Source organism: Xenorhabdus griffiniae, assembly GCF_001028135.1.
Taxonomy (GTDB): Bacteria; Pseudomonadota; Gammaproteobacteria; order Enterobacterales; family Enterobacteriaceae; genus Xenorhabdus; species Xenorhabdus bakwenae.
Genome location: NZ_LDNM01000020.1, coordinates 1 through 54,225, shown reverse-complemented (window position 1 = coordinate 54,225; position 54,225 = coordinate 1). Strand labels below are relative to the sequence as shown.

Genomic DNA, 54,225 nt, shown 5'->3' with positions numbered 1-54,225 from the left:
CAGGTATTACAAGCAGGATTTTCTAACCTGAATGTTATTTGATCATTCATGCGGTTGCCCTGGAAGTAATGGTGAAGGTTCTTTTAACCATTCATCTAATTCGTCTACATATTCAGGATCAGGTATTATACTGAAAACAACACTTGGACAAGCTGTAGTTGGTACATCACTGTTAATTGCACCACATAGAGCTTGTAAGTCAGGTTGGTTATCGAAGAATAATTCAATACTAATTTCTGGAAAAGAAACTCTTTCACCCTTTTTATGCTCAAGTAAAAAATCATTCACAAAATCAGTATTAAACCAATGCGAATTAAACTCTTCCGATGCACTTCGTCCGTTAATTCGTCCTGTTAAAGCTAATACAATAGCCTCTAATAAAGTTGATTTACCTGCTTCATTATCACCCACAATAATGTTTAATTTTGTATTTGGAGTAAGCACTAACTCTTTATAAATTCTATACCCGTGTATTTTTATTTTTTTAATCAAAACAATCTTTCCTTTATGTAATTGATAAATTTTAATAAATGATATTTTTCAGAAAACACTAAATTATATAAAACACATCAAATTATACCTATTATTTGTAAAATCACATTAATAATAATTGTAAATATAGATGGCATAAATTGGCAACCTTAATCAACCAGTCTTTTCTTCAAACACTGCCACTCCTTTTCAAAATGCTTCCGTAAAAAACGTTGTCTGATCTTTTCTTTTATTTTTCCTATATTACCTACCGATAACTGTTTTCTCCGTAATTCCTGAATATCCTCCCAAAGCTGTTCACGATCAAAAAAAGTCCATACGGGAGGTACAGGAATAAAACCATTGGTATAACACACCGGAGCCACCCACTCGAAAAAGACCATTTCTACATGCTCAAGTGGAAAATGTTTTGCTACAGAAGCTATATACTCATAATCAACTTCATTATCTACAAAGATGTCAGATAACGCTTCACATAAATCTATATCAGTTAATTGATTGCCCAACGGGTAAATTCCTCTATTTCTTCATCTAAAGTATCAGCAACCACTGAACCAACAATTGCTCCTGCCGCGCTCCCTACTAATACCAAAACAACAGCACAAACGGGAGCACCAGGCCCACATACCGGAGATACAGTTAAACCAGCAAGTGCTCCACCAGCAGCACCGCCACCAATTTGTATACCTTGTTTAATAGCTTCCTTAGGTTTGTTTTCAGCATTCAATACTTCATGTGTTGCTAATACTGCCGTAAAGATAATTCCTACTTTTCCGATAACTTTTAATCGTTTATTTGCTGTCGTGAATTTAGGGTTGTCTCTTGCTGAGGCTTCTATGATCTCATAGTAAATTTTACTTTTTTGATCTGGAGTGAGGTTACTAAATACTTTCCCAAATTTTTTCTGAGAATATTTATCAATAAGCTTTTCAAAAGATGGAGGTGTTTTCTTATGTCTCTCAGCAAAGGCCAACCCCTGTGCTGACGTGAATTTTCTATGTTCTGCCATAATTTGATTACGCATTTCGTAACAAAATTCAGCGGCTTCTTTCACTGAGATTTTTTTTGTACTCACCATCTGCTTAATTTCAGAAACTGATCTTTTAATATTTGAAGTATAGCTTTGTCTGACATTAGCATCGTTAATTACATCGGTAGAAAATTTAATTGAAGCACCTTCTAATGCTGCCACCGCCTTATTTAAAATAGGGTCATTAATAGAATGTTCTTGTTTTCCTGCATATGTTCCATCTACCACTTCATATGTCATGATTTCATCCAATAATTTTATTTAATAAGATTTCTGTCAAGCTTTGTGGAGAACTTTCTTTTTCAAAATGCTCTATTTCAAGTTTTACACACTTATGGCCTGTTATTGATGTGAACATGACTTTATTTTCTTGGTTAAACTCACCATTAAGGACTGAACCATCATCAAGCGTGGCAATACATTTTATGCCGCAATAATCAATATCAGGAGCAACACTAAAACCAATCCATTTTTTTGTTTCTGAGAGTAATTCCTGCGGTTCTGTTTTTCCTGAGGAGGGTGCTGTATTTTGATAACTATCAGGAATGGAGGGAATAAAATTTGCTCCGCAAGGACAAGTACTCTGGCTATCTAAAGTTCCTGCCAATTTAATCCCCATATCAAAAAAGCAACTCACACCACCTACGATAGAAAAGTTGCCTGAGTAGTTTCCACAAGTAACAAGGGAACCTTCTACCGCAGCCTGCCGTCCATAAAATGTAATATTACTGGTTCCTGTAAGAATTGTTCCTTTACAGCTTGTCTTATCCCCTACAGTCAAAAAGTGTCCTATAGCCATACTTCTTTCTCCCTATCTCGATACAATTTTATACTGATAGAACAATTTATGAACGCCATGATATACCAGAAAATTTTAAGAATTCCACTATGAACAAGGATTATTCAATAAAAATGTGATAATTATCAGTTTTAATATAAAATCAAATAATTACATGATTTAAATTTAACGTAATACAACAAATTAAATTCACACTGACGCGCTACGCTTGCCTTCTCCGAGTTACCGGGCTAATAAATTAACCCAGTAACTCAGAGATCTGAAAGATCATCTGCCAGAGAAAACATTTTTACCTACCCCCTCCCTATTAAAGAATTAGTAATAAAACTGTTCACCCTGTTCACATTTGAATAATTTTATTGAAATTCATACTGTTAAAGGGTGGTGAGTTGAAATTAAACTCTTCACTACTCTTCACCCAACCGTTCACCCCCAATCAGAAAAAAGGTGAACAGTGATGAATAGTTGTGAACAGTTTAAAAATAACTATTCACCATATAATGCATTGATATATTTGGTTTAAATTATAAGGTGAACAGTGGTGAACACTTTTTTATTTTCTTTGAAAAATAGCTGTAATCAGAAAAAATTATTCTTCTGGCGGGCTATTCCTTGTCAGTTTTGGCATCCATTCGATTGCAGTATCAAGATTCAGGCTCAGATTGCTACGAATGCCTTGTTTGCTTTTCTTGCGTAAGTATTGCTGGCTGTACTCTGCCAGTGCGCCCGGCATATCCATACCGAAGCGAGTCACAGAAACAGGTTTATTCAAATTATTACCTTTCATATAAGCAAGGTAGGTGTGATAAAGGTACTTACGGGGATTGAACGGCATAATTTCCGCATTGCCGATTAACAGACCATCAGCTTCATGGGAAGCAATAAGATAACCGCAAAAATCGACTAGTGGATCTGTACCACGTTTGATATCCAGTGCCTCCGCAGATTTCTGCTGCTCTGCCAGTAAACGCCTCGCTGATTGTGGATCAGCGAAACGATGCAATAAATGCCGGATAATTACAGGCAACTCTACAGCAATTTTATCCCGCAGGAACGGATCACGCTCATTTTCCGGCACGACTTCGGAAAAATTAAAAATCACCCGACGCCGCGATACTCCACCACTGCGATCACTGAAACTCATGGCATTATTGTTTACTGCCAGCACCACCGCAGGAATGCGGGTTGAATAAGGTTGTTTGTGTTTCGGATCGATAGCAACTTCATCGCCGCCAGTAATTGCCTTGATGCCGGAGCCATCGCCCACATAGCGGGTTTGGTCTGGCAGGATAATCAGCGAATAGCCGACAATCAACGCCCGTTCCCGTGGGTTTTCCAGTGCTGCCATACTTGCGGAAACGGTATTGCCTTTACCTGCCAGCATTGAACATATTTCTGCAAAGATGCTTTTGCCACTGCCTCCGGCTCCTGTGACTTCCAGAAAAAGTTGCCAGTCATAACGGTTCGCCAGCACCATAAACAGTGCCGCTAGTACTCTATATGTTTTGTCTTCACAGTTGGCTGTTGCCTGATTGAGCCAGCGCCAGAACTGTGGAGCGTGATCTTGCAGGTTTTCCCCTGAAACAGGGGAATTGAATTCAACATCATTGGCAAGCAATAACCAATCATTTTTACGGTGAGGCCGGAACTGGCAGGCTTTCAGGTCAAATACGCCGTTACTGAATCCGATTAAGTGACGTTCTGGCGGCTGCATCATGGGAAGCTGTAATTTCAGGGCATCCACGGCAGAGCTGATACCATGTGGCGAGTACGGTAGTTTCTCTTCCATAAAAGCAGCGACCATTTCCCGCCTTAAATCACGGTCACTGACCAGACGCCAGATAATACCGTCATAGTGATAAACAGTTTCCGAAGCGCCATCCAGTGCCAAATCACCGTTATAACGTGCCAGCAATACTTCCCCGCGCTGACTGGCTCCCATCTGACATAGTGTCAATTTTGCAGGCTCGGCATCATTATTAAGCTGAGTAGCTACTTTTTTCTTTGTTGATATCGGTTGATAAAGCCCCTGAGCAAAGGCTCGTTGGGCTATTTCTATACCGTGTTGTTGGCGATAATCGTCCCAATCGGCTTTTAATTCCATAGGCGGTAGCGTTACCCATCCGTTAATCGCTATGGCGGTTTTCTCTGCTGCAACCTTGCCGATATTCTTTTTCAGCCTGCCATTTTTGTCTCGTTCTTCCGGTTCGTACCAGTCGTTATCGGCGGCAATGATGATTTTCGCGTTTGGAAACTGTGCTCTAACCTGCTCGCCAACAATCAATAGGTTACTTTCATCAATCGCTGCCAGTACCACGCCTTTATGTAGTTGACTGACAGTTAAAGCTGTGGCGTAACCCTCGGTAATGATGATTGTGTCCGGCGTTCCGGTAATTTCAGATACCGGGATAAAACTGCCTTTTTTCTGCGAACCGGAAACAATGCGTTTTTCGCCGTTCGGCTTGATGGTCTGTGCGCCCGTGATTGTGCCATCCAGTGTCTGAGTTACCAGCAATAAAGAGCCGTCTTTTAACAACCGCTGATTAGGGCATTGCAATCCCTTTTTCACCAGATATTGAGATTCACCCGTAACAGCAGTGGCAACCAGTGCCGTGATGCGTTCTGCGATCGGTTTAGAGTTATGAATCGGCATTTTGGTTGGTATGGATTCTCGCAAAGGCAATGCCAGAGCATCTGCAATAATTTTTGCAGCCTCAAAAATCGAGATCCCTTTAGTCTTTGCCACTAAATCCAGTCCATCACCATAGTTCGGAACGTCACACTGGCGGCAATGCCAATTTCCGTGATGATGATCATCGATAAAGTGGAAGCGATCAGTACCGCCACAGACAGGGCAAGTGCCATGTTTACCCTTTGCCGGAATATCAATGCCACAAGCAGACAGCAGCTTTTCCCAGTGATACATGGCGGATTTTTTTACGGTTTTGATAAGTTCGAACGGTTTTTGTTCGTCTGTTTTATCTGAATATGTAAATTTGGGGTGAGTTTGGTTAGACTGTGTATCAGCCATCGTCGTTACCTCGTATAACGGTTTGGTTAGACGCCTCAGATGTGTTCGAGCACTCTGGGGCGTTGCTTTTTATGTTATTTTTCTTAAAAAATTTCTATCGTTATGCCCTTTTGCCAAATTTCCCGATCAGCACATTTTCGCCTCGTTCCAGCATTTCCATATAATCCGCATACCATTGCAGCATTTCCCTGCGACCATCCAGATATTGAGCGTGGTTGTAAGTGCCTCGAATGCTGTTTTTATCGACGTGCGCAAGCTGTTTTTCAACCCATGCAGTGTTGAAGTCTTGATCATGCAGGATGGTACTCATGGTGTGTCGGAAGCCGTGGCCTGTGGCTCGTCCTGAATATCCCATACGGCGGATCATGGTATTTGATTGCCATATCAGATATATGCTTTCTGTAGTCTGTTCGACTTGGAAAAACATACTGATAACTGCCGCTGATAGGCTGAATCTGCTTCAATAAATCGATAACTTGCTCTGATAACGGCACGACATGAGTACAGCGCATTTTCATTTTTTCGGCGGGAATTGTCCAAACAGCCTTATCTAAATTAATTTCTGCCCATTCAGCTTTGCGAAGTTCTCCCGGACGAACGCCCGTTAATATCAGCATTCGTAAAGCCGTTCTGACTATCTGACTTCCCATATATTTATCAATAGAGCGAAGAAATTCAGGTAAGTCATCTACTGAAAGGTGAGCGTAGTGTTCGCGTTGATGTGGGATAAAAGCACTCGCTAAATCGGGAGCTGGGTTATATTCGGCTCTGCCCGTAATAATTGCATATGTCCAAACTTCACCACAGCGTTGGCGGACTTTCTTTAGTTTATCGGTGGCGCCTCTCTTTTCCATAATAGAAAGGAGGTCTAATAATTCGAGGGGTTTTATTTCAGCAATCGGGCGATGACCAATATAAGGGAAAACATCTTTTTCGAATGCGTCCATCATATCTTCACGTAACCAACAGACCACCTGTCTTTTCTTCCCTCGTACCATTCACGCGCAATGCTTTCAAAGGTGTTACTGATTTCTCCCTGAGCTGCAAGTTTTTTCTGTTTTTTATCTTGGTTGGGATCAATACCTTCGGCTATCAGTTTCTTGGCTTCATCACGTTTTCTTCTGGCCTCTGCCAGAGTGATAAGCGGAAAAGTACCAATAGCGAGTAACTTTTCTTTTCCGGCAATGCGGTATTTCAGTCGCCAGTATTTAGAACCGGTTGTCTTTACCAGCAGATATAAACCGCCGCCATCTGATAGCTTAAAATCTTTATCTTGGGGTTTTACTGTTTCAACTTGTCGGACTGTTAGTTTCATATTTCTAGCATCCTTGCCCCTCACAGTAACGGGGGTATTTTTTTAGGGGGTACAGAAAGTTACCGCTATATATACCCCCTGACTGGGGTACATTGCAATAGATGCCAGTAGACGTTAATAGCGCTTTATTTGGGAGTTTTCGTTGATTTTACTGGGGAAAGTAGACTTTAAGAGATGCTGCTGGAAGTGTAGATGGCGGAGGAGGAGAGATTCGAACTCTCGGATGGTTTCCCATCGGCGGTTTTCAAGACCGCTGCCTTCAGCCGCTCGGCCACCCCTCCGCAATGCCGAGCACTATAAACATCACCGTTCCCAATGTAAAGCATTTGTCTGTTCAACTGCCGTTAATTTATTCACAACACTGTCTTTTGGTCTATTTATTCAGCATTTTTGGTAATCCTTCTTGGGGATAGTGGTGATTTTTGCTAAATTGCAGCCATCGTTATTGGATGGTAAAAAGTTATGTTGGTATTTGAAAGTCGTGAGATCGAAACTGATGCACAAGGTTATCTAAAAAACTACCGTGATTGGCAAGAAGCCATGGCTCCTATCATTGCCGAGCAGGAAGCAATCGCTCTAACCGAACAGCATTGGGAAGTTATCCGTTTTGTACGTGAGTTCTATGAAGAATTTAATACTTCACCCGCTATTCGTATGCTCGTCAAAGCGATCGCCCAAAAATATGGGGAGGAGAAAGGGAATAGCCGTTACCTCTATCGCCTGTTTCCCAAAGGGCCTGCAAAACAAGCAACAAAAATTGCAGGCCTTCCCAAGCCCGTCAAATGTATTTGATTTATTCATCCGCCGCTAATGGCGGATGCTAAAATCATTCATCTCTTCTACGTCACAAAACTGAGATTGAAAATGTTCTATTTTGGCACCAGGAGGCCCACCCTGCTCTAGCCAATGTGTTAACATTTTGATTTGTCCATCATTGCCACAAGCGACAATCTTTACACTCCCATCATTCATATTACGAACATATCCCACCAGCTTATTTTTCTTTGCCCAATGGTAAGTGTGATAACGGAATCCAACTCCCTGTACCTTTCCATAAACATAAATAGTCATGCTGCATTTAGTCATCGTTATATTCCTCCCAGATAAGATGGTAAAAACGTTGAAACCCACTTTTGTTATTGTATTTTATATACGCAACAGCTAACCTGAAATTATGAGATGGTGATCACATGCCATCTTGATTTCAAAAATCATGCAAAATTCCGGCTACCGTTACCGGGTGTGCGCTTGAAATTTACCTGACTGCCCTTATATAAGTGTCATTGCAAGGTTTCTTTGGAGGTGGCTATGATGATCGCCAGCAAATTTGGTATCGGCCAGCAAGTACGACATAGATTGCTGGGTTACTTGGGTGTTATTGTAGATATTGATGCTGAATATTCTTTAGAACAGCCGCAGGAAAATGATATTGCATCTAATGCTACCTTACGTTCAGCGCCGTGGTATCACGTTGTGATGGAAGATGATGATGGTCAACCTATCCATACTTATTTGGCAGAAGTCCAATTGACTTACGAAACATCAGATGAACATCCAGAACAATCTTCTCTGGATGAGTTAGCCGAATCTATCCGCAGTCAATTACAAGCTCCACGACTACGCAATTAAATACTTTTATTACCGTTATCCAATGCATAACAGTAAGGTGGTGAATAATGAACCCATCGCCGCCTTATTCACTTTTCCATCCCCAACCGCAGGATTTCAATTTTTGGGCAACGATCCATCACAACATCTAACCCTTCATTTTCTGCCAATAATTTTGCTTCTTCATTGATAAATAATTTATTCATATAAAGGTATCGCTATGGAATCAACTGTTCGCACTTTAGCTGAATCGAAAAATATTGCGCTTGTCGCACACGATCATTGTAAAAATTCCCTGCTGGCCTGGGTTAATACCCATAACACTTTGTTAGCAAAGCATACTTTATATGCTACAGGAACGACGGGGCATTTAATTCAGCAGAAAACAGGGTTGCCTGTAACAAGCATGTTAAGTGGGCCAATGGGAGGTGACCAACAACTCGGTGCGCTGATTTCGGAAGGCGAAATCGATGTCTTAATTTTCTTTTGGGACCCTCTGAACGCGGTTCCTCATGATCCTGATGTTAAAGCGCTGCTACGCGTGGCAACGGTTTGGAATATTCCTGTTGCAACAAACTGTTCAACAGCCTATTTTCTCATCAACTCAGCACTTTTCTCTCAAGATATTGATATTTGCGTACCAGATTATCAGCACTATCTCAATGAGAGATTGAAGTGATTTCAACAACCATCAGGGTGAAATTTAGGGCTTACGCTGAATCGGCACGCCCAATTGCGCCAGTTGATGAATGAAAATAGAAGGGTTTTTCAGCTTCTGCATGAGCCAAACCTGCTTTTTTGCTCGCGTCAATGCGACGTATAACAGACGGCGCTCTTCCGCATCAGGGAAATTTTCAGGTTGTGGTAATAAAACTTGTTCTATCACAGATTCCCTTTCCGGCGCCGGAAAACCGTCTTTTCCCTGTTGCAATCCCAGTATAATGACATAATCCGCTTGCTGCCCTTTAGCCGCATGAATTGTCATAAATTCAATCTTCAAATTTGGCCAACGCGTCGGTGCTTTTTTCAATAATTCAGGTTTGAGATAGTGATAGCGAGCCAATAATAGGATGGTTTCTTGTCTGGTAACATAACCACTCATTTTATTAAGTAGTACCTCTAATTGCTCTTCCGGTAAAATAACAACCGTTTTTTTATTGCCTTTTGTCAGGCTACTGAGAGGCTTTTTTAATTGATAAGGATTTTGCTGCACAAATTGGTTGGCAATCTCCCTAATACGGTCATTAAGACGATAAGTCGTATCCAGTGCACATTCAGCTACTTTATCAAAGTAGGTTGAAAATGCTGTCGGTAACGATAATTCAGGGCCACTGAAGCGATAGATTGCCTGCCAATCATCTCCCACAACAAATAAATGACTTTGCCTATTTTGTGCCTGCAATGCCGTTAATAATTTGACCCCCAAAGGAGAAATATCCTGAAACTCGTCCACCAGAATATGTTTCCACGGGCTGATAAATCGACCTTTCTGTAAAATATTCACCGCCTGATGGATCAAACCAGAAAAATCGACCGCGTCCTCAGATTCCAATGCCGATTTCCAGGCTTTCAGCAAAGGTGCCATCAGCCGCAGACGCTTCTGAAATGCATCAATATAAGCAGCAGGTGCCTGCTCAAGCATCTCTTTTTGACTGCCACCCTGCATACGCATTAATTCCAGCCAACCTTCTAAACGAACCGATAAACGAGTCGTCAATGAGCTATCATGCCAATATTCACCTTCCGGCAATTGCCAACCCAATTCTGCATTCAACCATTCTCGCCAACCTTTAGCCTGTGCTTTTTTTTCTCCGCACTGTTTTTGCCATTCCTGAATGAGAAAATCACGGCGCTTTTGCAGATTAATTTCCAGCTCGCTAATTTTGGAGGACTTATTACTGCCTTGCTGAATAATATGCAATGCCAGAGCATGAAATGTTTTGGCTTTTATTTCCTGGGTTCCCAAACGAGCCTGAATACGTTCATTCATTTTATCAGCAGCCCAGCTATCGAAAGCCAACAACAAAATTTGCTCTGGAAGTGCGTATTGACGTAACAATAACCATCCTGCGCGCGCAATTAAAACAGCGGTTTTTCCACTGCCCGCCCCCGCTAATACCAGAATATTTTGTTCACCATTCATCACTGCCTGACACTGAGAACGATCAAGTGGTGACGCTTCTATTGTCTGGAAAAATTGTCCATATTGCACCCGCATATGATCAACCCATTGCCGGTTCAGCGTTTGGATTATTTTTTCACCTTCCTCTGACCAATCCAGACAAATCTTATAATTGTCACGACAATTTTCAAATTGTGCGACTCGTTGTAATGGCAAAGGTAAAGCCTGAAATGTTTCCTGAATTTGTTGCTGCACGGAAGCTAAATCAGTCGTTTTCAGCCAACGATTCTGTTGTTTGATTTTAGCTATATCATTTACTTGAGCTGCCAAAACATCAGCACTGACTTCGCTCATGGCGAGGCTCCATTTTTGCCATTCTTTTAAGAGATAATGGTAAAAACGTTGTGTTTGCTGCCATTCAGTGCCATGCAGGCGAACCACTTTTCCTTCTGGCAGTTCAAATTCCAGTTCCCCCCAAACAATCCCTCGCTTACACTGGATCCCAATTAATTGATTAAATGGGATAAGGTACTGGTGCTTATCACCGCTAATTTCAATGCCAGCATTAAGTAGACGTACCCGATTATAAGGATGCTGCGCAAGGCGTTGGCCGATTTGCGTTGATTTTAGTTCTATTGTCATGGCACCGTACCTGAAAATTGTTGAACTTCTTCATCACGTCAATGTTGCCAGGGGTATTTTGTGCTAACGGTTTTATCCAGTTCCCGTCATCTTCTGTATAACAGTCACACCCTCTATTATATCCGTATATTCATTGCACTAACAGGAACCACCCTTATTCCCTGGTTATTAGGGGAAGAACTCAAAATAACCATTCCACTGCTACTGGGTGTTGTTGCGGCAGCATTAACCGATTTGGATGACCGTTTAGTTGGCCGATTACGTAACCTCACCATTACCTTAATTTCTTTCTTTGTTGCTTCCGCTTCTATTACATTGCTGTTTCCTTATCCATGGCTTTTTATGCCTGGTTTAGCCGTATCCACTTGTGGTTTTATTCTGCTTGGAGCATTAGGGCAACGTTACGCCACTATCGCTTTTGGTGCTTTGCTCATCGCCATTTATACCATGCTCGGTTCGTCAATTTTCCCTGTCTGGTATCAACAGCCTTTATTACTGCTTACCGGCGCAATCTGGTATAACTTATTAACGTTAACCGGCCATTTATTCTTTCCGATTCGCCCCTTGCAAGAAAATTTAGCACGCTGTTATCAGCAACTTTCAGCGTATCTCTATGCCAAAAACAGCCTGTTTGATCCCGATTCTGAGGCTGAGGAATATAAACAATCAATGTTTGATGTTGCCATGGCGAACAGTGCATTAGTCGCAACGTTCAATCATGCCAAAAGTTCTTTGTTAAGTCGTTTAAAGGGAGACAGAGGACAACGGGGGACTCGCCATACATTGCATTATTATTTTGTAGCCCAGGATATCCATGAACGCGCCAGTTCATCTCATGTTCAATATCAAAAACTACGGGGCGTGTTTCGCCATAGCGATATTATGTTCCGCGTCCAGAGATTGCTTTCCATGCAAGCGCGGGCATGTGAACAGGTTGCACAATCTATTATCCTGCGTAAGCAATATCAGCATAACCCACGGTTTGAAAGTGCATTCAGCTACCTTGAAAGTTCGATTGAGCGTTTAAGAAATCAGCAAGGCACTGACACTAAGATGATGGCATTTGATAATTTGCTGAAAAATTTACGGGCCATTGACGCCCAATTAGCCGGGCTGGGTTCAGATCAATATCTTCTTTCTCAGAACACCGTTCTAAAAGATAAACAAGAAGAAACACAGTTATCCGAGGAGGCTTTAACTGGCTGGCGTGATATCTGGCTTAGGATCAGAAGTCACCTGACACCACAATCTGCCCTATTTCGCCATGCTATCCGTATGTCCGTTTTGCTGTGTACTGGTTATGCCATTATTCAGCTATTTGATTTACCGCGTGGATATTGGATCTTGCTCACCAGTTTATTTGTCTGCCAACCGAACTATAGCGCCACTCGCCGCCGTCTGGCCTTACGTGTGATGGGTACACTAACGGGAATTTTAATTGGCCTGCCCATTCTCTATTTTGTCCCCTCCATTGAAGGCCAATTAGTGTTGATTGTTATTTCTGGCATGTTGTTCTTTGCCTTTCGTAATAGCCAATATGCACATGCAACGCTCTTTATCACGCTGCTGGTATTACTGAGTTTTAATTTATTAGGCGAAGGGTTTGAAGTAGCACTGCCAAGAATCATTGATACATTAGTAGGTTGTGGTATTGCTTTACTTGCTGTTAGTTTTATCTGGCCAGACTGGAAGTTCCGTCAATTGCCTCAAGTGATTACCCGCACAATGGGAGCGAATTGCCGCTATCTTAGTGCAATTTTAATCCAATACCACCAGGGTAAAAGTAATAGCCTGAATTATCGGGTCGCCCGTCGTGAAGCTCACAATTGTGATGCTGAACTGGCATCAGTGATCTCAAATATGGCATCGGAACCCAAAAATTATCGAATCTCCCAAGAAGCCGCTTTTCGTCTGCTATGCCTCAATCACACCATGTTAAGTTATATTTCTGCATTAGGTGCCCATCGAGATAAACTTAACGATCCGGCAATCTTAAAAATTCTTAATAATGCAATCTGTTATGTTGAATCCACATTAGAACAAGGCCTGGTGAATGATGCTACATTGCAAGCCGCAGTGAATAAGATGTTACAAAAAATTAATCTGATACCTTCTGAAAGTAACAGTAAAGTCCAGCTTATACTACAACAAATAGGGTTGCTCATTGAACTATTACCGGAAATTGTCTGTTTAAAAAAACAATTTAGTGAGCAGGAGCCACACTAATCAGTTATATCCGGGGCGTATCGCCCCCGGATATATACCCGATAAACTTCAAGTTGCAATCCGCAAGACGACGCGAGGCCTTATATTTTCCCGCTGCGCGGTGAAATATAACACGTATCCTGAAATTGGATTGGTATATAAATAAACACCCCATCAATTTTCAATAAAGTTGACATTTACAAAAATTAATATCATCAGCGTTCGTTTTTGATATTGATTACACATGAAACTTCTGTAGAGTTGAAAATCTATAAAAAACAACAAATCATATTTATTTGATTTTTATCAATAGCGATAATTATCACTTTTTAATTTATGAACAAATGGAAAATGATATGGAAGAAACAATTGCCATTGCTAAATACCCTATTGGCCTGAACCCGGAAAAGCTTTTTGCCACCCCCAAGCTTAACTATGCATTTATACGCATAAATAATATTTGTAATGCACGTTGCGAATTTTGCGATGTATGGCAAACCGCTCAGGTTGATGCAGATAAACAAATAGACATGATTAGACTTTGGCAAGAGTTAGAGGCTCTCTCACCTCAGGAAGTCAATATTCATGGAGGAGAAGCTTTTTTATCAAAAGATTTTCTGACTATTCTGGATTGTAATAAAAACACACCGATCTCCATTACAACCAATGGAACTGCTTTATCAAAAAAGATCTTCAATCGTGTACAAAACAAGAGCCATCTTGTCAGAAAATTTTATATCTCAATTGATCATGTAGAACCCGAAAAAAATGGCAAGTCACGAGGCATTCGTTGGTTAACAAACAATCTTTATGATGCCATGGAATATATTAAACAAGAAATACCAGGCTCTGTTATTGTCGTCAATCATGTTGTTACTTCATTAAATTACGACACTATCGATAAATTCCTGCTTAAAATGGCCGAACTGAGCGTTGATGGTGTTAATCTTATTCCGATTAAGGATTATCCTTTGCTGTTTTTAAATACTGCCCAAATTAAGTTATTTATGCAGAAAATAAATACCTTACTGGAAAGCAAACAGATTTCACGCCATTTATTTATGGATGCCAATTATGAAATTTTCGGCCGCAATGAAGAGGATTATTGCCGCGCTGAAATGGGGCATTATAACGCATCCAGTAAAAAAGCGTGTGCCATTCCCCTGACAACGCTATTTATTGATGCCGTAACAGGAAAGGTCTACCCTTGCGACACTACGATGTATCGGCCAAACCCCGAGCAGTATGTTATGGGGAATATCCTGGAGAATTCACTATCCGATATTTGGCATGGTGATAAGTTCTCACTGTTCCGTAAAAAAATGTATCCCGTAATTACTTGCGATTGCATTAAAGGCTGTGATCCTGCTAATAGATTAAGGTAAAAAGATGTCTCCAGAAATACATATCAATAATCAGGCTCGTTTTTATCGCGGGAAGCCAACTATTTTCTGTATGCCGGATATCAAAGATAGTGAACGTTTTGTTCAACTCGGCTATCAACATCATTTAAATCTTATTCTGTTGGTCAAGAAAAAATGGCTGGATTCAACGGATTGCTCTTTAGCACTAGCATATATCGTGATTGATGATCCGTTAGCTAACCACGCCGGTAAAAAAATAATAGAAGCACTGAAACAGGTCAAAGGGACACTATCAATTCTTACCGCGCCAATTCATATCGATTATTTTATGGCATTTTCTGAGCTTCATGTTGAATTGATGGCCGCTATCGCTGCTCATATTAACCAGGATACCCACATCATTGATGTAGCCCGATCATTCAGAGATAAATGGATAATGCGGAAAACTGCCAGTGCGCGTGGGCTATTTTGTCCCAGATTCACACTGGCATCGGAAATACTCAACTCACCTGAACAGTTCGAGGTCTTTACTGAATCCGTTGAGAATTCTGCCAAACATAAAGGCAACCAGGTCGGTTTTATTGTAAAGCCCCGCTCATTTTGGGGATCGATGGGAGTGACCGAGCATCCCGATCGCACCTCCTTGCTTTGTGCATTACAGAAACTGGATGCGCCAGAAGAGTATCTCGTTGAAGAAAAAATCCAGGGCAGATTATTACATGTTGATGCCGCAGTATTTCAACATAAGGTTATCTATCAAGGCATCGGCGTTTACGCCTGTTCATTACTCTCTTCCGATCAAACCAAACCTGACCATTTTATGTGGCATACTATGTTGCCAGACTCTCCAGATAGCCATAGGTTGTTTGAATTTAACCACCGGGTATTGCAGACATTCAATCTCGAATACGGTTTTACTCATACTGAAATTTTCATTGAAGAAAATACCGGTAACCTCCTACTTTGCGAAACCGCATCACGCCCACCAGGGCTAAGACTATTCGACCTTCATGCGCAAGCCTATAGCAAGCATGCCTTTGATGTCTTTATCAATGCATTAATTTCTCCTGCTTCGATTGGCAAAGAGCCTGCTTTCTCCATAGATAACCCTGATCTCAGTTGCATTGGGATGATCATTTTTAACCCGCCGATTGGAGAAGTAAAATCCATAACGCCTATAAAAAAAATTATTGATGAGCATGTGATTGAATGGGAGCAATATGCTGAAACGGGCTGTTATTTTTCCAACACCCATTACACTGAAAAAATGGGGTATATTATTTGCTCTGCCAACAATGAACATGACTGTCTGAAGTATTTAAACAATTACAATAATAAATTTCATTACACAACCATAAAACAAGATTAATACGATGATAAGATATCTGTTTCTTATTTCTTTATTTATTAATGGCGTTGGCTCCAGCATTCTTGCCGTCGGATACCCCTATATATTATTATCTGAGGGCACGCCAATGACATACTATTATGCCAATATGGGGATCATATTTTTATTTACCTCCATTGGCGCTTTGTTATGGGGCTATAAAATTGACTATTCAACAGACATTTGGAAATTTCGTATTTTTATATTATTAATTGAAATACTTAGCACACTGTTATTATTAATCTTATTATTGAGTAAAATAGCATTTTCTCCCATTATGTTGCTTCTATTTATCTCATTGTTGGAATTTCTTTTTGCCTATGAAATTCCATGGTCACGTGTTGCCTGGCACGAACTTAATGACTGGACAGAACAACAAGGTGGCAAGCATTTGAATGTTTCTCTCTATATTGTTATTGCTACATCGCTTATTTCAGCTATTGGCCCTGGATTTGGTGCTTTACTGGGAATTACTCAAGGGATAGATACGCTTGTGACTATCAAATTATTTTCTCTGTTGCCTTATTTTTATGTCTGTTATCTTATGATAAAAATGCAGATAAAACGGACAGCAGGGAAAAAATCTCAGTTATCCGTTGGGTTACGTGCTGTATTTCGGCAAAGCTATTATAAGACATTTGCCATTGCCATTGTCTTTACAATTTTTGCCAATGCATTTTTGATGGTGGCACTCCCTGTTGTTGTTATGGAAAGTTTGGCGAATGAAAGTTATGGATTGGTCACTCTATTCTATTTACTCAGTGCCCTGATACCCATTTTCTGTACAACATTACTCAATAAAACAAGCATTGATAATCGTATCCAACGTTATCCCATTTCAATATTTATTGGTCTGTTTATATTTGGTATTCTTTTTTTTCAGCTACCCATTTTTTATGCGAAGGCGTTTTTCTATTTGCTCTATAACATCGCAATAATTTATTTCAATATCTTAATTACCAAAACCATTTATCAACAGGGTTTGGAAATGCATCAAGGTCGTCTATTTTCTTTATTTCAGATCACAATGAACTTTTCATTCCCAATAGCTGCAATCACCGTATCCATTGCGCCTGGTTCCACACAATCTTTTTTACCTGTGGCCGGTTTCTCTATACTTTTTCTGATTGCAATAGCTGTTTATTTAATCATTCAAATGAATAAAGTATCTGCTCCAACCCATCATTGGCACAGGTGATATTAACAAAAATATTGATTATTAGGATTATAATATGTCATATCTTAGACCTTACCTCGGTAATGCCAAAATTGCTGATAATATACAATACCGCTTGCAAACCGTTCTTGATAATAAAGCGGTGTTTAGATATGCCACAGAGAGCCAATATTGTCGTCAGGCGGAAAGGCTGTTACAACATATTCTGCATACCCAACATGCCATCCTACTGACAAATGGTACTGTCGCGCTCAAAGCGGCTTTGCTTGGGCTTAGGCCCCAAATAGGGCAATGGGTACTCATTCCCTCCATCTCATTTATCGCTACTGCCAATGCCGTACTCAGTTGCGGATTAATCCCTGTTCTTGTTGATGTCGATGACACTGGCATGATGTGTCCAGAGGCATTAAACAAGACAATAAATCAAATGGATACCAAACCTCTGGCTGTCATTGCCGTTCATTTGGAAGGTACTGCTGCTTCCATTGCTCAGATCGCCCAAATTTGCCAACAACATAATGTGTACCTGATTGAAGACTGTGCACAAGCGATGGGAGTGAATTATCAAAATCAACCTGTAGGCACATTTGGCGAATATGGCTGTTTCAGTTTTCAGGCCAATAAATTAATCAGTAGCGGTGAGGGAGGTTTACTGATTGCCAAAAATAATTCTCTATTCATTAATGCCTGCATGATGACTGACCACGGTGCTGAACGTACCGCAGAGGGCTATCCAGATTGGAGCAATAGTATTGGTTTTGGTGACAATAATAAATTCAATGAAATCCAAGCTGCGTTACTGATTAATCAATTGGAAAATATTGAACAGTTCCGCGCCTTATTAACAGAGCGTTATCAAGCAATCCTGCAATATTTACCCACAGATTGGATCACTGCACGCCCGGAAGGAACGATACCCGTTTCTGTCTGGTTAAAACGCAGCAAATTGCCCAAAGATCGCTTCAATTCAACACTACTATATGATTGGCAAGCCTGGGATCTGGCTAACCATCCGATTATAAAAAATCAGCTTTCCCCCTACTCTGACCGTTTTCCCTGGACTCTACAAAAAAGTCCACTCCCTGTATCAGCATTAGAGAAACATAAAGTCATCTTGAGTGACCGTATTTGCCTGCCTGTACCTATTGATAATGCGACTTACGAAAATGTCTTACAGTGGGCGATGGAAGGAAACCTGTCATGATATTAGACAATAATTTTTTCACCCAACTCAACGGGAATAACCAGCCTGTCCAATATGTGTTGGGGGGTTCTTGTATCTGTTACGCAAAAGGTGTACCAGCCCGACTTTCACTACAAGATTTGATCGATTCTGTGCTGCCAACAATCATCGCTTCGCAGCACAATGCTCCTGTTTATCTCTATTTTCAATCCCATGAAGCAATCATGATGGCCGACTTATTGCATTTTGACCCTCAGCAAGCTAACCACAAAACAATGAGAGAATGGTTAGAAGCCGGCATCGTTTATACTTTGGCGCAGCTGAATATCCCTTTACCCCCAATCTATTGGGTGGATACCTCCGAAGATAAGATCCGCCAGCATATTGATCAATGGGTTCCTCACATCAAAACCGTGTTGCCAACCTCAATGCTATATGGTCTCTACGCCAAAAAACCGGACGCCACTTATCCACAGGGAACAGACGAAGAACAGATGATGTTGGATGTGTATTACCGCAACATTACCCTTTATACCCCCGAATTCCTCAGCACAGCGCTTGAAATTCCTCCAGAGCAAACGCTGTTTGTGGAAAATACCACGCAACAAAAAGCCATCCAGATTTACTATCATGCCATTGGGCAGAATTGCAATATATTGCTCTACACCCCGCCACCAAATACACAAGGAAAGGAAATGTGTTTGGGTAACAGCAATCATAAAATCGAGTTACGTCTCACCGCAAAACAGATTATGCATCGGGCCGCTAAAATTGGTCATGATGATTATTATCAAACCGTCTTTAATCAGCATTCTATTGCCGATATCATGCGAGGCTGGCAATTAAAGGTATTAGGTAATGAAGCATAAAACTGTTGTTGTCATTAGAGGAACACCGGCAAGTGGTAAATCCACAACGTGCAACCACTTGAAAGATGTCATGCTGGCGCAGGGGCTAACTGTCTCCTATTTACCGTGGGATACTTTTCATCATTTTGTTGAACCAAGAACATACCTGACACTAAAAATCATCATGGAAGATACCTTGCGGTTGTTAAAGGTTGCTGATGATTGCCTTGATGCGGGCAGTGACTTGATCATTCTGGATGGCGTATTCATTTATCCTGAAGAAATTGACGCTATCCACTCCCTATTTACGCAAAAAGGTGTCCGAATTCTGCATTATCGGCTCGTTGCGCAGGAGCCAACGCTGATTACCCGTAATCAGGAACGAGCTGTAGAAGATCGTTTACCAGTTTCCCGTATTAAAGAAGTCGTTCAGGATAGTTTGTGGAAGCACAATGTCCCTCATGAAATTGTGCTTGATAGTACGGAATATTCTCCAGACAGTATTGTGGCGCTGATAAGCCAGGCAATTATGCAACCTGAATCAATTGTCCCTCTTGCCAATCCAACGACTTCTCATTTATGGCGTTTAGGAACCGCATTACGTTACCCTGAATTCAGGCGTTTTGAGCATGTTGATCTGGTCTGGCAAGAAGGCCAGCAACAGTGGCAAAGCAATACGTTCTTCGATTTTACTTTTACGGCTCAAGAAGAAAAAGAATTACGCTCTTTTTTACAGCGGCAACCTGTTTTATTTAAGTATCTGAACGCAAAATCCCGCGCCTATTTCTGCCTGCATGATTTAGCGCAACAGCACGGTTTGCAGTGTCATGAAGAAAGCCAATGGTCAGCCCCCATTGTCAACATACCGCCTGAAACAACAGTCGCTGACTTTTTGATCCAGCACTCAACACGATTAAAACGCAGTCTTAAGAAAGCACGCACCCACCCTACTGTCACACGTTACAGTACCTCGGGTCAAACTGAGCAATTGTGGCAAGATGCGCTGTATGTGGACGCCAAAGGCTGGAAAACCACTCAACAAAGTGATATGCGCAGCCTGAACCGTGAAGACCTCCAATATCTCCCTGGCCTGTTATCCAACAGTCACCACTATCATCTGGCAGTCACTTATGACGATAAAGGTACTCCTGGTGCCTGGTCATTGATGATAAATAACGGTGCCGGTCAATGGTATGCCGCTAAATGGGGTTGTAGCTATCTGGGTAGAGAAAAATTAATGGGGATCCATTGCCTGATTAGTCATCTGGAAACGCTCTATTGCCCTTATACTGGCCTTCAGCTTGATCTGTGGGGCAGAGAAAATGAATTCTATGACCAGTTAGCCAATCAATATATTGAGCGTCTTCATCTCAGGATCACACCATGATATCTCACCGCAACCTACTCGCTTTGCAAGGTATACCGTCTCAGCAAGATATCATGTCGCTGGACAATATCATGAACTCTGGCTGTTCAGTCCGGCGTTTTTTCCGCGAAGATCTGCAGGCCGTGGCAGGTCAGGGCTATTGCCTGATGCCAGAGTGGATATGTCAAAGCATGGTTGAATCTGTTTACGCAGCCAATTGGCAGCCACTTTTCTATCCTGTTTTATCGCCAGAACAAGCCAGCATGATTTTGCAAGCGGATATCCAGGCTATGATGGCAATGCTAAACTCTCTTCCACAACCATGTGCCATACTTCTCGCCCATCCTTTAGGTTATATCGACCCAGGATGCAGAGAATTTTTGCGAGAAATTCAAAGCAACCACAATATTTATGTATTTCTGGATCTTTCTCAGGGTTATGGCAGGAAAGAGTGTTTACAGGAACTCCCGCATGTTCATGCCGCTTATTATTCTTTCAACGGCAATAAACTTCTCAGTACCGGTGGAGCATTGCGTCTTCGTCTCACAAACAGAGAGCATATTCCCGCTGCTGTCAGAAATATTTTGACTGCCTTTTATACCGCAGCCGAAGAAAAATTCGCGGTATTGAGAAAGCATCTGCAATCTCACTTTATTGAAGATGATATCCACAACGTCTCACTGTACGCGTCTTACCAATCAAGCCCCTACCGTACCGTATTAAATTGGGAGAAATGTTCTCCCTCCCTGCAAACATTACTTAAACATCAGGGCCTGGTTCAGCCGTTACTCGCCAACCCCCGACAAGAAAAAGCGTATTCCAGCTTAAATTATCATCAATGGTGTGAGAAAGTGATGTTGATGTTTAGTTCACCAAGAGTTGAATGGAGTCAGTAATATGTTAGAACTCAAACAAGTTACCCCTCAATCTCCCTTGTGGAATTCATTTCTTCATCTTTATGGAGAATATTTTCAACGCCATTGGCCAGAAGTCTTTGGGGATCAACCAGAAGAGGTGATTGCAAAGGAAAATCATACTATCCTTGAACAACGCATCCTGCAAGGTGACAGGGGGCTGTTTTTGTTGCTAAATGCCGGGCAATTAGCGGGATTAGCCAATGTGTATCTTGAACGGGAAGGGAAAGTGACCCTGAATATTGCTGAATTTTATATCAGGGATGAATATCAGCGCCAGAAACTGGGTTATGGATTATGGCATGCCATGTTGCAATGGGGACGTCGCCACGGTGCCACACATGTTCATCTGGAGACAGATACAGGAAAAAATGCCACCTTTTTTTGGCAATCTCATGGACTTTCAAGCCATCAAATAGAGGGACGCATACACTACAATGGTCCCATTCCCCCCTTAAAGATACTGTGGATCAGACATGGACAAATTATCCCGCTTGACCATCTCGATTACTGCCCTGAAGATAATGTGATCGCTCTTGATGCCACATCAATCAAACAGGCTGAAAAAATTGGTAGACGAATATTGGGGAAACTGCCGTGGCAAAATATTTATACCTCACCTCAACGTCGGGCGCTTGAAACGGCCAGAGCACTCAGTTCAGCATATCAATCTTGTTCAATACAAGAAACTGATGCACTTTGTGAATTCTTTCCAAAAGAGCTTATTGGCCTGAAACTGGCAGATATTCCGCATCGCTACGGTGAAGATTATGCTTATCGGTTACTGTATACCCCCCTTGATTCCCCTTTCAAAGATTCAGAACAAGTGACCGACGCAGCTGATAGAATTCATCGTTTTATTATGCAAATTGGCGATGAACTCTCGATGTCTTCTATGCGGATTATTATCTCCCACCAAAATTTACACAATATTTTCTTAGCTCATTTAATGACAAATAATCTCAATCTTTCTGGCCGATTACATCTTAATAACCTCCATGGTAGTACCTTTTTATATTGTCCCTATACTAAACAATTTGATATAGAAAATGTAAATATTCCTTTATGAGAGAGCAATATGTTAAAAAATATGCCATATATTATTTTTGACGCCGATCCCTTCTGTTTTGGCCCAATATCCACCACGTTAAATGTGGTGGAGAGATTAAAGCGTCGGAATAAATTAACGCCGGACACTAAATTTATTTTATTAGGCACACTGACTTCTTCTCAATTAGGTGAGAAATCCGGCCTGTTTGATGAAATTTATGAATGTGATACCACTTCAGTTACAGAACTTTCACGCTATTCTGAGCTTATTTCTGGTGCAAGTTTGTATATCATTAATACTAACCTTAACTCGATTGATTTCGTTTCAACGCTTAATCCATCCATTATCTATATCGACACACTATTTTGGATGTGGGATGATCTTCATGTTGACCTGCACAAAACTGAAAAAACATTTATTCAAGACTTTCATGGAATAGAACGTAATATTGAGCGATTCCATGATAAGCTTGGTGATTATCAAGTTATTCCACCAATTCTTCACAATTCTCTGCAACAATGCATAATGGATGATCATCCTCCAGAAGGGATATTAATTACTCTTGGTGGTATTGATACAGTCTACGCCGATACCACAGATTTTTATTATCATTTCCTCGAAGAGTTATTGTCTATTCCCTATCTGCAAAATGAAACCAACATTACTATTGCAGGAGGAGGTAAAACTATCGTAAATTTGGCAGAAATTTTTGCCAAAACGCATCCTCATATTCATATTGGCTGTTTTTCAAGACATGATTTTCTGCAAAAATTACACCGTGCCCGTAAGGTATTAGCCAATCCTGGTCTGACAACATTTTATGAATGCGTCGCTCTCAATAAAGATGTTTTTTTCTTACCACCACAAAACTATAGTCAGCAATTACAATTAGCTGTGTATCTACAAAATTATTATCGTCAGGAATACGGTTTCTTATGGCAACCGGAATATGGTTATCCTGATATCCCCCCATATCTACCAGAGAAAGACGGATTAGCATTAATTAAAAAATGCAATAACTTATTCATTAATAACCCTAAAGAACGAAAACGGGCTATAAATAAGATAAGTCAATTTCTTGAAAAAGAAAAAAACAACACTAATTCTTGTCATGACATTTTTCAAAATAATTCAGATGATATTATTGCTGATTACATTGAAAATAGGGCATCCAATCAAAAAATATAATACACAATCATAACTTATGATATAATACAACAATGAGAATATCATTTATTCCGATAATCATTTTTAATATCTGTATAAAGAAATAAATTATTATCATCTATTCATATACTCGATAAACTTCAAGTTGCAATCCGCAAGACGATGCGAGGCATTATATTTCCCCACGCATCGGGGAAATATAACATGCATCCTGAAGTTGGATTGGTATAAATATTAAAACTTATTTCCATAAGAGGCGGCTCTATGTCCATAATATTTTCTGATGTTAAAGTATTTGTTGGTGGCCCTATCCAACATGCATTGAAATTAAGGGTATTAGACACTAATTTACAAGTTCACATTAAATCTGCTATTCACCATCTGGAATCACTTGGTGCAGAAGTTTTTTCGGCCCATCGTACAGAACAATTCGGCGGAACAACGCACTTATTTACTCCAGAAGAAGTCTCCCAACGGGATCGCCAATGGATGGAGCAATGTGACATTTTCGTTGCCATTTTGCCTGTCTGTCCACAACAGAAACAACTAATGAGAACAGATGGTACTCATATTGAATTGGGTTGGGCTTCCGCCTTAAGACGCCCAATCATATTAGTCACCGAAAAACCCTTTGATAACTCTGCCAGCCATTTACTAAAAGGCCTGTCTGCTATTGCTTATGTTCATCATATCCCTCTGAATGATTTTGTCTATGACCCGGCTATATTAAGCCATACAATTCAATCTATTATAGAAAAGAAAGTTACTCCAAAATCTTCAGCCGTTGCATGAAACGGAAATAGTAGGGGCTAACGCCCCTATTCACTATATTTTACTTATTATGGATGATTATCTGAATTATCGTGGACCAGCTCGCTGTGCCAGTTAATTAATTCGTCACGTAATTTTTCTGGTAATACTGCAACATGACACCCTTCTATTGCACCTGCTAATGCAAGCAACAAACTGACATTTGTTTTTTTCCTATGCTGCTGGAGTTTAAGGTAAGTTGCTTTTGCCCCCAATATTCTTAATTCTTCTACTTTAGAAATACCCACTTTCCATAATTGCCTTTCTAAAGCGATCCCTAAATTAGGAAGATCTTTAAGCCTAAGAGGTATTTTTTGCCTATTTATCATTTCTTTCATTGTGTATTGGTAGGCTAAATTGACATACTCAAATAATTGTTTTTGATCCTGCCAAAGTGATTCATTAACACGGTAATACCGCAAAGTCACAGGTATTCCTCTTTTTAAATAAATAAATTTTTCCATTCCCCTGGCTTTAAATAGTACCTCAGCGTGACTATTCCCTCGTAAATAAAGCTCTCCATCAGAACTGATGGCAAATAAAACATCATCAATTAACAATCCAATGCCGCCAAATTGAGATTTTTTCTTAAGCTTTCCCAGTGAAGATACACCATGCTGCAATTGAACAAAACTAGCTCCAGATAAAAACATTTTTTATCACTCCATGAATCACATTCCAAAGTAATGTTTGATCATGCCTTCTGTTAATAAAATAGATAACCAGAACAATTAATTAAAACCATACGCAATCTATTTCCAACTGCCAATCGTTAAGGCATAAAAATCCTAATTTCTGTAAATTTTTGCGAAGCGCTTTGAAAAAAAGAGACTTGCTTTTAATCAAATATCGTTATACTGTATATATATACAGCTTGTTATGACGGGGAACATTATGAGCATTCGATCAGCGTGGGCATATCTCACTGAGAAAACAACAGCAGCTGCTAACACAACCGTGAACGAACATAAAACAGACAAAAAAGTGGTTGGGATGACCATGAAAAGAGTGTCTTTTGTGGAACCACTTCAATGCACTTCACACACGATAAAAGGCATGGTCAGTGAGCTGGTTTACAATGAACACCAGCCTGTCATTAATCACATTCTTCTTCCTTTATTGCACCAGTCTGGAAAAGAAAATCGATGGTTACTTTGGGTAAATCCTAATAAGCGGTTAAATCGCCAATGGTTAATCGATGCCGGGCTTCCTTTAAATAAAATTGTTCAACTAAACCAAATCCATCCTATTGCTTCAATTAGTGCTATGGAAAAAGCGTTGGCAAGCGGCAATTATAGTGTTGTATTGGGTTGGTTGCCGGAGTTATCAGAATATCAATTAAATACGCTACAAATCGCTGCTCAAAAGGGTATTACCCTCGGTTTTATTATGCGACCACAAAATTTATCACATCCATTTATTACACAAGCGAATAAGCTACAAATTCATTCTGATTATTATCATTGAGTTAAATTAGGATTAATCCCAATATTTTTTATGAAAAATTAAGCTATTCGTTGATAGTTATTATTGTTTGTAATGAAAATCAATATATTAATACTGTAAACATTGTAAATGTTGGTCAAAAATACTTATTTTTTGTCAGTCAATAATTAATTTTTTGCGCCATGAGTCACAGTGCACTTGTAACTTTTTAACTTCGTTGTAGACTTTACACAGTTTAGGGAGTTGTGCTTACCGCTCTTATATTTCAGAACACATCTTCTGATAAAAGCACAGTTACCTAACAGAACATTTTAACCAGTGGCTAACAATAAGGCTTTTAAAGCCAATTGCCTATTTGGATGATAACGAGGCGTAAAATGAAAAAGACAGCTATCGCAGTAGCAGTGGCAGTAGCAACTTTCGCAACTGCTGCTCAAGCAGCTCCAAAGGACAACACCTGGTATACCGGTGCTAAACTGGGTTGGTCTCAATACCATGACGTAAATTTCTACGGTAATGGTTATGATAACCGGATTGGTAACGGCTCTACCCATAAAAGTCAGCTAGGTGCGGGTGCTTATGTCGGTTACCAAGCAACCCCATACTTAGGTTTTGAACTGGGTTACGATTGGTTAGGTCGCATAGCTTATAAAGGCAGCACCGATAATGGCGCTTTCCGTGCCCAAGGTATTCAGCTGACCACGAAACTGAGTTACCCAGTGCTGGACAATCTGGACGTTTATACTCGCCTTGGCGGTATGATATGGCGTGCAGACTCTTCTGCAACCTATAATGCCAATGCAATCGCTGGAACGGGTGAAAAAGACCAGCGTAGACTGAAAAACGACGACACAGGTGTTTCTCCTCTGGCCGCGATTGGCGTCGAATACGCATTGACCAAAAATCTGGCAACCCGTTTGGACTACCAGTGGGTTAACAATATCGGTCATGCCACTACCGTTGGTGCCCGTCCAGATAACGGCCTGTTGAGCGTTGGCGTTTCTTACCGTTTCGGTCAGGATGAAGCTGCGCCAGTCGTTGCACCAGTAGCACCTCCTGTTGTGCCAGTGCCTGTCGTTGAAAATAAGAGCTTTACTCTGCGCTCTGATGTTCTGTTCAATTTCAACAAATCAACACTGAAAGCAGAAGGTAGACAAGAACTGGACAACCTTTATAACGAACTGGCTAAAATCGACCCAACGCAGGGCAAGGTTCTGGTACTCGGTTACACTGACCGCATCGGCAGCCAAAATTACAACCTGCCATTATCTCAGAAACGTGCTCAGTCCGTCGTAGATTATCTGGTTGCTAAAGGCATCCCAGCAGATAGCATTCAGGCTGAAGGTCGCGGTAAGAACAATCCTGTTACTGGTTCTATCTGTGACAAAATTAAAGTTCGCACTAAACTTATCGACTGCCTGGCTCCAGATCGTCGTGTAGATATTAATATTCAGGGCACGACTGAAGTGACCACTCAACCCAATGCGGTTCAGTAATATCGTTATCATCAAGTCAATAAAAACCCCATTTTAGTGGGGTTTTTATCTGTCTATCGTGGGCTTATTTCCCTAATATTGCTTCCAAATCCTGCTTCAAACTCGACATTTGGTGAGTATACTTTTCCCGATATTCCGCATCTTCCAATAACTGTATGATGGTTTCTGACAGGGTATTGCCACGACGTCGGGATAGCGCTGAAAGCCGCTGCCAAACACGAAAATCCAAATCAATGGATTTCTTACGCGAATGTTGATGTTCAGCATTAAAATGACGTTTACGTCGCGCCCTAATCGTTTGCTTCATTCGGTTAGACAAATCTGGATTCATATGTAAAGAAATCCATTTCAATACCTTGACTGGCTCGCTTTCTAAATACATTAATTCATTGACCGCATCTTGCGCTGCACTTTTTTCAATGTATTTAGTAATCGGCTCACCTTCACGGTGTTTTTTTGCCAAATAAGCCCATTTCCAGCCACATTCCAGATTTTCCAATTGTTGATATTTCATTTCATCTCTCAGTGACAGCGTAACTTAAATCAAGCATAGCAACTATTTCTTTAAATTGCCTATAACAACACAGAATATTGGCATATCTTACAAGCAATGAAAGCGCTGGCCCAAATGTCGTTTCTTTCAAAATTCTGGCATGTTGGTTCATTGCCTAATCTTGTATAATAAATGATTCCCTTTTCACTATATGATGTAGCTATCACCTTGACGAATATAAAACTAGACTGGCAGGCATTACAGCCAAACAATGCGCCTTATCAGGCACTCTTTAATTCTGTCGCTGAATTGTCCCCCATTACAATGGATGTGGCTCAACCCAGGCTGCATAGTGGGTTATCCCTGTTTTGTCAGGCCTCCCTGCGTCAACCTTTTATGCTGCTGAAAGCAGAAGAAAGTGATGTTTATCTGTCTCTTCTATCCAATACTGTTTCCTCCCTGCTGCCGGAGAGCTGCCCTAATATCGGTGGTTATTACCAGATAGAGCACCAAACCATCACCTTGCACTCTTCAGGGGAAGGTACTTTTGCGCCAACTGAACGAGTTGCTTACCGTGAGTGGATTGAGCCAGAGCAATTATTTGGCAATGTCTATACGCACCAAGGAATACTTCAACTACAACCAGGCCTTATCCATCAAGTCAATGGTGGAATTTTAATTTTGCCTCTGCGCACCCTGCTTTCTCAGCCATTGATGTGGGTGCGTCTCAAGCAGATGATTATTCAGCGCCGTTTTGACTGGTTGTCACACGATGAAAATCGTTCCCTGCCATTGCCGATACCGCCAATGGAATTGGATCTGCGTCTGATTTTAGTCGGTGACAGGCTCAGTCTCGAAGAATTACAGGCCATTGAACCTGAGCTGACAAGCAATGCATTGTATGGCGAATTTGAGCTGGATATGCCTTTTCATGCAGAAGATGATCTCACAATATGGTGCCAGTACGTTAATGGAATCATTCAGCAACAAAACTTGCCGCCATTAAGTGCTGATGCCTGGCCTGAATTGATCAAACTTGCTACCCGTTACACAGAAGATCAATTCCGGTTACCTCTGGATCTTCCTTGGATACAGCAAAAATTGGCAGCCGCAGCTAATTATCAGCAGGAAAAGCAGATCACCAGACATTCCCTGCAACAAGCGGAAGATAATCGTACCTGGCGTCATGGTTATTTGGCTGAACGCAGCGTAGATGAAATTCTGAAAGGCCAGATATTGATTCACACGCAAGGCTCAGTTATCGGTCAAATCAATGGGCTATCCGTACTCGAATATCCTGGCCATCCTGAACCAATGGGTGAACCTTCCCGTATCAGTTGTGTTGCACACTTAGGGGATGGGGAATTTATCGATGTAGAACGCAAGGTTGAATTAGGCGGCAATATTCATGCAAAAGGCATGATGATCATGCAGGCTTATTTAATTTCTGAATTGAAATTAGATCAACCACTACCGTTCTCTGCTTCGATTGTATTTGAACAATCCTATAGTGAAGTGGATGGAGACAGTGCTTCACTCGCCGAATTGTGTGCCCTTATCAGCGCCTTGTCACAACAACCTATTGACCAGCAAATTGCCGTTACTGGTGCCGTAGATCAATTTGGTTATGTCCAACCTATCGGTGGCGTTAATGAAAAAATTGAGGGTTTCTTCCGTATATGTCACTACCGGGGGTTAACCGGTCGTCAGGGTGTCATTATTCCAACCACAAATGTTCAACATTTGTGCCTAAATCAAGATGTTATTGATGCGGTAAAAAATGAGCAATTTCATATTTGGCCAGTTGAGCATGTTTCTGAGGCTGTATCATTGTTAACGGGGATCCCTTATTATGATCCACAAAAAGAACACTTGTTAGCTATGATATGTGAACGCATTGCCCAAGCTAATATTCAAGAACGACCCCGGCTTCCCTGGTTTCTCCGCTGGCTAGATTAACTCCATCACTATCTGATCGGAGTTGTTGAGCGTACAAGTGTACGCTACTCTCTAGCCCTACACGATTATAAGGCTATCTGTGAATATGTTTAAAAAACAAGAGTCCTACACGAAAGAAGAACTTCAAGCCTCTGGGCAGGGTAAATTGTTTGGTGAAAATGGGCCACCACTGCCTTCTGGCAATATGCTGATGATGGATCGCGTCACGAAAATGACAGAAACCGGCGGGATTTACAATAAGGGGTATATCGAGGCTGAACTCGATATCAACCCTGAGCTGTGGTTTTTCGATTGTCATTTTGTTAATGATCCTGTCATGCCCGGCTGCCTTGGCCTTGATGCCATGTGGCAGCTTGTCGGTTTCTTCCTGGGCTGGATCGGTGGAGAAGGTAAAGGCCGTGCACTCGGCGTTGGGGAAGTCAAATTTACGGGGCAGGTATTACCAACAGCCAAAAAAGTGACCTATCGCATTAATCTCAAGCGTGTCATTAATCGCAAATTAATTATGGGCCTGGCTGATGGTGAAGTTCTGGTCGATGGCAAACTGATTTATACTGCAACTGATTTGAAAGTAGGCTTGTTTAAGGATACTAGTGCCTTTTAATGAATGATAGCCTCTCTGAGCACCTCCGCGACTACGGAGGTGCTTCGTCTTTTTGATTAACCCACATACGATCTTCTTGCGCCTGGCACCATCCCCCTATGCATACTCGGTTAACGTTGCAAAGAGAGTTGCCGGGCAATGGATTTGCCTAACTGGCTGTAACCCTTAGCTAATGTAAGCACTAATTCAGCGTAGCCATCTTTTTCCTGCTTCAACTTAAGACTGAATGACCGCCTTATCACGCTGTCTGGGTTAGACAATATCCAATAGCCTTCAATCAATACCTGACCATCATAGCGCCCGTGAAAAGCAGTTATCGTGATATCCAGCGCATCTGCGTCTTTTTCTAATTCCTGCTGAGAAACCAAACGATATGGAAATGCTGCGCTCAGTTCTGAAATCAATACTTGTTGTAACTGTTGCTGCAATGGGCTAGCCCATAAATGGTTCGATGCATTGATATAGCTCACCTCCCCTGTCTGATACACAATTCCTGGAGCGGCAAGGTAGTCAACAAGGTTAACCCTTTTTATCCACAACTGCCGTTCATGTTTAGCCCCTAATTTACCTTCCTGCGATACCAAGTTATCCAGGACCGGTAACTGATAATATGTTTTTTGTGGCTGGCTATCGCTGCATCCTGCAATCAACCCACTTCCAACAATAAACATACTGGCGGAAATAAAAAATGCCAATTTTGAAATCAATTTTTTCATCAGTCAGGTGCCTTTTTGGGTTCAGGATCTTTTATCGCTTCAGCTTCAAATACCAATGCATTACTCTTGTTATTGAGCGTCTTTAAAACAGGTTGTAATTCACGTAATACCTGCTCCAACTGTTGCATATTATCCATCAGCTGACTATAAGCGGGTGAGCCTGGCTGGATCCCCTGCATACTGCGGTTCAACTCATTTAATGTATTTTGTATATCTTTAGGCAATTCCTGTGCTTCCTTACTTGCAAGAACGCGATTTAATTCATCCATTGTTTTCTGCGCTGTTTTGATTGCTGTTTGACTTTCTTTAAGCGTCTGTGTTGCCTGAACAAGCACCGGTTCAATCGGCATATTGTTGATCTTATCCAGCACCGTAATGACTTTTTGTTGAATTTGCGCCAAGCCACTACTTACTGTAGGCAAAATCTTATAACCTGAGATTTCATATGGGCCTTTCCAGGGTTTCTCATTAGTGAAAAAGTCCAGATCAATAAACAACGCACCTGTGAGTAAATTGCCCGGTTTCAAAGTAGCTCTCAACCCTCTGGCAATAGTTTCCTTCAATTCGTTATCTGTGTTGAATCCATTACCTAACTCTTTCACAAATCGTCCAGGCTCTACATGAATCAATACAGGAATACGGAAGTCATTGTCGATGCGCTGCTTAATATCTTCACTATAAAAAGGCACTCTTGCTACCGTTCCTACTCGAATACCACGGAACTCGACAGGCGCTCCCGGCTGTAAGCCACGCACAGAATCAGAGAAAAACAGTAAAAAGTCTGTATGTTCTGCATACAGGGCGTTTTGGATACTTTTCTCGCTATCGTAGAGTCTAAAGACCTCTTTTTCCTTCACTGAATTACCCAGTTCCCAACCTTTTGGTACATCAAAACTCACACCACCGCCAAACAAAGTCGATAATGAAGTAACTTCAACCCGTATACCTTGTGATGACATATCAAATGTGACACCACTGTCTTTCCAGAATCTGACATTTGTAGTCAGTAAAGCGTCATAAGGTGATTTAACGAAAATTTGGTAACGAACCAATCGGGATGTTGGATCAAAAGTGCCGGCCTCAACTGAACCCACACGATATCCCCGAAATAGCACTGGATCTCCGAGCGTTAATCTTCCTGCTTTTTCACTGGTCAGGATCAGACGAATACCTTTTGCATCAGGGGAAGCTAGCGGGGGGGCATCAAGCAATGAAAAGCGGCTTTCTTCTTCGCCTTGTGTGCCGGGCTGTAATTCGATAAAAACACCGGACAGTAATGTACTCAGACCAGAAACACCTTCACGGCCAATCTGAGGTTTCACAACCCAGAAAGCAGTATCTGTACGTAACAAGCGACTCATTCCATCATTGAGACGGGCTTTAATAATAACTTGCCCCAAGTTTTCGCTCAAAGACACGTTTTCGACAACACCAACGTCAACACTGCGGCTTTTAATTTTAGTTTTACCTGCCTCAATACCTTCAGCATTAGACGTAATCAATGTGACTTCCGGTCCCTGATGACTGAAATGGTAAAACAGTATCCAAGCCCCAATCAGCACAGTAATAATTGGTACGATCCATACAGGTGACCAACTCTTAAGTTTACGAATTCTGGCCTGAGTCAGATCTTCTTCTTTATCCGTCACCTTATAACTCCTCATTCTTATGTCGCTCAAATTTACGATTGGCTTTGTCCCAGGTTAAACGCGGATCGAACATGATTGATGCAAACATCGTCAAAATAACAACCAGGGCAAACAGGACCGCGCCCAGGGCAGGATAAATACTCATCAGTTGTCCCATGCGAACCAACGCGGATAGGACGGCAATAACAAATACATCAATCATTGACCAACGCCCAACAAACTCCACCATTTCATAAACAAAATTCATCTTTTCGGAGTCATGGCTTGTCTGACTTTTTGCATCCCAGCATAACCAACCAATAGCCAGCATTTTCAATAAAGGTATCATGATACTGGCAATAAAAATAACCATTGCAACAGGATATGAGCCAGAACCCCAAAGCAAAATAATGCCTTCCAGAATGGTGGAATTAATTTGCTGTCCCAGTGCCTGAGTCACCATGATAGGTAAAATATTCGCTGGAATATAAAGTATGGCTGATGTTATCAGGAGTGCCATTGTGCACTGAAGGCTATTGCGGCGGCGAGCCCCCCCTTTGGTATGGCATCGTGGGCACCGGGATTGTTGGGCGGGCAAGATGGCGGTACAACTTTGGCAAAGCCTGACACCTTGCACCAGGCCGGGCTTTCCTGCCTGCAAGGTATGGCAAACTTTAGGTGCCGGAGCAATTTCATTCCAAAACCAATGCCTGTCAAGGCACTGAAATGCCCTGACCTGAAACAGACAAAACAAGCAGTAAGGGAAAAAACTCAGACCGATACTGATTTCACCATGTGCGATAAGTTTAACAAAGCTGACTAACACGCCCGCCAGGAAGATTTCTGCCATACACCATGTCTTCATCTTAAACAGAATGCGCGCCAACTCTATTTTCAAGCGGCGCGCCATTTTAGCGTTCTGACATAAGAGGATGATGGCAACCATACAAAATGTCGGCACAAGCTGAACGAAGACCAAAAAAAGCGCAGCCATGCTGGAGTAGTCTTCGTTGAACATCACTTGGGGGATCTGAGTCAACTTTATTTCACTCACAATCCCCGCCACACTCATGCTAACAAAAGGAAACAGGCAAGCGAGAAAAAGCATGATTAATGCGCTTAATGCATAGCCTGTTGGTTGATTGCGTGGCTCTCGCCATTTTGCTGTCAGTAACGCATGACACCGTGGACAAACCGCCTTTTTCCCTTGTTCCAAATCAGGCACAGCCACCAGCATGTCACACTGGGGACAAAGAACCAGCTTATCGTGCTGGTGGTTATTGGAACACAAAGTGTTTCTCCTTTAGCAAAAACCCCAAGTTTCTTTTATGCGGCAGCTATTATCCATTTTTCATCATTTCCAATTCCTGCCAGCGATCAAACGCTTTTTCCAATTCTTGTTCTTTATTTGCCAGTTCATTCAGAACATTTTGCGTAATTTCATGGGGTTGATTGAAGAACTCCGGGTCACTGACCTGAGATTGCAATTTATTTATCTCTTCTTCTAATTTCTCTAATAATAATGGTAGTTGTTCTAATTCACGCAGTAAATGGTAACTTGGCTTATTGTTTGTTCGTTTAGGTGATTGTTTCGGCTTAACTACCTTGTTTTCAGCACTAACTATTTTCTCCGAAGCCTGGCGCAGGGAAACTGTTTGTGCCTGTTGCTGCTGGGCATCGTAATATCCCCCCGTATAATTGTTGATTTCACCGTTGCCTTCAAAAATCCAGCATTCAGTGACTGAATTATCAACAAATTGGCGGTCATGGCTGACCAAAATCACGGTTCCGGTATAGCTATCAACTAATTCTTCAAGTAACTCCAATGTTTCAACATCAAGGTCATTGGTCGGCTCATCAAGAATAAGCAAGTTACTTGGTTTCAAGAATAGACGAGCCAGCAATAAGCGATTGCGCTCACCACCAGACAACGCGCGTACAGGGGTCATCGCGCGTTTGGGATGGAACAGGAAATCCTGCAAATAACCCAATACATGACGGGAACGTCCATTAACCATGACTTCCTGTTTACCTTCAGCGAGGTTATCCATAACGGTCTTATCCGGGTCCAGTGCGGCACGATGCTGATCAAAATAAGCCACTTCAAGTTTGGTCCCACAATGAATACGCCCGCTATCTGCTGACAAATCGCCTAACATTAATTTCAATAATGTCGTTTTACCGCAGCCGTTTGGTCCCACTAACGCAATTTTGTCACCACGTTGGACTTTAGCCGAAAAATTTTTGACTAATGTTTTACTACCAGTCTGGTAATTCACATTTTCCATTTCAAACACAATCTTACCGGAACGTGTCGCTTCTTCGACCTGCATTCTCGCCGTTCCCATAACATTGCGGCGTTCAGCATGTTCCACACGTAATGCTTTCAATGCCCTTACCCGGCCTTCATTACGGGTACGCCGTGCTTTAATACCCTGACGGATCCAAACTTCTTCCTGCGCCAGTTTTTTGTCAAATTCGGCATTCTGCAACTCTTCAACCCGCAGCGCCTCTTCTTTTCCATCAAGATATTTATCGTAATTTCCCGGCCATGAGGTCAGCTTTCCGCGATCCAGATCAACAATACGTGTCGCCATGTTGCGAATGAATGAGCGGTCATGGGAAATGAAGACAAGGCTGCCATTGAAGTCTTTCAGGAAATTCTCCAGCCATTCAATAGTATCAATATCAAGATGGTTGGTTGGTTCATCAAGAAACAGCACTTTTGGGGAGCAAACCAGCGCCCTGCCCAATGCCGCCTTACGCAACCAACCACCAGACAATGAAGCGAGTTTCGCTTCTGCTGGCAAGGAGAGTTGTTTTAATACGTCACTAATCCGGCTATCCAATGTCCATAGGCCATGGATATCTAGCACTTCCTGCAACTCAGCCAGATGGTTGAGATTTTTCTCGCTAGGATCGGTTTCTACCAAACGCAAAACATGATGGTACGCTTTGATGTATTCAGCCTGCTCTTTTACCCCTTCCGCAACAAAATCAAATACCGTACCTTCTATGTCACGAGGAGGATCTTGCTGTAAGCGCGCAACAATCAGATCTTGTTCATAAATCACCAGGCCATCATCCAATGGTTGTTCTTTTGCCAACACACGCAACAATGTGGATTTTCCCGCACCATTGCGCCCAACCAGACAGACTCTTTCGTTTTCTTCAATATGCAGTTCAGCATTATCCAACAGCGGCGCATCACTGAATGATAACCAAGCACCGGATAAATTAATCAATGACATAATGTTATTTGCCCTCGCCAACGTGATGCAGCAACCAGCAGTTATGGATCTGATTATTACGGGTAAAATCCTGAGATAAAGTCTTTTCTGTTATTTCGTTTGCAACCAGACCTAGCTTATTTAATTCAGCAAAATCCATTTTAAAACCCCGTTTATTATTGGAGAACATTAAGGTTCCACCCGGACGTAACAGACGTTTTAATTGTTTCATTAATTCGATGTGATCACGCTGAACGTCAAACGTGTTTTCCATTCGCTTGGAGTTAGAGAATGTTGGCGGATCAATAAAGATGACATCAAATTGTTCACGCGTCTGAGCTAACCATCCTAAGCAATCAGCCTGAATCAAGCGGTGCTGATGCCCGGTTAAGCCATTAGCCTGTAAGTTTTTCTCGGCCCATTCAAGATAAGTGCGAGACATATCGACCGTAGTTGTCGAACGCGCACCTCCCAATCCTGCATGAACTGTTGCCGAACCGGTATAGGCAAATAAGTTAAGGAAATCCTTGCCTCGGCTCATCTCACCCAATTTTTTGCGCGCGATACGGTGATCAAGGAATAATCCCGTATCTAAATAATCAGTCAGGTTAACCCAGAATTTCGCACCATATTCGTTGACCAAAAAGAATTCTTGCTTCTCAGCCATTTTTTCATACTGGCTTTTGCCTTTCTGACGTTGGCGCGTTTTCAGGATCAGTTGGTTGGATGATAAGCCGAGCACATTCATTGTTGCACTGATCACATCAAACAGGCGTTGACGGGCTTTATTGACATCCACAGATTTCGGGGGCGCGTATTCTTGCACAACGATTTTATCGGCATAGCGATCAACAGCAACATTGTATTCAGGTAAATCCGCATCATATAAACGATAACAATCAATACCCTGCTGCTTGGCCCATTTACTGATTTTTTTCTCATTTTTACGCAGACGGTTAGCATAATCTTCCGCGATACCGATATCCAGTGACTGAGGTTTATCCGTTAGCTGTTCACTTTTCTGGATGAAATAATTCTTCTGGATACAATCCAGAGGGCCATTTTTAGCCTTAAATTCACGCTCTGCGCGTAATTGCAAACAACCCAACAATTCAGGCGAAGCACTAAACAGTGATAAACGCCAGCCAGGGAAACGGGCTTTCATCACGCGACCCAATACACTGTGCAATGCAATCAATGCAGGTTCACTTTCAAGACGTTCTCCATAAGGCGGGTTGCTTAATACCGTGCCCTCTGCTCCTTCCGGCAGAGGGTTTTCCAGTTTACTGGCATCTCCCTGCTGGAACTGGATCAATTGGGACACCCCGGCCCTACGTGCATTTGAACGTGCCATATCCATGACACGGCGATCAATATCTATGCCAAAAAAGCGGGAAGTCGTTTCCTGTAGCCCCTTACGGAAACGGACCTGTGCTTCTGTAGTCACTTCACGCCAGATTGTTTCATTGAATTGCAACCATGATGTGAATCCCCAATGCTTACGATACAAGCCGGGGGCGCAATCTGCCGCCATCATGGCCGCTTCTATCAGCAACGTTCCTGAACCACACATTGGGTCAACCATTGGCGTTCCTGCATTCCAACCAGAACGTAAAATGATCGCGGCAGCAAGGTTCTCTTTCAGTGGTGCTTGTCCAGCCAGATCACGGTAGCCACGGATATGCAGGCTATCGCCACTCAAATCGAGTGACACGGTGGCTTTCTCTTTATTCAGGAAAACCTGGATACGGACATCAGGTTGTTGTTTAGCAACATCAGGACGTTGTTTTATTTTGCGCATAAAACTGTCGACAATCGCGTCTTTTACTTTCAATGCGCCATATTGTGTATTTCTGATCTCCTCATTCGTGCCGTTGAAATGAACAGAAAACGTACTGTCAACTGAGAAAATCTCGCTCCAGTCAATGGACTGGACACCAAGATACAGATCCAAATCACTATAAACTTTAAATTCGTTAAGTGGCATCATGATACGGGATGCCAGTCTGCTCCACAGCAAACTTTTATACATCATCCGATCATCACCCTGAAAATGAACCCCACCCTGGGCAATCCTACAGGATTGCGCTCCCAGGATTTCCAGTTCGTTCTTTAACAGTTCTTCCAGTCCACGTGCCGTGCTGGCAAAGAGAGAGTTCATCTTATTAATCACCACAAAAGTTCACCACCAAAAAAATTGTGGCACATTATAGCCAATACCTTCGACATGTCCTAAAGTTGCTGACACAATAAAGATAAAAATACTTTGGCAAAGATAAAAATATTTGGGAGATAATGGATGTTAACTCTGTCGCGCCTCTATACCTACCCCGTCAAATCCATGCGTGGATTACAACTCTCTCATTCTCTCGTCAATGAAAGTGGCCTGATGTTTGATCGCAACTTTATGATCACCACCACAGAGGGGACTTTTATTACTGCCCGCCAACATCCACAGATGCTGCTATTTACTCCAGCTATGCTCCATAACGGTCTGTACTTGCAGGCACCAAACGGAGAAAGCGCCACTGTACTTTACGATGATTTTAAAGAGGAGCGCCTCCCCACTGAAGTTTGGGGAAATCATTTTACCGCGTTAGTCGCTCCTGAGAGGGTGAATAGTTGGCTCAGTGGCTTCTTTAATAAACCTGTACAATTACGCTGGCTCAGTGAGGAACTAACACGACGGGTCAAGAAATTCCCCGATATTTCTTTATCATTCGCAGATGGTTTTCCCTATTTAATTATCAATGAAGCCTCTTTTCATGCCTTACAGCAACGCTGCCCTGCCAGTATTAAATTGGAGCAATTCCGTGCCAATATCCTTGTCACAGGAGCAACCCCTTTTGAAGAAGATAGCTGGCAAACCATCCAAATCGGCGATATTGTTTTCGATCTGCCAAAACCGTGCAGTCGCTGTATTTTGACAACAGTCAGCCCGGAAAAAGGCCGTAAAAATCCGCAGAGTGAGCCACTGGCTACACTACAGTCTTTCAGAACAGCCAAAGAAAATGGTGCGGTTGATTTTGGGCAGAATGCCATTGCCCGTAATAGCGGCATTATCCGAGTTGGGGATCGCGTCACCATTTTGGAAAAGAGAACGCCACGCGAATATGGTAGTGGTGAACACGCGGCCGATTTGCCTGTAAAGGAAGAAGCTCAACAGTCCGTTGCTATTGAATTCAATGGACAACGTTTTATTGGCAATAATCAGCAAATTATTTTAGAACAACTCGAAGATCAAGGTATTCAAATTCCTTATTCATGTCGTGCCGGAATTTGTGGCTCCTGTAAGGTATCCCTGATTAAAGGGGATGTATTGCCACTAAAATCAACTTCCATTAAGGATAATGGAAAAATTCTGGCATGTAGCTGTATACCTCAAAATGATTTAGTTATTGAATTAAATTAAACATTAATAATATATACTCGATAAACTTCAAGTTGCAATCCGCAAGACGACACGAGGCCTTATATTTCTCCGCTGCACGGGGAAATATAACACGCATCTTGAAGTTGGATTGGTATATAATGATAGCATTTGCATTTAAATCAGGCAGTATAGTAAGCTGGCTGTCCGATTTTTATTACTGAGCTTTTAAGCAGGAAATATATTATGGAAAAAACATTCCATTGACTGACGCTATAAATATAGGTGAATGATAAAGGACAATCAATAATGCTGATAGAAGTAATTTATTTAAGTTAATAATATTATGAACATAGCAGCCTAATGACACTAAATTGCCCTATCATATATCGATGACTGAGTTGGCTCGACATAGGGCATAATGCGATCATTCATGACCTTAATGGGATCACAGAAATTCATGACACGACCAGGCATCTCTAACTTTTGTTGGGCCAGTAGACACAAGCTGGCATTGTCACCCACTTCTGCGACCATGAACAGCGCCTCAGTACCGCTATCCTGTAATTTAAGCTGAATAATTTCACCATGTTCTGGTTTCTCTGCCAAAGAAAAATGGGAAAAATACCAGCTCTTAGGCATTTGTGGTTTCATAAAACGTAACGCAACCACCCCGTTCAGCGCTAATTCAGCGCTAAACGCAGGCGCCATATTAATACGACGCAAATGCTCCTCAAAAGTGTAAAAAAGCGCAGCATCATCGACTGAGAATGACATTTCTTTCATTGCAACAGCATAATCAGTCAATATTTTGGCCGGGAAACAAGAACGAAAAACCATGCCATTAGCGAGATCAAGCATGACACGACTATGCTCAGGATCAAAATACCAGCGCCACTGATCATCAGGTCTAATTTTCATTGATTACCCTTTTATGCTCAAAATAGCTTTTTTGGTTAAAAATAAGCATTACCAGCGAAATAAGAATTTTAAAAAAAATGATAAACTTTAATCTATAAGACAAAATATAGACGAGTTGAGGGCAGAAATAAACCCCCACCCTCAAATTGCAGCAAATATTCAGATATGATTAACAATATCTTTGATGAGTTTTGGCCCTTTATAGATAAAACCGGAATATATCTGAATTAATGAAGCACCGGCTTCCATTTTTTCTCTGGCAGCAACAAGTGAATCAATTCCACCGGCACCAATAATCGGTATGTCACCTTTTAATTCTTGAGCAAGACGACGGATAATCTCTGTGCTACGCAACTGCACAGGGCGTCCACTCAATCCCCCTGCTTGCTGGCAATGATTTAATCCCGCGATAATATTCCTATCTAATGTGGTATTTGTTGCAATCACCCCATCAATATGATGGCGTATTAAACTATCAGCAATTTTTATTAATTCTTCTTCTGTAAGATCGGGAGAGATTTTAACAGCAACCGGAACATACTTTTGGAATTTTTGTTGTAGTTCAGTTTGCTTATTTTTAATCGCAGAGAGGAGATCATCCAGTGCATCACCGTACTGTAGTGTCCTCAAGCCAGGCGTATTAGGAGAAGAAATATTGATAGTGATATAACCTGCATATGGATAAACTTTATCCATGCAAATTAAATAATCATCTTTTCCATTTTCGACCGGCGTATCTTTATTTTTACCGATATTGATCCCGATAATTCCGTCATATTTTGCGCGGTTAACATTCTCAACCAGATTATCTACCCCAAGGTTATTAAACCCCATCCGGTTGATGATCCCTTCCGCTTCAACCACCCGGAATAATCTTGGCTTATCATTTCCAGCTTGCGGGCGCGGTGTTACTGTACCAACTTCAACAAACCCAAAACCCATTGCTCCAAACGCATCAATGCAATCACCGTTTTTATCAAGACCCGCGGCTAAACCCAGTGGATTTTTGAAGGACAATCCCATACAAGTGACGGGCTTAGTGGCAACTGACTGGCGGATAAGAAATTCGAAAGGAGTACCGGCAACACGTTTGAGTTGGCGGAAAGTCAGCTCATGTGCCTGTTCAGGATCAAGCTGGAACAATGCCTTCCGTACTAGAGAGTAATACATTTAAATTAACCTATTGTTCTTTATGATTGTTTTTACGTGAGAATTGTCAGTGGTACATTTTGAATTATACGCAATCTCATACATATATAATTGCTGCGTTGTTGTAGCAGGAAGAGAGCGTTAATTTACCATTATATGAGTCAACAAAAAAGCCCTCTCTATAATCAGCGGGCAGGCAAAAACAAACCCCGTTTAAAACAACAACGGGGTTTGTTAGCAATCTCATTTCCGGCAATGACCGAAAGAATATGTTACATATTAACTTTCAAGCGCCTTGGTAATCTTTTCGAACAAATCACCAGATAAATTCTCTATGTCTTTCAACTGCTCCAATGCCGCACGCATCAAAGCCTGACGTTTCTCATCGTAACGTTTCAGACGAATCAATGGATCAATCAAATGTGATGCGACTTGCGGATTTAGGTTATTCAGTTCGGTTAGCACTTCCACCAAGAATTGATAACCACGGCCATCGTCAGCATGGAAGGCGACGGCATTTTTGCTAAAGAATATTCTCAGCAGTGAATAAACACGGTTTGGATTGCTCAAACTGAAAGAACGATGTTTCATCAAACCACGCACTTTCTCAAGCACATCGAAGGCTGGGTTAGTTGCTTGCAGCCTGAACCATTTATCCATAACCAAGCCATTCTGATGCCAACGCTGATCAAATTCATCCATTAATTGATAACTGCAAGGCAATTCAGCTGATACAGCCGCAGATAAGGCAGCGATACTGTCAGTCATGTTATCAGCGTGATAATATTGCGCCGCCACTAATTTATCGGCCAACTCTTTGGTATCAATAAAGGCCAGATAATAGAGGCTGGTATTACGCAAGTCACGTTTCGCAATATCTTTATGCTCTACACGGTATGCGCCTGTCTGGAGACTGTGATAAACCGCAGAAAACTCATCCGCCATTTCATTAGCCAGTGCCTTTGTCATGGCACGAATGACATCATGGATAGCTTTCGGATCTACTACCGTAAATAGTTCTGCCACTTCATTTTCAGATGGCAGGGTCAAGATCAATGCGGCCAGAGCCGGATCGATCTCTTTATCCAACAATACAGCACGGAAAGCATCAATGACATGCATTGGCAATTCCAGTGGCAGAGATTTTTGGTGGCGGGCAACATTCAGCTTCACATAGTTGGTTAGCAATGCCTGCGCTGCATCCCAACGGGAAAACTCATTACGCGCATGTTTCATTAAAAATGAAAGCTGCTCATCACTGTATGGATAATCCAATTTCACCGGTGCTGAAAACTCACGTAATAAAGAAGGAACAGGCCGTGATGCAACTTCATCAAAGACAAATGATTGTTCTGCATTAATAACATTTAGAACATGATGCACAGGCTGACCATTACGACGCAGCGGGATCACTCTTCCTTGTTCATCATAAAGTTCAATATCCAGAGGAATGTGCAGCGCTTGTTTCTCTTTCTGATCTGTCGTTGGTGATGTCATTTGACTGACATGCAAAATATATTGTTGCTTTTCTGCATCGTATTCATCACGGACAGTCAGCACCGGTGTCCCGGATTGGCTATACCAACGGCGGAAGAGAGTCAAATCGACGTTTGAAGCGTCTTCCATCGCCTGGACAAAATCATCACAGGTAGCCGCGCTACCATCATGACGATGGATATAAAGCTGCATACCCGCCTGAAATTGTTCTTCACCCAATAAAGTGTGGATCATCCGAATCACTTCTGCGCCTTTTTCATAGACGGTCAACGTATAGAAGTTATTCATTTCCATCACCTGATCAGGACGGATAGGGTGAGCCATAGGGCCGGCATCTTCGGCAAATTGTGCAGAACGCATAACACGCACATTCTTAATACGGTTAACCGAACGTGAACCCAGATCAGAGCTGAATTCCTGATCACGGAATACTGTCAGCCCCTCTTTCAGGCTTAACTGGAACCAGTCACGACAGGTAATGCGGTTTCCGGTCCAGTTATGGAAATATTCATGCCCGATCACCGCTTCAATGGCGAGATAGTCTTCATCAGTTGCCGTTTCCGTTTTTGCCAGAACATATTTGGAATTGAAGATGTTCAATCCCTTGTTCTCCATCGCTCCCATATTAAAGAAATCAACAGCGACGATCATATAGATATCAAGGTCATACTCCAGACCAAAGCGGGTTTCATCCCATTTCATCGAATTTTTCAACGATGTCATGGCCCAGTCAGCACGATCCAGATTACCTCGATCAACAAACAGCTCCAGTGCAACCTCACGGCCACTGCGGGTCACAAACGTGTCACGCAGGACATCAAAATCCCCTGCAACCAATGCGAACAAGTAAGCCGGTTTTGGGAATGGGTCCTGCCATTTTACCCAATGGCGCCCGTCTGCCAGCTCCCCTTGTTCAATACGGTTACCATTGGAAAGCAGGAATGGATATCTGGATTTATCCGCAGTAACGCGAGTAGTAAAACACGCCAGAACATCTGGACGATCCAAATAATACGTGATGTGCCGGAATCCTTCGGACTCACACTGGGTACACAAAGCATCGCCAGATACATACAACCCTTCAAGGGCGGTATTTGCTGCCGGGTTAATTTCATTCACAATTTTCAGAATAAACCGGGCTGGAAGTTGTTCAATCCGCAGCTTTCCATCCTGTTCCTGATAATGCTCCCACGCTTTATCATCGATATAGATGCCTTTTAACGTGAGATTTTCTCCATCCAAAACCAGTGGGGTCATGCCATTGACCTGACGTTTTACCTGACTGATTGCCGTCACCGTTGTTTTTTCAGCATCCAGTTCAAAATCGAGATCAATGTGAGTAATTGTGTAATCTGGTGTTTTATAATCCAGACGGTGTTTAACGAGTCGCTGTTGTGTCATAGGGAACCTTTTCCATTATTTTTAACAAGCATAAACGCTGCCATAGAGAAACTTTCCTTTCAATCAATAAGTCTCTTTTTTAGATGTTAATAACTTATTAAATAAAGGTATAAACAATGTGTCAGCATATTAGTACTTTCGTGCTAATTGTCATCTCATATCTCATTTAACATGATATTATCTCTAAATGGATTAACCTTAATCTTTAGATTCGGGAAAATATATGCAGTTATATGGCTTTAATAACCCAATAATCACGGTATACTCTCCCGACTTTATCGATTTAGCTGACACGAATATGCTCCGCGAGGATGCCTGACGCGCCATGACTTTAGACGCTACCCCGATTATCAAATCACTGCTTGATACAGATGCCTATAAGTTTCACATGCAGCAAGCAGTGTACCACCATTACAACAATATTCCTGTTGTTGCAGAATTTCGTTGCCGTGGTGATGAACGGCTCGGAGAATACGCCGAGCCATTACGTCATCAAATTGACATGATGGCAGACTTAACATTGACAGAATACGAAGTCGATTATCTTTCTCGCCTTCCGTTCTTCAAAGAGGATTACCTGAACTGGTGCAAAACATTCCGCTTTAATCCTGAACAAGTCGAAGTTTCTGTTACCCATGAAGGGCAATTAGCCATCCGCATTTCCGGTTTATGGCACGAAGTTATCTTGTGGGAAGTGCCTCTGCTTGCCCTGATCAGCGAATTGGTTCATCGTCATCACTCACCTGAAATAACGCCGGAAGATGCCGTTATTCAGCTGAGAAAACTGGTAGAGCTGTTTTATAAAGACGCTGCGGAAAAAAATATCGACCTATCCGATTTTAAATTAATGGATTTTGGTACTCGCCGTCGTTTTTCACACGCAGTGCAGTATGCCATTATCAATGAGCTGAAAAATAGTTTTCCTTATTTGATTGGAACCAGTAATTATCAACTGGCAGAACAGCTTGATCTTCCGCCTCTCGGTACACAGGCCCATGAATGGTTTCAGGCCCACCAACAAATTAGCCCGGAACTTGCCAATAGCCAGAGAGCAGCACTCCAAACCTGGCTGAATGAGTATCCAAACCAGTTAGGCATCGCCCTGACTGACTGTATTACCATGGATGCTTTTCTGCGAGATTTTGACAAACCATTAGCAACAGCCTACCAAGGCCTGCGTCATGACTCAGGTGATCCCATTGAATGGGGTGAAAAGGCCATAGCACATTACCAATCATTGGGTATCGATCCAAAGACGAAAACCCTGGTGTTCTCTGACAGTTTGGATCTGCAAAAAGCACTGGCGCTGTATCACCATTTCCATAAGAGAGTTAATGTTGTTTTCGGCATTGGCACACGGCTGACTTGTAATATTCCGGGCATAAAGCCACTGAATATTGTTATCAAATTGGTTGAATGCAATGGTAAACCCGTGGCAAAACTGTCGGATAGCCCCGGAAAAACCATCTGTGAAGATGATGAGTTTGTCAACAGGTTACGTCGGGCGTTCGACATTCCCTATATAGAGAAAGTGGTATAGAAAAACGGCATAACCTGTCTGATTCTCTTTTGCGTAACCGGCTTCATGCGGGTTACGCAAATAAAAAAACAACTTTTCCCTCTGTTTCCCCATTAAGACCCGCAATTTCCTCTTGTTTCCTGAGAGATGACAAGTAAGATAGGCGATCTACTCCCTGATTAAGGGAGTATTTGGTAAATCTATCTAGTTATTAATCCACTATATACAAAAGAGAGAAATTTATGAGCGTAGCGCCTGTAGTCGATGTACTGCAAGGCCGGGTTCCGGTTGACAACGAAGTCACCGTTCGCGGTTGGATACGTACAAGGAGAGATTCTAAAGCTGGTATCTCGTTCCTCGCCGTCTATGACGGTTCCTGCTTTAATCCATTACAGGCCGTCGTTAATAATAGTTTACCTAATTATCAGGATGAAATATTACATTTAACCACGGGCTGTTCTGTCGAAATCACCGGTACGGTGGTGGAATCGCAAGGTAAAGGTCAGGATTTTGAATTGCAGGTCACTAAAGTCGTTGTTGTTGGCATGGTTGATGATCCTGATACTTACCCAATGGCGGCTAAACGCCACAGTATTGAATACCTGCGCGAAGTGGCTCATCTTCGCCCTCGCACCAATTTGATCGGTGCCGTTGCCCGTGTTCGCCATACGCTGGCTCAGGCCCTGCATCGTTTCTTCCATGAAAAAGGCTTCTTCTGGGTGTCTTCTCCGCTGATCACCGCATCAGATACAGAAGGCGCTGGCGAAATGTTCCGCGTTTCCACGTTGGATTTGCAAAACTTGCCCCGCACAGATAAAGGCGAAGTGGATTTCAGCCAGGATTTCTTCGGCCGTGAAGCTTTCCTTACTGTATCCGGTCAGTTAAACGGCGAAGCTTATGCTTGTGCATTGAGCAAAATCTATACCTTCGGACCCACTTTTCGCGCAGAAAATTCCAATACCAGCCGTCACTTGGCAGAATTCTGGATGGTTGAACCCGAAGTGGCTTTTGCCGATCTGAATGATATTGCCAGGCTCTCTGAAGACATGCTGAAATATGTTTTCAGGGCCGCATTAGAAGAACGTGCTGATGATCTGGCCTTCTTTGCAGAACGAGTTGACAGCGAAGTTATCACCCGTCTGGAAAAATTTGTTGATTCAGATTTCGTTCAGTTGGACTACACCGATGCGATAGAAATTCTGGAAAATTGTGGTCAGGAATTTGAAAACCCGGTTTTCTGGGGTGTGGATTTGTCATCAGAGCATGAGCGTTATCTGGCAGAAAAACATTTCAACGCGCCAGTGATCATGAAAAACTATCCAAAAGACATTAAAGCCTTCTATATGCGCATGAATGACGATGGTAAAACTGTTGCAGCAATGGATGTATTAGCGCCAGGCATCGGTGAAATCATCGGTGGTTCCCAGCGTGAAGAGCGTCTGGATAGGCTGGATCAACGTATGGAAGAAATGGGACTAAATAAAGAAGACTACTGGTGGTATCGCGATCTGCGCCGTTACGGCACCGTTCCTCATGCCGGTTTCGGTTTGGGCTTCGAACGGCTGGTCGCTTATGTTACTGGCGTCTCCAACGTTCGTGATGTTATCCCATTCCCACGGACACCAAGAAACGCAAGTTTCTAATGAATCAGCTCAATAAATAAGCTAAAAATCAATCCCATGAAAAGCCAGCGAAAGTTGGCTTTTTTTATTTTATAGCGAAAAGCACACTAAAAAAGTTCCCTGATATTTACATTTTGAAACATCTATTTTCAATTTGTTACTGATTCTGTGCTTTTGTAGCATTTTGAGGGTAGATAAAATTCATTACCAATGGAACACTGGTCGCCGACTAATAAGACACTCGATACCCACAAATAGTTCCAAAATTTTTTAGTGTTCTATTTCTGGCAGTGGCAGGTGTCTAGATAACACCAATGAGGGTAATAATAATGAAACGCAATATTCTTGCAGTGGTAATTCCAGCTCTGCTGGCTGCTGGTACAGCAAACGCAGCTGAAATTTTTAATAAAGACGGCAACAAACTGGATTTTTACGGTAAAGTAGACGTTCGTCACCAGATCGCTGATAAAAGAAGCGGCGAAGATGGCGACGATTCTTATGTTCGTATCGGTATCAAAGGCGAAACTCAGATCACTGACCAACTGACTGGTTTTGGTCGCTGGGAATACAACATGAACGCTAGCGGCAAAGAAGCTGACAGTAATCAAGCAACTAAAACTCGTCTGGCTTTCGCGGGTTTGAAATTCGCTAACTACGGTTCACTGGATTACGGCCGCAACTACGGCGTAAACTATGACGTTAACGCATGGACTGACGTACTGCCAATCTTCGGTGGCGACTCCATGTCTCACACTGATAACTTCATGACTGGCCGTGCTACTGGTCTGTTGACTTACCGCAACACTGACTTCTTTGGTCTGGTTGACGGTCTGAACTTTGCTGTGCAATATCAAGGCCAAAACAGCGACCGTACCAAAAACAAACGTACAGATGCTGAAAAATCAAACGGCGATGGTTACGGTTTGTCTGCTACTTATAACGTAGGTTACGGTATTACTGTTGGTAGTTCTTACGCTAACTCTGCACGTACCTTAGGTGATAAAGAAAATGCAGGCCAAAAGCAGTCTGATGCTTACGGCAAACGTGCTGAAGCATGGAACATCGGTGCTAAATACGATGCTAACAATGTCTACCTGGCAGCAATGTACGGTGAAACCCGTAACATGACTCCAGGTAAAGGTGGTCATGAACACAACCGTGGCTCAGTTGATCGCTTTAACGGTATCGCTAACAAAACTCAAAACATTGAACTGACTGCGCAATATCTGTTCTCTGATTTGGGCCTGAAACCATCTCTGGCTTACGTTCAATCCAAAGGTAAGGATCTGGAACGTAACGACGGTGCCAAAGGTTTCAACGCAGATCTGGTTAAATACGTTTCTGTAGGTACTTACTACTACTTTAACAAAAACCTGTCTACCTACGTTGATTACAAAATCAACCTGTTAGACAAAAACGAAAAAGGCGATGCAAACGCTCGTAACGTATTCGGTGTTGGTCTGACTTATCAGTTCTAATTACTGTTGATAAACTATTTAGCGAAAAGCTAATAAGTCTATCTCAGAAAAAGCAGCGCTCCGGCGCTGCTTTTTGCATTTTACCTCTCTGTTTTTTCAGGCTCTTTTTTTCACTCCGTAAACTACTTCACAAGATTTTATTCTTTTCGCTACAAGTGGTTGGCAAATAGGTTCCTTAAGGTTACCCTGAGCAACGTATCACTTATTTTGGGCTTAACTCTCGAGTCTTGGAATCAAAAAAATGTTTGAAAAAATCACAGTAGCGCCTGCCGACCCTATTCTTGGTTTAGCCGATAGCTTTAAAGCAGATCCCCGTGAAAACAAAATCAATTTAGGTATCGGCGTCTACAAAGACGAAACCGGTAAAACCCCTGTTTTGACTACCGTTAAAAAAGCAGAGAAGTTCCTGCTGGAAAATGAAACTACCAAAAATTATCTGGCAATTAGTGGGTTACCTGAATTTGGTCACGTCACTCAGGAACTGCTTTTCGGTAAAACCAGCCCTATCATCACTGATAAACGCGCCCGTACGGTACAAAGCCCAGGCGGAACCGGCGCACTGCGTATTGCCGCTGACTTTATTGCTAAGCAGACTAATGCAAAACGTGTCTGGATCAGCAACCCAACCTGGCCAAACCACAAAGGCGTTTTCTCCAGCGCTGGTCTGGAGATCCGCGAATATAACTATTACGATGCAGAAAATCATGCTTTGGATTTCGATGGCATGCTGGCAAGCCTGTCGGAAGCACAAGCCGGCGATGTCGTTTTACTGCATGGTTGCTGCCATAACCCAACGGGTATCGATCCAACCGCTGAACAGTGGCAGAAACTGGCAGACTTATCTGCGGCAAATGGCTGGCTGCCCGTATTCGACTTTGCTTACCAAGGCTTTGCCAAAGGGTTGGATGAAGATGCAGAAGGCCTGCGTATCTTTACCAGAAACCACAATGAACTGATCGTTGCCAGCTCTTATTCCAAAAACTTTGGTCTGTACAATGAACGTGTCGGAGCTTGCACCATTGTTGCAGCAGACAGCAATACCGCCGAAAAAGCATTCAGCCAGGCAAAATCCATTGTACGTACCAACTACTCTAACCCGCCAGCGCACGGTGCTTCCGTTGTGACAACCATTCTGTCCAATGATGATCTGAAAGCCGAATGGATTCAGGAATTGGCAACAATGCGTGAACGCATTAAACGCATGCGCCAACTGTTTGTAAACACCTTACAAGAAAAAGGTGCAAAGCAAGACTTTAGCTTTATTAGCGCTCAAAATGGTATGTTCTCATTCAGCGGATTGACTAAAGAACAAGTTGAGCGTCTGCGTGAAGAATATGGTATTTACGCGGTTAGCTCTGGCCGTATCAACGTAGCGGGTCTGACGCTGGAGAATATGGTTCCTCTGTGTGAAGCTATCGTTGCAGTACTCTGAGTTTCTCAAAAGCCGCTGACAAAGCGGCTTTATCTTCTTCACACTATCTTATGGCAAGAAAAACGTTTGTGATTAATCCTGTAAGAATGGATTGGTTTTCCGCTCATGTCCTAAAGTTGACATCGGACCGTGACCAGGTATGAATTGATACTCGTCCCCCAATGGTAATACTTTTTTCTTAATAGATTGAATCAATTCATCATAGCTTCCACCCGGAAAATCAGTGCGGCCAATACTCCCCTTAAACAATACATCTCCCATTGAGATGATATTATCGGTATGGTTAGCAAGGATAATATGCCCCGGTGTATGCCCCGGACAGTGCAAAACGGATAACTCAATACTGCCAATTTTTAGTGTATCTCCTTCATCTAGCCAGCGATCGGGCGTAAAAGAGGGGCATGGTTCAACACCAAACATTTGGCATTGAATTTCCAGGCCTTCTATCCAAAAAGCATCTCCCTTATGTGGCCCATAAACAGGCACGCCAAAATGCTGCGCGACTTCAACCGTAGCACCGACATGATCATAGTGACCATGGGTCAGCAAAATTTGGGTAAGTTTCAGCCCACGGCGCTCTATCTCGGCAATAAGCTGTTCGGCATTACCACCAGGATCAACAATCGCTGCGTCCTGAGTTTCTTCACACCAAATCAATGTACAATTTTGCATCGCCCTTGTGACGGGGATAATGTGGTATTTCATCATACTGTTTCACTCCACAATCAAGACTCATTGTTGGTAATAAGATTACCACGTCCTGACCGGGCCTGTATCAAGATGAATAAAATTACTCTTTGGATAAAACCCTACTCCCCCTGCCCGCATTTTCAGTGCCGTCTTACGAATATGTGTGAGATGAATACCATCAATATGGAAATCCATGGCTTGTCCACGGGTATGATAACTATGTTTTGCCACGCCACCACTGGCGTGACGCAACATATTATTTGTTTCCAAGGATCGATAACCAGAAACTAATTGAACAGGTTTATTTATTCCCATCAGCATTTGCAATAAATAAATTTGATCAAATAATTTCGGGTCAATGGTTTTAACCTTATTTTGTCGAAAATCGCGGAATAAATAGTTCAGGCGAGCCAATTCTGATTTATTATACCGATGACCATCAAAGAATTCGGCTTTGAGTGTTTCTCCGGTATGCAGGTTATCAAAACGTAAAATTCGAGGACGTGGTGTTGTTAATGCAGCCAAAACCGATTGAGGTAATAAACTTAATCCCAATGCGGCCACACTTATACCAAGCCACTTTCGGCGATCGTGGTCAATGTTATTCATGGATAATATGCCCTGCCATTCTTTAATGTATTAATACTGTCTAAATGCATTTATAACTCAACTTAATTGTCTAGTAAGACATCAGGAAATAAAAAATAGTTTCAATCATTTTGTATTTTACTGTAAATTTACCACCTTATTATTGTGATCTGCCTAACATAATTAAAATCACTTTAAGTTTATTGTCAACAACAAAACAATTCATTAAAAGTGAGTCATAGTAAAAAACACTTTTAAAATAATAAGTAATACAGAATAACAGAGAAGAAAACATTATTTTCTTCTCTGTTTACAATATAGACATCCACACCAATTTTATTTCTTTAAGTCTCATAGGTAACGGAAGAAATTATAAATCATTCCTGGTTACCAAGATCTTGTAAAGTGATGCTGAATGCTGCCTTGCATTCATATCATAATCATAGATATCATCTCGGTATTGAGCTTTCCCTCCCTCATCGACCCACGCTGTTTGATAATAGAGAAACACAGAAATTCTTTTGGGAATATTAACATATTTTGTTGACCATGTTTTCAATGAACTATTAACTTTAGTTTTATCCCAACCCGCATCTCCCAACAACATATTAGCCAATTCAGGTGCTTTATTAACACGCACGCAACCAGAACTAACCGCCCGCATTTCTCGGCTGAAAGACGCTTGATTAGGTGTATCATGCAAATAAATGGCTTCTGAATTTGGCATATTAAATTTAAAACGCCCCAATGAATTAGTTGGGCCTGGTGCTTGCCTAATACGATAAGGGAAATTACCCGGTGTTATTACTCCCCAGTTAATAGAAGAAGGATCGATAGCTTTAGCGTCATTGCTCCAACTGGAAAATACCGTATAACCACGCGTACGAAAATAATTTGAGTCACGCATCGCCCTCGGTGCAATATCTTTTCGGGTCATGCTGGTGGGTACATTCCACGGAGGATTGATCACCACATTATTTAATTCACTACTCATGATAGGTGTTTTTCGGCTGGGACGACCGACAACGACTTTAGAACTCAACACTTCTTTTCCATCCAGATAATAGAAAAGTGAGTAATCAGGGATATTAACTAAAATACCTGTAGGAATATCTCCAGGAATAATTCGTAACCGTTGGATATTTAAGGCCATAATACGAGCACGGGTTTGTGGGGTCGTATTTAACCATGCTTTAGTGGATTTACCAATAACCCCATCGGCGGATAACCCATGCAAGGCTTGAAAATGCTTTATTGCCGCTGTTAATTCTTTATCATAAACCCTACTATCGGATTTGGCAGCAGATAAATCCAATATCCCTGAACGAGCCAATATTTTCCTTAATGCAATAACACTTTCACTACTTTGTCCTGGCCTTAAGGTTCCGTTAAATGAAAACTCGGCCCATGGCCGTTGATCAGCCAATTGGAACCGCATCTCCTTACGCATATTTTCATACATGGGATGATCCGGAGATAAACGCATAATATAAGAAAAAATGCTATTGCTATTGATATGCTGTTGCCATGTATTAATTAAAGAGGACGGAGGTAATTCAAGCTTATAAGGGAATTTACTATATAACCATGAGTTCCCTTTTTTATCAACATTATTAATAAAATGGAGATAACCTAACAGAGCATCAGATAAGATAACATCACGCCCCATTTCACTTAATTCAGGAGAATGAAGTTGTATCAGCCATTTTTCGAATTGAGGTTGAAAACCAGCTAGCGACATTTCAACTAATTGCTCTTCAAATTGCTTAATAGCTTTATTATCTGACCACAATGGTTGCATTTTATTGTTAGCATATAAACTTGTTAAACGATCAAGAAATATCGGTTTTACTTGTTGTGGTAACCAAGTTTGTAACTGTTTTCTATTTTCATCAATAGAATTCACCGGAGAACTAGGAGTTGTCTTATCAATTAGAATAACAGGGCCTTCTTTTTTGGGTTGCACACCATTTGATAACAGTCCATCTTGTTGATTTGCAATAGTTCCTTCTGATACCGACAATGTGCTACAGATAAAAGAAACTTTCAGTAATCTGACCGTGTTCTTCACCATAATAGCTCACCTCACCTTATTAGATATGCAGCTATCCAATGATTTATTGTAATTATCCGCAGACCTATTTTATCAGAAAGAATACTGCTAATTATATACATAATTTCCACTTAAGATAGAGTGCTTACCTAATCAAAGTCGAACTCACCAGGCAAAATAAAATCTAAGAAAAATAAAATTTTCATCATAATATACGCGATAGACTTCAAGTTGCAATCCGCAAGACGACGCGAGCCCTTATATTTCCCCGCTTCGCGGGGAAATATAACACGCATCTTGAAGTTGGATTGGTATAATTTAAATTATTATGACTTAAAATCAAAACCACCCGCATAGCGGGCTGTCTCTTATACAGAAGTTCCTCACTTAATGTGAGATTTTTTGAACTAAATATTTTTCTC

Annotated in this window: 43 protein-coding genes, 1 tRNA gene and 2 pseudogenes; 23 read left to right on the top strand and 23 right to left on the bottom strand. The window is 41.8% G+C overall.

Going from position 1 to position 54,225, the window contains the following annotated elements; translation table 11 throughout:
• Nucleotides 1–42: 42 nt before the first annotated feature.
• From AAY47_RS06680 to AAY47_RS06650, 7 genes and pseudogenes are all read right to left on the bottom strand, one after another.
• On the bottom strand, nucleotides 43–492 hold the full coding sequence (locus AAY47_RS06680; RefSeq protein WP_047768124.1) for an ATP-binding protein: 450 nt from the start codon (nucleotides 490–492) through the stop codon (nucleotides 43–45).
• A gap of 149 nt (nucleotides 493–641) precedes the next feature.
• On the bottom strand, nucleotides 642–998 hold the full coding sequence (locus AAY47_RS06675; RefSeq protein ID WP_047768122.1) for a DUF7079 family protein: 357 nt from the start codon (nucleotides 996–998) through the stop codon (nucleotides 642–644).
• Nucleotides 983–1,762: a hypothetical protein gene (locus AAY47_RS06670; protein WP_047768120.1), complete on the bottom strand. Its 780-nt coding sequence runs from the start codon at nucleotides 1,760–1,762 to the stop codon at nucleotides 983–985. Before AAY47_RS06670 ends, AAY47_RS06675 begins: the two co-directional genes overlap by 16 nt.
• 4 nt (nucleotides 1,763–1,766) lie before the next feature.
• Nucleotides 1,767–2,321 carry a PAAR domain-containing protein gene (locus tag AAY47_RS23150; RefSeq protein ID WP_047768117.1) on the bottom strand — a complete coding sequence of 185 codons (555 nt, stop codon included), beginning with the start codon at nucleotides 2,319–2,321 and terminating at the stop codon, nucleotides 1,767–1,769.
• A gap of 589 nt (nucleotides 2,322–2,910) precedes the next feature.
• Entirely contained in the window at nucleotides 2,911–5,352 is a 2,442-nt protein-coding gene (locus AAY47_RS06660) for a DUF5906 domain-containing protein (RefSeq protein WP_369813302.1), read from the bottom strand.
• Between the two features lie 100 nt (nucleotides 5,353–5,452).
• A pseudogene (locus AAY47_RS06655) lies at nucleotides 5,453–6,667 on the bottom strand (tyrosine-type recombinase/integrase).
• 193 nt (nucleotides 6,668–6,860) lie between these two features.
• Nucleotides 6,861–6,948 (bottom strand) — tRNA-Ser (locus AAY47_RS06650).
• A gap of 181 nt (nucleotides 6,949–7,129) precedes the next feature.
• On the opposite strand from AAY47_RS06650, the gene tusE reads away from it, so the two are divergent.
• Nucleotides 7,130–7,459: a sulfurtransferase TusE gene (gene tusE / locus AAY47_RS06645; RefSeq protein WP_047768115.1), complete on the top strand. Its 330-nt coding sequence runs from the start codon at nucleotides 7,130–7,132 to the stop codon at nucleotides 7,457–7,459.
• Between the two features lie 15 nt (nucleotides 7,460–7,474).
• Here tusE and yccX read toward each other — a convergent pair whose 3' ends face one another.
• A complete protein-coding gene (yccX, locus tag AAY47_RS06640) occupies nucleotides 7,475–7,753 on the bottom strand; it encodes an acylphosphatase (protein WP_047768113.1) in 279 nt (92 codons plus the stop codon).
• A gap of 222 nt (nucleotides 7,754–7,975) precedes the next feature.
• On the opposite strand from yccX, the gene hspQ reads away from it, so the two are divergent.
• Nucleotides 7,976–8,296, top strand: a complete 321-nt coding sequence (gene hspQ / locus AAY47_RS06635) for a heat shock protein HspQ (protein ID WP_200897748.1) — start codon at nucleotides 7,976–7,978, stop codon at nucleotides 8,294–8,296.
• Between the two features lie 68 nt (nucleotides 8,297–8,364).
• Here the strand turns inward: hspQ and AAY47_RS21650 are convergent.
• Nucleotides 8,365–8,469, bottom strand: a pseudogene (locus AAY47_RS21650) (CoA-binding protein); the annotation flags it as partial.
• A gap of 26 nt (nucleotides 8,470–8,495) precedes the next feature.
• Here AAY47_RS21650 and AAY47_RS06630 point away from each other — a divergent pair.
• On the top strand, nucleotides 8,496–8,954 hold the full coding sequence (locus AAY47_RS06630) for a methylglyoxal synthase (protein ID WP_047768111.1): 459 nt from the start codon (nucleotides 8,496–8,498) through the stop codon (nucleotides 8,952–8,954).
• Between the two features lie 24 nt (nucleotides 8,955–8,978).
• Here the strand turns inward: AAY47_RS06630 and helD are convergent, their stop codons facing one another.
• On the bottom strand, nucleotides 8,979–11,033 hold the full coding sequence (gene helD / locus AAY47_RS06625; protein WP_047768131.1) for a DNA helicase IV: 2,055 nt from the start codon (nucleotides 11,031–11,033) through the stop codon (nucleotides 8,979–8,981).
• A gap of 66 nt (nucleotides 11,034–11,099) precedes the next feature.
• Here helD and yccS point away from each other — a divergent pair, with 66 nt between their 5' ends.
• The 11 genes from yccS to AAY47_RS20485 all read left to right on the top strand — a co-directional run bounded on the left by yccS (nucleotide 11,100) and on the right by AAY47_RS20485 (nucleotide 24,493).
• Entirely contained in the window at nucleotides 11,100–13,265 is a 2,166-nt protein-coding gene (yccS, locus tag AAY47_RS06620) for a YccS family putative transporter (RefSeq protein ID WP_047768109.1), read from the top strand.
• A gap of 335 nt (nucleotides 13,266–13,600) precedes the next feature.
• Nucleotides 13,601–14,629: a radical SAM protein gene (locus tag AAY47_RS06615; protein ID WP_047768108.1), complete on the top strand. Its 1,029-nt coding sequence runs from the start codon at nucleotides 13,601–13,603 to the stop codon at nucleotides 14,627–14,629.
• Nucleotides 14,630–14,633: 4 nt separating this feature from the next.
• Complete coding sequence (locus AAY47_RS06610; protein WP_047768106.1) at nucleotides 14,634–15,977, top strand: ATP-grasp domain-containing protein; 1,344 nt, start codon at nucleotides 14,634–14,636, stop codon at nucleotides 15,975–15,977.
• A 106-nt stretch (nucleotides 15,978–16,083) separates the two neighbouring features.
• Nucleotides 16,084–17,193: a hypothetical protein gene (locus AAY47_RS06605; protein ID WP_152669776.1), complete on the top strand. Its 1,110-nt coding sequence runs from the start codon at nucleotides 16,084–16,086 to the stop codon at nucleotides 17,191–17,193.
• Between the two features lie 34 nt (nucleotides 17,194–17,227).
• Nucleotides 17,228–18,376: a DegT/DnrJ/EryC1/StrS family aminotransferase gene (locus AAY47_RS06600; RefSeq protein WP_047768101.1), complete on the top strand. Its 1,149-nt coding sequence runs from the start codon at nucleotides 17,228–17,230 to the stop codon at nucleotides 18,374–18,376.
• On the top strand, nucleotides 18,373–19,224 hold the full coding sequence (locus AAY47_RS06595; protein WP_047768099.1) for a hypothetical protein: 852 nt from the start codon (nucleotides 18,373–18,375) through the stop codon (nucleotides 19,222–19,224). Before AAY47_RS06600 ends, AAY47_RS06595 begins: the two co-directional genes overlap by 4 nt.
• Entirely contained in the window at nucleotides 19,214–20,590 is a 1,377-nt protein-coding gene (locus AAY47_RS06590; RefSeq protein ID WP_047768098.1) for an AAA family ATPase, read from the top strand. Before AAY47_RS06595 ends, AAY47_RS06590 begins: the two co-directional genes overlap by 11 nt.
• The gene (locus AAY47_RS06585) at nucleotides 20,587–21,465 is read left to right on the top strand and encodes a hypothetical protein (RefSeq protein ID WP_047768096.1); all 879 of its coding nucleotides are present in this window, start codon (nucleotides 20,587–20,589) and stop codon (nucleotides 21,463–21,465) included. The genes AAY47_RS06590 and AAY47_RS06585 overlap by 4 nt, the downstream gene beginning before the upstream one ends.
• A gap of 1 nt (nucleotide 21,466) precedes the next feature.
• Nucleotides 21,467–22,552: a GNAT family N-acetyltransferase gene (locus tag AAY47_RS19925; RefSeq protein ID WP_053014215.1), complete on the top strand. Its 1,086-nt coding sequence runs from the start codon at nucleotides 21,467–21,469 to the stop codon at nucleotides 22,550–22,552.
• A gap of 9 nt (nucleotides 22,553–22,561) precedes the next feature.
• A complete protein-coding gene (locus AAY47_RS06575; protein ID WP_047768094.1) occupies nucleotides 22,562–23,722 on the top strand; it encodes a hypothetical protein in 1,161 nt (386 codons plus the stop codon).
• A 243-nt stretch (nucleotides 23,723–23,965) separates the two neighbouring features.
• On the top strand, nucleotides 23,966–24,493 hold the full coding sequence (locus AAY47_RS20485) for a nucleoside 2-deoxyribosyltransferase (protein ID WP_083446784.1): 528 nt from the start codon (nucleotides 23,966–23,968) through the stop codon (nucleotides 24,491–24,493).
• Between the two features lie 47 nt (nucleotides 24,494–24,540).
• Here the strand turns inward: AAY47_RS20485 and AAY47_RS06565 are convergent, their stop codons facing one another.
• Entirely contained in the window at nucleotides 24,541–25,164 is a 624-nt protein-coding gene (locus AAY47_RS06565) for a TfoX/Sxy family DNA transformation protein (protein WP_047768092.1), read from the bottom strand.
• A gap of 346 nt (nucleotides 25,165–25,510) precedes the next feature.
• Here AAY47_RS06565 and sulA point away from each other — a divergent pair, with 346 nt between their 5' ends.
• Together sulA and ompA are read left to right on the top strand one after the other, a co-directional pair.
• Nucleotides 25,511–25,978 carry an SOS-induced cell division inhibitor SulA gene (gene sulA / locus AAY47_RS06560; protein ID WP_419177432.1) on the top strand — a complete coding sequence of 156 codons (468 nt, stop codon included), beginning with the start codon at nucleotides 25,511–25,513 and terminating at the stop codon, nucleotides 25,976–25,978.
• 356 nt (nucleotides 25,979–26,334) lie between these two features.
• Nucleotides 26,335–27,453 (top strand): porin OmpA, encoded by a 1,119-nt coding sequence (ompA, locus tag AAY47_RS06555; protein WP_047768088.1) that lies wholly within the window; start codon nucleotides 26,335–26,337, stop codon nucleotides 27,451–27,453.
• Between the two features lie 64 nt (nucleotides 27,454–27,517).
• Here ompA and matP read toward each other — a convergent pair whose 3' ends face one another.
• Nucleotides 27,518–27,967: a macrodomain Ter protein MatP gene (matP, locus tag AAY47_RS06550; protein ID WP_047768085.1), complete on the bottom strand. Its 450-nt coding sequence runs from the start codon at nucleotides 27,965–27,967 to the stop codon at nucleotides 27,518–27,520.
• A 207-nt stretch (nucleotides 27,968–28,174) separates the two neighbouring features.
• On the opposite strand from matP, the gene AAY47_RS06545 reads away from it, so the two are divergent.
• Together AAY47_RS06545 and fabA are read left to right on the top strand one after the other, a co-directional pair.
• Nucleotides 28,175–29,905, top strand: a complete 1,731-nt coding sequence (locus AAY47_RS06545; protein WP_047768128.1) for an AAA family ATPase — start codon at nucleotides 28,175–28,177, stop codon at nucleotides 29,903–29,905.
• Nucleotides 29,906–29,990: 85 nt separating this feature from the next.
• Nucleotides 29,991–30,509 (top strand): bifunctional 3-hydroxydecanoyl-ACP dehydratase/trans-2-decenoyl-ACP isomerase, encoded by a 519-nt coding sequence (gene fabA / locus AAY47_RS06540; protein WP_047768084.1) that lies wholly within the window; start codon nucleotides 29,991–29,993, stop codon nucleotides 30,507–30,509.
• 110 nt (nucleotides 30,510–30,619) lie between these two features.
• On the opposite strand, the gene pqiC is transcribed toward fabA, so the two are convergent.
• From pqiC to rlmKL, 5 genes are read right to left on the bottom strand one after another with little or no spacing between them, the layout of a single operon-like run.
• On the bottom strand, nucleotides 30,620–31,225 hold the full coding sequence (gene pqiC / locus AAY47_RS06535; protein WP_047768081.1) for a membrane integrity-associated transporter subunit PqiC: 606 nt from the start codon (nucleotides 31,223–31,225) through the stop codon (nucleotides 30,620–30,622).
• Nucleotides 31,225–32,874 carry an intermembrane transport protein PqiB gene (gene pqiB, locus AAY47_RS06530; protein ID WP_047768079.1) on the bottom strand — a complete coding sequence of 550 codons (1,650 nt, stop codon included), beginning with the start codon at nucleotides 32,872–32,874 and terminating at the stop codon, nucleotides 31,225–31,227. Before pqiB ends, pqiC begins: the two co-directional genes overlap by 1 nt.
• A gap of 1 nt (nucleotide 32,875) precedes the next feature.
• Nucleotides 32,876–34,144: a membrane integrity-associated transporter subunit PqiA gene (pqiA, locus tag AAY47_RS06525; protein ID WP_047768077.1), complete on the bottom strand. Its 1,269-nt coding sequence runs from the start codon at nucleotides 34,142–34,144 to the stop codon at nucleotides 32,876–32,878.
• Between the two features lie 49 nt (nucleotides 34,145–34,193).
• Entirely contained in the window at nucleotides 34,194–36,104 is a 1,911-nt protein-coding gene (locus tag AAY47_RS06520; protein ID WP_047768076.1) for an ABC transporter ATP-binding protein, read from the bottom strand.
• Nucleotides 36,105–36,108: 4 nt separating this feature from the next.
• A complete protein-coding gene (gene rlmKL / locus AAY47_RS06515; protein WP_047768075.1) occupies nucleotides 36,109–38,244 on the bottom strand; it encodes a bifunctional 23S rRNA (guanine(2069)-N(7))-methyltransferase RlmK/23S rRNA (guanine(2445)-N(2))-methyltransferase RlmL in 2,136 nt (711 codons plus the stop codon).
• A 138-nt stretch (nucleotides 38,245–38,382) separates the two neighbouring features.
• Here rlmKL and AAY47_RS06510 point away from each other — a divergent pair, with 138 nt between their 5' ends.
• A complete protein-coding gene (locus tag AAY47_RS06510; protein ID WP_047768073.1) occupies nucleotides 38,383–39,495 on the top strand; it encodes a YcbX family protein in 1,113 nt (370 codons plus the stop codon).
• 327 nt (nucleotides 39,496–39,822) lie between these two features.
• On the opposite strand, the gene AAY47_RS06505 is transcribed toward AAY47_RS06510, so the two are convergent.
• The 3 genes from AAY47_RS06505 to pepN form a co-directional block, all read right to left on the bottom strand.
• Nucleotides 39,823–40,374, bottom strand: coding sequence for a cell division protein ZapC (locus AAY47_RS06505; RefSeq protein ID WP_047768070.1), 552 nt, complete (start codon nucleotides 40,372–40,374; stop codon nucleotides 39,823–39,825).
• 159 nt (nucleotides 40,375–40,533) lie between these two features.
• Nucleotides 40,534–41,544 carry a quinone-dependent dihydroorotate dehydrogenase gene (pyrD, locus tag AAY47_RS06500; RefSeq protein ID WP_047768068.1) on the bottom strand — a complete coding sequence of 337 codons (1,011 nt, stop codon included), beginning with the start codon at nucleotides 41,542–41,544 and terminating at the stop codon, nucleotides 40,534–40,536.
• A gap of 258 nt (nucleotides 41,545–41,802) precedes the next feature.
• A complete protein-coding gene (gene pepN / locus AAY47_RS06495) occupies nucleotides 41,803–44,421 on the bottom strand; it encodes an aminopeptidase N (protein ID WP_047768066.1) in 2,619 nt (872 codons plus the stop codon).
• A gap of 325 nt (nucleotides 44,422–44,746) precedes the next feature.
• On the opposite strand from pepN, the gene pncB reads away from it, so the two are divergent.
• The 4 genes from pncB to AAY47_RS06475 all read left to right on the top strand — a co-directional run bounded on the left by pncB (nucleotide 44,747) and on the right by AAY47_RS06475 (nucleotide 50,472).
• Nucleotides 44,747–45,961 carry a nicotinate phosphoribosyltransferase gene (gene pncB / locus AAY47_RS06490; protein ID WP_047768064.1) on the top strand — a complete coding sequence of 405 codons (1,215 nt, stop codon included), beginning with the start codon at nucleotides 44,747–44,749 and terminating at the stop codon, nucleotides 45,959–45,961.
• Between the two features lie 221 nt (nucleotides 45,962–46,182).
• On the top strand, nucleotides 46,183–47,583 hold the full coding sequence (gene asnS, locus AAY47_RS06485) for an asparagine--tRNA ligase (protein WP_047768062.1): 1,401 nt from the start codon (nucleotides 46,183–46,185) through the stop codon (nucleotides 47,581–47,583).
• A 308-nt stretch (nucleotides 47,584–47,891) separates the two neighbouring features.
• The gene (locus AAY47_RS06480; protein ID WP_047768060.1) at nucleotides 47,892–49,040 is read left to right on the top strand and encodes a porin; all 1,149 of its coding nucleotides are present in this window, start codon (nucleotides 47,892–47,894) and stop codon (nucleotides 49,038–49,040) included.
• A gap of 241 nt (nucleotides 49,041–49,281) precedes the next feature.
• Nucleotides 49,282–50,472: an amino acid aminotransferase gene (locus tag AAY47_RS06475; RefSeq protein ID WP_047768058.1), complete on the top strand. Its 1,191-nt coding sequence runs from the start codon at nucleotides 49,282–49,284 to the stop codon at nucleotides 50,470–50,472.
• Nucleotides 50,473–50,544: 72 nt separating this feature from the next.
• On the opposite strand, the gene AAY47_RS06470 is transcribed toward AAY47_RS06475, so the two are convergent.
• The 3 genes from AAY47_RS06470 to ldtD all read right to left on the bottom strand — a co-directional run bounded on the left by AAY47_RS06470 (nucleotide 50,545) and on the right by ldtD (nucleotide 53,824).
• Nucleotides 50,545–51,177 (bottom strand): MBL fold metallo-hydrolase, encoded by a 633-nt coding sequence (locus AAY47_RS06470; protein WP_047768126.1) that lies wholly within the window; start codon nucleotides 51,175–51,177, stop codon nucleotides 50,545–50,547.
• 45 nt (nucleotides 51,178–51,222) lie between these two features.
• Nucleotides 51,223–51,771 carry a YcbK family protein gene (locus AAY47_RS06465; protein WP_047768056.1) on the bottom strand — a complete coding sequence of 183 codons (549 nt, stop codon included), beginning with the start codon at nucleotides 51,769–51,771 and terminating at the stop codon, nucleotides 51,223–51,225.
• A 349-nt stretch (nucleotides 51,772–52,120) separates the two neighbouring features.
• Nucleotides 52,121–53,824: a L,D-transpeptidase gene (gene ldtD, locus AAY47_RS06460; protein WP_047768054.1), complete on the bottom strand. Its 1,704-nt coding sequence runs from the start codon at nucleotides 53,822–53,824 to the stop codon at nucleotides 52,121–52,123.
• Between the last annotated feature and the right edge of the window lie 401 nt (nucleotides 53,825–54,225).

Excerpts from the sequence above, each read along its gene's own strand:
- AAY47_RS06670 (WP_047768120.1), bottom strand. The coding sequence starts at position 1,762 with ATGACATATGAAGTGGTAGATGGAACATATGCAGGAAAACAAGAACAT.
- AAY47_RS23150 (WP_047768117.1), bottom strand. The coding sequence starts at position 2,321 with ATGGCTATAGGACACTTTTTGACTGTAGGGGATAAGACAAGCTGTAAA.
- AAY47_RS06660 (WP_369813302.1), bottom strand. The coding sequence starts at position 5,352 with ATGGCTGATACACAGTCTAACCAAACTCACCCCAAATTTACATATTCA.
- tusE (WP_047768115.1), top strand. The coding sequence starts at position 7,130 with ATGTTGGTATTTGAAAGTCGTGAGATCGAAACTGATGCACAAGGTTAT.
- yccX (WP_047768113.1), bottom strand. The coding sequence starts at position 7,753 with ATGACTAAATGCAGCATGACTATTTATGTTTATGGAAAGGTACAGGGA.
- hspQ (WP_200897748.1), top strand. The coding sequence starts at position 7,976 with ATGATGATCGCCAGCAAATTTGGTATCGGCCAGCAAGTACGACATAGA.
- AAY47_RS06630 (WP_047768111.1), top strand. The coding sequence starts at position 8,496 with ATGGAATCAACTGTTCGCACTTTAGCTGAATCGAAAAATATTGCGCTT.
- AAY47_RS06615 (WP_047768108.1), top strand. The coding sequence starts at position 13,601 with ATGGAAGAAACAATTGCCATTGCTAAATACCCTATTGGCCTGAACCCG.
- AAY47_RS06610 (WP_047768106.1), top strand. The coding sequence starts at position 14,634 with ATGTCTCCAGAAATACATATCAATAATCAGGCTCGTTTTTATCGCGGG.
- AAY47_RS06605 (WP_152669776.1), top strand. The coding sequence starts at position 16,084 with ATGACATACTATTATGCCAATATGGGGATCATATTTTTATTTACCTCC.
- AAY47_RS06600 (WP_047768101.1), top strand. The coding sequence starts at position 17,228 with ATGTCATATCTTAGACCTTACCTCGGTAATGCCAAAATTGCTGATAAT.
- AAY47_RS06595 (WP_047768099.1), top strand. The coding sequence starts at position 18,373 with ATGATATTAGACAATAATTTTTTCACCCAACTCAACGGGAATAACCAG.
- AAY47_RS06590 (WP_047768098.1), top strand. The coding sequence starts at position 19,214 with ATGAAGCATAAAACTGTTGTTGTCATTAGAGGAACACCGGCAAGTGGT.
- AAY47_RS06585 (WP_047768096.1), top strand. The coding sequence starts at position 20,587 with ATGATATCTCACCGCAACCTACTCGCTTTGCAAGGTATACCGTCTCAG.
- AAY47_RS19925 (WP_053014215.1), top strand. The coding sequence starts at position 21,467 with ATGTTAGAACTCAAACAAGTTACCCCTCAATCTCCCTTGTGGAATTCA.
- AAY47_RS06575 (WP_047768094.1), top strand. The coding sequence starts at position 22,562 with ATGTTAAAAAATATGCCATATATTATTTTTGACGCCGATCCCTTCTGT.
- AAY47_RS20485 (WP_083446784.1), top strand. The coding sequence starts at position 23,966 with ATGTCCATAATATTTTCTGATGTTAAAGTATTTGTTGGTGGCCCTATC.
- AAY47_RS06565 (WP_047768092.1), bottom strand. The coding sequence starts at position 25,164 with ATGTTTTTATCTGGAGCTAGTTTTGTTCAATTGCAGCATGGTGTATCT.
- sulA (WP_419177432.1), top strand. The coding sequence starts at position 25,511 with ATGAAAAGAGTGTCTTTTGTGGAACCACTTCAATGCACTTCACACACG.
- ompA (WP_047768088.1), top strand. The coding sequence starts at position 26,335 with ATGAAAAAGACAGCTATCGCAGTAGCAGTGGCAGTAGCAACTTTCGCA.
- matP (WP_047768085.1), bottom strand. The coding sequence starts at position 27,967 with ATGAAATATCAACAATTGGAAAATCTGGAATGTGGCTGGAAATGGGCT.
- fabA (WP_047768084.1), top strand. The coding sequence starts at position 29,991 with ATGTTTAAAAAACAAGAGTCCTACACGAAAGAAGAACTTCAAGCCTCT.
- pqiC (WP_047768081.1), bottom strand. The coding sequence starts at position 31,225 with ATGAAAAAATTGATTTCAAAATTGGCATTTTTTATTTCCGCCAGTATG.
- AAY47_RS06520 (WP_047768076.1), bottom strand. The coding sequence starts at position 36,104 with ATGTCATTGATTAATTTATCCGGTGCTTGGTTATCATTCAGTGATGCG.
- rlmKL (WP_047768075.1), bottom strand. The coding sequence starts at position 38,244 with ATGAACTCTCTCTTTGCCAGCACGGCACGTGGACTGGAAGAACTGTTA.
- AAY47_RS06510 (WP_047768073.1), top strand. The coding sequence starts at position 38,383 with ATGTTAACTCTGTCGCGCCTCTATACCTACCCCGTCAAATCCATGCGT.
- AAY47_RS06505 (WP_047768070.1), bottom strand. The coding sequence starts at position 40,374 with ATGAAAATTAGACCTGATGATCAGTGGCGCTGGTATTTTGATCCTGAG.
- pyrD (WP_047768068.1), bottom strand. The coding sequence starts at position 41,544 with ATGTATTACTCTCTAGTACGGAAGGCATTGTTCCAGCTTGATCCTGAA.
- pepN (WP_047768066.1), bottom strand. The coding sequence starts at position 44,421 with ATGACACAACAGCGACTCGTTAAACACCGTCTGGATTATAAAACACCA.
- pncB (WP_047768064.1), top strand. The coding sequence starts at position 44,747 with ATGACTTTAGACGCTACCCCGATTATCAAATCACTGCTTGATACAGAT.
- asnS (WP_047768062.1), top strand. The coding sequence starts at position 46,183 with ATGAGCGTAGCGCCTGTAGTCGATGTACTGCAAGGCCGGGTTCCGGTT.
- AAY47_RS06480 (WP_047768060.1), top strand. The coding sequence starts at position 47,892 with ATGAAACGCAATATTCTTGCAGTGGTAATTCCAGCTCTGCTGGCTGCT.
- AAY47_RS06475 (WP_047768058.1), top strand. The coding sequence starts at position 49,282 with ATGTTTGAAAAAATCACAGTAGCGCCTGCCGACCCTATTCTTGGTTTA.
- AAY47_RS06470 (WP_047768126.1), bottom strand. The coding sequence starts at position 51,177 with ATGAAATACCACATTATCCCCGTCACAAGGGCGATGCAAAATTGTACA.
- AAY47_RS06465 (WP_047768056.1), bottom strand. The coding sequence starts at position 51,771 with ATGAATAACATTGACCACGATCGCCGAAAGTGGCTTGGTATAAGTGTG.
- ldtD (WP_047768054.1), bottom strand. The coding sequence starts at position 53,824 with ATGGTGAAGAACACGGTCAGATTACTGAAAGTTTCTTTTATCTGTAGC.